58 protein-coding genes, 1 tRNA gene and 2 pseudogenes (2 of these 61 only partly in view) are annotated in these 54,875 nt (G+C 63.1%); 22 read left to right on the top strand and 39 right to left on the bottom strand.

Going from position 1 to position 54,875, the window contains the following annotated elements:
- Positions 1-886: the 3' portion of a kynureninase gene (kynU, locus tag FJ959_RS25745; protein ID WP_140564529.1), read on the top strand. The gene continues 362 nt to the left of window position 1, outside the view; the window shows 886 of its 1,248 coding nt (coding positions 363-1,248); the start codon falls outside the window, past its left edge; its stop codon occupies positions 884-886.
- Positions 887-949: 63 nt separating this feature from the next.
- On the opposite strand, the gene kynA is transcribed toward kynU, so the two are convergent.
- Complete coding sequence (kynA, locus tag FJ959_RS25740) at positions 950-1,786, bottom strand: tryptophan 2,3-dioxygenase (protein WP_140498668.1); 837 nt, start codon at positions 1,784-1,786, stop codon at positions 950-952.
- A complete protein-coding gene (locus tag FJ959_RS25735; protein ID WP_140515363.1) occupies positions 1,783-3,408 on the bottom strand; it encodes an AMP-binding protein in 1,626 nt (541 codons plus the stop codon). The genes kynA and FJ959_RS25735 overlap by 4 nt, the downstream gene beginning before the upstream one ends.
- Positions 3,409-3,575: 167 nt before the next feature.
- Here FJ959_RS25735 and FJ959_RS25730 point away from each other — a divergent pair, with 167 nt between their 5' ends.
- Positions 3,576-4,406, top strand: coding sequence for an alpha/beta hydrolase (locus FJ959_RS25730; protein WP_140632812.1), 831 nt, complete (start codon positions 3,576-3,578; stop codon positions 4,404-4,406).
- A gap of 15 nt (positions 4,407-4,421) precedes the next feature.
- Here FJ959_RS25730 and glp read toward each other — a convergent pair whose 3' ends face one another.
- From glp to FJ959_RS25705, 5 genes are read right to left on the bottom strand one after another with little or no spacing between them, the layout of a single operon-like run.
- Positions 4,422-5,627 carry a gephyrin-like molybdotransferase Glp gene (glp, locus tag FJ959_RS25725; protein WP_140498662.1) on the bottom strand — a complete coding sequence of 402 codons (1,206 nt, stop codon included), beginning with the start codon at positions 5,625-5,627 and terminating at the stop codon, positions 4,422-4,424.
- Entirely contained in the window at positions 5,627-6,127 is a 501-nt protein-coding gene (moaC, locus tag FJ959_RS25720) for a cyclic pyranopterin monophosphate synthase MoaC (RefSeq protein WP_140632809.1), read from the bottom strand. The genes glp and moaC overlap by 1 nt, the downstream gene beginning before the upstream one ends.
- A gap of 2 nt (positions 6,128-6,129) precedes the next feature.
- The gene (trpC, locus tag FJ959_RS25715) at positions 6,130-6,942 is read right to left on the bottom strand and encodes an indole-3-glycerol phosphate synthase TrpC (protein WP_140632806.1); all 813 of its coding nucleotides are present in this window, start codon (positions 6,940-6,942) and stop codon (positions 6,130-6,132) included.
- Positions 6,943-6,946: 4 nt separating this feature from the next.
- A complete protein-coding gene (gene trpD / locus FJ959_RS25710; RefSeq protein WP_140632804.1) occupies positions 6,947-7,957 on the bottom strand; it encodes an anthranilate phosphoribosyltransferase in 1,011 nt (336 codons plus the stop codon).
- Positions 7,954-9,846: a SurA N-terminal domain-containing protein gene (locus FJ959_RS25705; protein ID WP_140632801.1), complete on the bottom strand. Its 1,893-nt coding sequence runs from the start codon at positions 9,844-9,846 to the stop codon at positions 7,954-7,956. Before FJ959_RS25705 ends, trpD begins: the two co-directional genes overlap by 4 nt.
- A gap of 143 nt (positions 9,847-9,989) precedes the next feature.
- On the opposite strand from FJ959_RS25705, the gene tpiA reads away from it, so the two are divergent.
- From tpiA to FJ959_RS25680, 5 genes are all read left to right on the top strand, one after another.
- The gene (tpiA, locus tag FJ959_RS25700; RefSeq protein ID WP_140498652.1) at positions 9,990-10,757 is read left to right on the top strand and encodes a triose-phosphate isomerase; all 768 of its coding nucleotides are present in this window, start codon (positions 9,990-9,992) and stop codon (positions 10,755-10,757) included.
- A 171-nt stretch (positions 10,758-10,928) separates the two neighbouring features.
- Positions 10,929-11,405: a preprotein translocase subunit SecG gene (gene secG / locus FJ959_RS25695; RefSeq protein WP_140525224.1), complete on the top strand. Its 477-nt coding sequence runs from the start codon at positions 10,929-10,931 to the stop codon at positions 11,403-11,405.
- Between the two features lie 330 nt (positions 11,406-11,735).
- Positions 11,736-12,860, top strand: a complete 1,125-nt coding sequence (locus tag FJ959_RS25690; RefSeq protein ID WP_140498649.1) for a L,D-transpeptidase — start codon at positions 11,736-11,738, stop codon at positions 12,858-12,860.
- A gap of 213 nt (positions 12,861-13,073) precedes the next feature.
- Positions 13,074-14,711, top strand: a complete 1,638-nt coding sequence (locus tag FJ959_RS25685; protein ID WP_140632799.1) for a CTP synthase — start codon at positions 13,074-13,076, stop codon at positions 14,709-14,711.
- A 26-nt stretch (positions 14,712-14,737) separates the two neighbouring features.
- On the top strand, positions 14,738-15,289 hold the full coding sequence (locus tag FJ959_RS25680) for a DUF1697 domain-containing protein (RefSeq protein WP_140632796.1): 552 nt from the start codon (positions 14,738-14,740) through the stop codon (positions 15,287-15,289).
- A gap of 53 nt (positions 15,290-15,342) precedes the next feature.
- Here the strand turns inward: FJ959_RS25680 and FJ959_RS25675 are convergent, their stop codons facing one another.
- On the bottom strand, positions 15,343-16,800 hold the full coding sequence (locus FJ959_RS25675; protein WP_140632793.1) for an NCS1 family nucleobase:cation symporter-1: 1,458 nt from the start codon (positions 16,798-16,800) through the stop codon (positions 15,343-15,345).
- 329 nt (positions 16,801-17,129) lie between these two features.
- Between FJ959_RS25675 and FJ959_RS25670 the strand changes: the two genes are divergently transcribed.
- Both FJ959_RS25670 and dusA read left to right on the top strand, forming a co-directional pair.
- Complete coding sequence (locus FJ959_RS25670; RefSeq protein ID WP_140632791.1) at positions 17,130-17,432, top strand: DUF982 domain-containing protein; 303 nt, start codon at positions 17,130-17,132, stop codon at positions 17,430-17,432.
- 455 nt (positions 17,433-17,887) lie between these two features.
- Positions 17,888-18,886, top strand: a complete 999-nt coding sequence (dusA, locus tag FJ959_RS25665) for a tRNA dihydrouridine(20/20a) synthase DusA (RefSeq protein ID WP_140557178.1) — start codon at positions 17,888-17,890, stop codon at positions 18,884-18,886.
- Positions 18,887-18,903: 17 nt separating this feature from the next.
- Here dusA and FJ959_RS25660 read toward each other — a convergent pair whose 3' ends face one another.
- Together FJ959_RS25660 and FJ959_RS25655 are read right to left on the bottom strand one after the other, a co-directional pair.
- The gene (locus FJ959_RS25660) at positions 18,904-19,608 is read right to left on the bottom strand and encodes a TIGR02281 family clan AA aspartic protease (protein ID WP_140584433.1); all 705 of its coding nucleotides are present in this window, start codon (positions 19,606-19,608) and stop codon (positions 18,904-18,906) included.
- A 13-nt stretch (positions 19,609-19,621) separates the two neighbouring features.
- Positions 19,622-19,855, bottom strand: coding sequence for a DUF1289 domain-containing protein (locus FJ959_RS25655; protein WP_140515375.1), 234 nt, complete (start codon positions 19,853-19,855; stop codon positions 19,622-19,624).
- Between the two features lie 160 nt (positions 19,856-20,015).
- Here FJ959_RS25655 and FJ959_RS25650 point away from each other — a divergent pair, with 160 nt between their 5' ends.
- A complete protein-coding gene (locus tag FJ959_RS25650; RefSeq protein WP_140584444.1) occupies positions 20,016-21,014 on the top strand; it encodes a nicotinate-nucleotide--dimethylbenzimidazole phosphoribosyltransferase in 999 nt (332 codons plus the stop codon).
- A gap of 37 nt (positions 21,015-21,051) precedes the next feature.
- On the opposite strand, the gene FJ959_RS25645 is transcribed toward FJ959_RS25650, so the two are convergent.
- Positions 21,052-22,572 carry a HAMP domain-containing sensor histidine kinase gene (locus tag FJ959_RS25645; protein WP_140515376.1) on the bottom strand — a complete coding sequence of 507 codons (1,521 nt, stop codon included), beginning with the start codon at positions 22,570-22,572 and terminating at the stop codon, positions 21,052-21,054.
- 73 nt (positions 22,573-22,645) lie between these two features.
- Here FJ959_RS25645 and FJ959_RS25640 point away from each other — a divergent pair, with 73 nt between their 5' ends.
- From FJ959_RS25640 to FJ959_RS25625, 4 genes are all read left to right on the top strand, one after another.
- Positions 22,646-23,269, top strand: coding sequence for a thermonuclease family protein (locus tag FJ959_RS25640; protein WP_140584432.1), 624 nt, complete (start codon positions 22,646-22,648; stop codon positions 23,267-23,269).
- Positions 23,270-23,318: 49 nt separating this feature from the next.
- Positions 23,319-23,930: a glutathione S-transferase gene (locus tag FJ959_RS25635; protein ID WP_140498639.1), complete on the top strand. Its 612-nt coding sequence runs from the start codon at positions 23,319-23,321 to the stop codon at positions 23,928-23,930.
- Entirely contained in the window at positions 23,870-24,550 is a 681-nt protein-coding gene (locus FJ959_RS25630) for a uracil-DNA glycosylase family protein (RefSeq protein WP_140561231.1), read from the top strand. Before FJ959_RS25635 ends, FJ959_RS25630 begins: the two co-directional genes overlap by 61 nt.
- 108 nt (positions 24,551-24,658) lie before the next feature.
- Positions 24,659-25,150, top strand: coding sequence for an Lrp/AsnC family transcriptional regulator (locus FJ959_RS25625; protein ID WP_006205209.1), 492 nt, complete (start codon positions 24,659-24,661; stop codon positions 25,148-25,150).
- A 46-nt stretch (positions 25,151-25,196) separates the two neighbouring features.
- Here the strand turns inward: FJ959_RS25625 and FJ959_RS25620 are convergent, their stop codons facing one another.
- The 13 genes and pseudogenes from FJ959_RS25620 to moaA form a co-directional block, all read right to left on the bottom strand.
- Positions 25,197-25,766, bottom strand: a complete 570-nt coding sequence (locus FJ959_RS25620; RefSeq protein WP_140498637.1) for a DUF3299 domain-containing protein — start codon at positions 25,764-25,766, stop codon at positions 25,197-25,199.
- 47 nt (positions 25,767-25,813) lie between these two features.
- The gene (locus tag FJ959_RS25615) at positions 25,814-26,392 is read right to left on the bottom strand and encodes a GNAT family N-acetyltransferase (protein WP_140584431.1); all 579 of its coding nucleotides are present in this window, start codon (positions 26,390-26,392) and stop codon (positions 25,814-25,816) included.
- Positions 26,352-27,056: a DNA alkylation repair protein gene (locus FJ959_RS25610; protein ID WP_140584430.1), complete on the bottom strand. Its 705-nt coding sequence runs from the start codon at positions 27,054-27,056 to the stop codon at positions 26,352-26,354. The genes FJ959_RS25615 and FJ959_RS25610 overlap by 41 nt, the downstream gene beginning before the upstream one ends.
- Positions 27,057-27,063: 7 nt before the next feature.
- Positions 27,064-27,933: an NAD(P)-dependent oxidoreductase gene (locus tag FJ959_RS25605; RefSeq protein WP_140584429.1), complete on the bottom strand. Its 870-nt coding sequence runs from the start codon at positions 27,931-27,933 to the stop codon at positions 27,064-27,066.
- Between the two features lie 110 nt (positions 27,934-28,043).
- Positions 28,044-28,868 (bottom strand): ABC transporter permease, encoded by an 825-nt coding sequence (locus FJ959_RS25600; RefSeq protein ID WP_140584428.1) that lies wholly within the window; start codon positions 28,866-28,868, stop codon positions 28,044-28,046.
- Positions 28,865-29,581, bottom strand: coding sequence for an ABC transporter permease (locus FJ959_RS25595; RefSeq protein WP_140525212.1), 717 nt, complete (start codon positions 29,579-29,581; stop codon positions 28,865-28,867). Before FJ959_RS25595 ends, FJ959_RS25600 begins: the two co-directional genes overlap by 4 nt.
- A 74-nt stretch (positions 29,582-29,655) precedes the next feature.
- Entirely contained in the window at positions 29,656-30,441 is a 786-nt protein-coding gene (locus tag FJ959_RS25590; RefSeq protein ID WP_140498631.1) for an ABC transporter substrate-binding protein, read from the bottom strand.
- 159 nt (positions 30,442-30,600) lie between these two features.
- Positions 30,601-31,110, bottom strand: coding sequence for a molybdopterin-guanine dinucleotide biosynthesis protein B (mobB, locus tag FJ959_RS25585; RefSeq protein ID WP_140498630.1), 510 nt, complete (start codon positions 31,108-31,110; stop codon positions 30,601-30,603).
- Between the two features lie 50 nt (positions 31,111-31,160).
- Positions 31,161-31,250 (bottom strand): annotated as a pseudogene (locus FJ959_RS32640) (molybdenum cofactor guanylyltransferase MobA); the annotation flags it as partial.
- Positions 31,251-31,300: 50 nt separating this feature from the next.
- On the bottom strand, positions 31,301-32,221 hold the full coding sequence (locus tag FJ959_RS25575; protein ID WP_140584427.1) for a DMT family transporter: 921 nt from the start codon (positions 32,219-32,221) through the stop codon (positions 31,301-31,303).
- 119 nt (positions 32,222-32,340) lie between these two features.
- Positions 32,341-32,700, bottom strand: coding sequence for a hypothetical protein (locus tag FJ959_RS25570; RefSeq protein WP_140584426.1), 360 nt, complete (start codon positions 32,698-32,700; stop codon positions 32,341-32,343).
- A 117-nt stretch (positions 32,701-32,817) separates the two neighbouring features.
- A complete protein-coding gene (locus FJ959_RS25565) occupies positions 32,818-33,291 on the bottom strand; it encodes a hypothetical protein (RefSeq protein ID WP_140632788.1) in 474 nt (157 codons plus the stop codon).
- Between the two features lie 54 nt (positions 33,292-33,345).
- A complete protein-coding gene (gene moaA / locus FJ959_RS25560) occupies positions 33,346-34,341 on the bottom strand; it encodes a GTP 3',8-cyclase MoaA (protein ID WP_140632785.1) in 996 nt (331 codons plus the stop codon).
- A 196-nt stretch (positions 34,342-34,537) separates the two neighbouring features.
- Between moaA and FJ959_RS25555 the strand changes: the two genes are divergently transcribed.
- Positions 34,538-34,891: a DUF971 domain-containing protein gene (locus tag FJ959_RS25555; RefSeq protein ID WP_140557192.1), complete on the top strand. Its 354-nt coding sequence runs from the start codon at positions 34,538-34,540 to the stop codon at positions 34,889-34,891.
- Between the two features lie 63 nt (positions 34,892-34,954).
- On the top strand, positions 34,955-35,566 hold the full coding sequence (locus tag FJ959_RS25550; protein WP_140498624.1) for a pyridoxamine 5'-phosphate oxidase family protein: 612 nt from the start codon (positions 34,955-34,957) through the stop codon (positions 35,564-35,566).
- Between the two features lie 21 nt (positions 35,567-35,587).
- Here FJ959_RS25550 and FJ959_RS25545 read toward each other — a convergent pair whose 3' ends face one another.
- Positions 35,588-36,040 carry a MarR family transcriptional regulator gene (locus FJ959_RS25545; protein ID WP_140632782.1) on the bottom strand — a complete coding sequence of 151 codons (453 nt, stop codon included), beginning with the start codon at positions 36,038-36,040 and terminating at the stop codon, positions 35,588-35,590.
- 47 nt (positions 36,041-36,087) lie between these two features.
- Here FJ959_RS25545 and FJ959_RS25540 point away from each other — a divergent pair, with 47 nt between their 5' ends.
- A complete protein-coding gene (locus tag FJ959_RS25540; RefSeq protein ID WP_140498622.1) occupies positions 36,088-36,999 on the top strand; it encodes an alpha/beta fold hydrolase in 912 nt (303 codons plus the stop codon).
- 7 nt (positions 37,000-37,006) lie between these two features.
- Here FJ959_RS25540 and FJ959_RS25535 read toward each other — a convergent pair whose 3' ends face one another.
- Together FJ959_RS25535 and FJ959_RS25530 are read right to left on the bottom strand one after the other, a co-directional pair.
- Positions 37,007-37,408: a rhodanese-like domain-containing protein gene (locus FJ959_RS25535; RefSeq protein ID WP_140498621.1), complete on the bottom strand. Its 402-nt coding sequence runs from the start codon at positions 37,406-37,408 to the stop codon at positions 37,007-37,009.
- A gap of 72 nt (positions 37,409-37,480) precedes the next feature.
- A pseudogene (locus FJ959_RS25530) lies at positions 37,481-37,660 on the bottom strand (TetR/AcrR family transcriptional regulator); the annotation flags it as partial.
- Positions 37,661-37,884: 224 nt separating this feature from the next.
- Between FJ959_RS25530 and FJ959_RS25525 the strand changes: the two are divergent.
- Entirely contained in the window at positions 37,885-39,780 is a 1,896-nt protein-coding gene (locus FJ959_RS25525; protein WP_140632779.1) for a murein L,D-transpeptidase, read from the top strand.
- 4 nt (positions 39,781-39,784) lie between these two features.
- Here the strand turns inward: FJ959_RS25525 and FJ959_RS25520 are convergent, their stop codons facing one another.
- The 5 genes from FJ959_RS25520 to FJ959_RS25500 form a co-directional block, all read right to left on the bottom strand.
- Positions 39,785-40,261, bottom strand: a complete 477-nt coding sequence (locus tag FJ959_RS25520) for a hypothetical protein (RefSeq protein ID WP_140632776.1) — start codon at positions 40,259-40,261, stop codon at positions 39,785-39,787.
- Positions 40,262-40,428: 167 nt separating this feature from the next.
- Positions 40,429-40,686, bottom strand: a complete 258-nt coding sequence (locus FJ959_RS25515; RefSeq protein WP_140525200.1) for a PepSY domain-containing protein — start codon at positions 40,684-40,686, stop codon at positions 40,429-40,431.
- Positions 40,687-40,990: 304 nt separating this feature from the next.
- Positions 40,991-41,164: a hypothetical protein gene (locus FJ959_RS31920; RefSeq protein ID WP_181165341.1), complete on the bottom strand. Its 174-nt coding sequence runs from the start codon at positions 41,162-41,164 to the stop codon at positions 40,991-40,993.
- 196 nt (positions 41,165-41,360) lie between these two features.
- Positions 41,361-41,435: transfer RNA gene (locus tag FJ959_RS25505), tRNA-Val, on the bottom strand.
- Positions 41,436-41,809: 374 nt separating this feature from the next.
- Positions 41,810-42,493: a phosphoglycolate phosphatase gene (locus tag FJ959_RS25500; protein WP_140498617.1), complete on the bottom strand. Its 684-nt coding sequence runs from the start codon at positions 42,491-42,493 to the stop codon at positions 41,810-41,812.
- 387 nt (positions 42,494-42,880) lie between these two features.
- Between FJ959_RS25500 and rpiA the strand changes: the two genes are divergently transcribed.
- From rpiA to gor, 3 genes are all read left to right on the top strand, one after another.
- Positions 42,881-43,576, top strand: a complete 696-nt coding sequence (gene rpiA, locus FJ959_RS25495; RefSeq protein WP_140498616.1) for a ribose-5-phosphate isomerase RpiA — start codon at positions 42,881-42,883, stop codon at positions 43,574-43,576.
- Between the two features lie 21 nt (positions 43,577-43,597).
- The gene (locus FJ959_RS25490) at positions 43,598-44,194 is read left to right on the top strand and encodes a DUF2059 domain-containing protein (RefSeq protein WP_140498615.1); all 597 of its coding nucleotides are present in this window, start codon (positions 43,598-43,600) and stop codon (positions 44,192-44,194) included.
- 118 nt (positions 44,195-44,312) lie between these two features.
- Positions 44,313-45,704 (top strand): glutathione-disulfide reductase, encoded by a 1,392-nt coding sequence (gor, locus tag FJ959_RS25485; protein ID WP_140632773.1) that lies wholly within the window; start codon positions 44,313-44,315, stop codon positions 45,702-45,704.
- 52 nt (positions 45,705-45,756) lie between these two features.
- Here gor and mgtE read toward each other — a convergent pair whose 3' ends face one another.
- The 5 genes from mgtE to FJ959_RS25460 form a co-directional block, all read right to left on the bottom strand.
- Positions 45,757-47,121, bottom strand: a complete 1,365-nt coding sequence (mgtE, locus tag FJ959_RS25480; RefSeq protein ID WP_140632770.1) for a magnesium transporter — start codon at positions 47,119-47,121, stop codon at positions 45,757-45,759.
- A gap of 290 nt (positions 47,122-47,411) precedes the next feature.
- Positions 47,412-49,316 (bottom strand): ABC transporter ATP-binding protein/permease, encoded by a 1,905-nt coding sequence (locus tag FJ959_RS25475; protein ID WP_181168624.1) that lies wholly within the window; start codon positions 49,314-49,316, stop codon positions 47,412-47,414.
- A gap of 372 nt (positions 49,317-49,688) precedes the next feature.
- Positions 49,689-49,958, bottom strand: coding sequence for a hypothetical protein (locus FJ959_RS25470; protein WP_140632767.1), 270 nt, complete (start codon positions 49,956-49,958; stop codon positions 49,689-49,691).
- Positions 49,933-50,613 carry a DsbA family protein gene (locus FJ959_RS25465; protein ID WP_140632764.1) on the bottom strand — a complete coding sequence of 227 codons (681 nt, stop codon included), beginning with the start codon at positions 50,611-50,613 and terminating at the stop codon, positions 49,933-49,935. The genes FJ959_RS25470 and FJ959_RS25465 overlap by 26 nt, the downstream gene beginning before the upstream one ends.
- A 71-nt stretch (positions 50,614-50,684) precedes the next feature.
- Complete coding sequence (locus FJ959_RS25460; RefSeq protein WP_140632762.1) at positions 50,685-52,505, bottom strand: extracellular solute-binding protein; 1,821 nt, start codon at positions 52,503-52,505, stop codon at positions 50,685-50,687.
- A gap of 225 nt (positions 52,506-52,730) precedes the next feature.
- On the opposite strand from FJ959_RS25460, the gene FJ959_RS25455 reads away from it, so the two are divergent.
- Positions 52,731-53,360 carry an invasion associated locus B family protein gene (locus FJ959_RS25455; protein WP_140498608.1) on the top strand — a complete coding sequence of 210 codons (630 nt, stop codon included), beginning with the start codon at positions 52,731-52,733 and terminating at the stop codon, positions 53,358-53,360.
- A 92-nt stretch (positions 53,361-53,452) separates the two neighbouring features.
- On the opposite strand, the gene hspQ is transcribed toward FJ959_RS25455, so the two are convergent.
- Positions 53,453-53,776 (bottom strand): heat shock protein HspQ, encoded by a 324-nt coding sequence (gene hspQ, locus FJ959_RS25450; protein WP_181165343.1) that lies wholly within the window; start codon positions 53,774-53,776, stop codon positions 53,453-53,455.
- Positions 53,777-53,935: 159 nt separating this feature from the next.
- Positions 53,936-54,875, bottom strand: the 3' portion of a protein-coding gene (locus FJ959_RS25445) for a UbiH/UbiF family hydroxylase (protein ID WP_140632759.1). The gene runs 275 nt beyond the window's last position; the window shows 940 of its 1,215 coding nt (coding positions 276-1,215); its start codon lies beyond the right edge, outside the window; its stop codon occupies positions 53,936-53,938.

The raw sequence follows: 54,875 nt of genomic DNA, 5'->3' as shown, positions 1-54,875 counted from the left end.
CATCGCCGAGGGGGACAGCTTTCCGACCGATCTCTATATGGCCGAAGGCGTTGCCTCGACGCGGCCGGGCACGGTGCTGCGGCTCGAGGGTGTCGATGCGCCGACCATAGAAGAACTGATCGACGAGCGGGTCGCGGTCATCCTGGTCAACCACGTCAACTACAAATCCGGGCAGTTACGCGACATGGCCGCGCTGACGCGGACGGCACATGATGCCGGCGCGCTGATTGTCTGGGATCTCTGCCATACCGCCGGCGCCTTGCCCGTCGAGCTCGACCGTTCGAATGCCGATTTCGCCGTTGGCTGCACCTACAAATATCTCAATGGCGGCCCGGGTGCCCCGGCCTTCATCTACGCGGCCGAGCGCCACCATGGCGATGTCCGCCAGCCGCTCAGCGGCTGGTGGGGCCATGCGCGGCCATTCGCCTTCGAACAGGGTTTTGCTGCCGGCACAGGCATCCGCCGGTTTCTCTGCGGCACGCAGCCTGTGCTGTCGATGCGCGCGCTCAAAGGGGCGCTCGATGTCTGGAACGACGTCGACATGGCAGAGGTGCGCAGGAAGAGCATGGCGTTGACCGATCTGTTCATCCAACTGGTCGAGGCAAAATGCGGCGCCTACGGCCTCGAACTCGAAAGCCCGCGCGATGGCAATGAGCGCGGCAGCCAGGTTTCGTTCCTCCACCCGCATGGCTATCAGGTGATGCGGGCCTTGATCGAGCGCGGCGTGATCGGCGATTTCCGCGCGCCATCCACGATTCGCTTCGGCTTTACGCCGCTTTATGTCGGCTATGTCGATGTCTGGCAGGCTGTCGAGGTGCTGGAAGACATTTTGCGCACGGACGCGTGGCAGGAGGCGCGTTTCGCCGTCAAGGCGGCGGTGACTTAAGAGCCTGTCGCTCAGAAAAGCGCAGTGGGTTCGGGATAACGATATGCAGTCGGCAAAGCTACGTCAGAGCCGGGTGCGGACCTTCCACAGCTCCGGGAACAACTCCACCTCCAGCATCTTCTTCAGGTAGGACGCGCCCGATGTGCCGCCGGTGCCGCGCTTCATACCGATGATGCGCTCGACCGTGGTGACGTGGTTGAAGCGCCAACGGCGGAAATAATCCTCGAAATCGACCAGCTTCTCGGCGAGTTCGTAGAACATCCAGTAGCGCTGCGGGTCGCGGTAGATGATCTGCCAGGCGACAAGGACCTCTTCGTTCTCGGTCCGCGTTTCGCGCCAGTCCGTACGCCTTGCGTCGGCACCGATGTCGAAGCCGTTACGGGCGAGCAGCAGCAGCGCCTCGTCGTAGAGCGACGGTTGCGCCAGGATCGCCTCCAGTTTCTCGCTGAGGTCCGGCCGGTGCTTGTGCGGTCCGAGCATTGCGAGATTGCGGTTGCCGGCCATGAACTCGATGGCACGGTACTGCCACGACTGGAAGCCCGAGGACTGGCCAAGCGCGTCGCGGAACTCGGTGTATTCGCTGGGCGTCATCGTGCGCAGCACGTCCCAGGCATTGTTGAGCTGCTCGAAGATGCGGGCGACGCGCGAAAGCATCTTGAAGCTCGGTTCGAGACGGTCGGCGCGGATGGAGCGGATTGCGGCGCCGATTTCGTGCAGCGCGAGCTTCATCCAGAGTTCCGATGTCTGGTGCTGGATGATGAACAGCATCTCGTCATGGGCTGACGAAAGCGGCTCCTGCGCCTCGAGCACCTTTTCCAGATGCAGATAGTCGCTGTAGGACATGCGCTCCTTGAACGACATTTCCGCGCCCTCGGCGGACGGGTCGTAGGGCTTGCTCAATTGATCTTCTCCGCGCGCAGCCGGAAGCGCTGGATCTTGCCGGTCTGCGTCTTGGGCAAAGCGGCGATGAATTTTACCGAGCGCGGATATTTGTAGGGCGCGATCGTGGCCTTGACGTGATCCTGCAGACGCTTGACGGTCATTGCGTCTGGCGCCACGCCTTGCACGAGCACCACATGAGCCTCGACGATCTGGCCGCGCTCGGCATCCTCGGCGCCCACCACCGCGCATTCGGCGACATCGGCATGCGCCAGCAGCGCCGCTTCGACCTCTGGGCCGGCGATGTTGTAGCCGGCACTGACGATCATGTCGTCGGAGCGCGCTGCGAAGTGGAAAAAACCGTCCTCGTCCTGCCAGAACGTGTCGCCGGTGAGGTTCCACCCGTCGCGGACATAGTCGCTCTGCCTGGCATCGGCCATGTAGCGGCAGCCGGTCGGTCCCCGCACCGCGAGCCTGCCCGCGGTGCCGCGCGGCACTTCGCGCATTTCGTCGTCGACGACGCGCGCCTGATAGCCGCCAACGGCCTTGCCGGTGGAGGCAGGCTTCATGTCATCGAAGCGGTTGGAGATGAAAATATGCAGCATTTCCGTGGCGCCGATGCCGTCAAGGATCGGCTTTCCGGTTTTCTCAGTCCATTCCTCGAACACCGGCGCCGGCAAGGTTTCGCCGGCCGAAACGGCGACGCGCAGCGACGATAAATCGGCCCCTTCGTCCATGGCCTTGAGCATTGCGCGATAGGCGGTGGGCGCGGTGAAGGAGATCGTCGCTTTGTAGGTTTCGATGATGTGGACCATGTTGGGCGGCGTTGCCTGTTCCAGCAGCGTCGCCGCGGCGCCGAAACGCAGCGGGAAGATGGCGAGCCCGCCAAGGCCAAAGGTGAAGGCCAGGGGCGGCGAGCCGACGAAGATGTCGTCAGGCGTCACCTGCAGGATCTCGCGGGCGTAGGCGTCGGCGATGATCAGGAGGTCGCGGTGAAAATGCATCGTCGCCTTCGGCACGCCTGTCGTGCCTGAGGTGAAGCCGAGCAGGGCGACGTCGTCACGCCCGGTCTGCACCGCGGTAAACGTCACGGGCTTGTCGAGGGCGGCGCGATCGAGTTCGGCGTCGTGGTTGGCGGTGCCGTCGAAGCCGATGACCTGCTTGAGGAACGCGCTGTCCTTGGCGCAGGCGGTCATCTCGTCCATCAGCCTGGTGTCGCACAGCGCTGTGGTGATTTCGGCCTTGTCGACGATCTTGGCGAGTTCGCCGGCGCGCAGCATCGGCATCGTGTTGACCACGACGGCGCCGACCTTGGTGGCGGCCAGCCAGCAGGCCACCATTGCGGGGTTGTTGGCCGAGCGGATCAGCACCCGGTTGCCTGGCTTGACGCCGTAATTCTCGACCAGCGCATGCGCCAGCCTGTTCGTCCAGTCGGATAATTCCTTGTAGGTGCGGCGGCGGCCGTTGCCGATCAGCGCGGTGTGGTCGCCCAACCCTTTCTCGACCAGCCTGTCGGTCAGTTCGACGCCGGCATTGAGCCGTTCGGGATAGTCGAAGCCGTCGAGCAGGAAGTCCGGCCATTGATCCGGCGGCGGCAGGTTATCGCGCGTGAACGTGTCGATATGCGCTGATGGCCCAAGCATTTTCGGCTGCCCCTGTCTGCCTCACGCCCATCGCTGAACAAGGCACAGGATCGCACCAGTCGAAATTTGTTTCAAGCCTAAAATGTTTTGCCCCCGGAGCATTGACGTTGCCGCTGTCGATCGCCATTGCTATCGGCTGAAACGATGCCGTCCGGGGGAGGGTGCCGATGCTCGAACATCGCATTGCCGATTGGGACAATGCCTACGCCAACGGCGCCAACATCGCCGGCAGCGATCGCTGGCCAGCTGCATGGGTCGAACCGGCGCAGGCATTTCGCGATGCGCTTGCGGCAAAGGGCAGGGCTCAGCTCGACATCGCCTATGGCGACAGGCCGCGCAACCGGCTCGATCTCTTCCTTCCCGCCGGGGCACCCAAGGGGCTCGTCGTGTTCATCCATGGCGGCTACTGGCTGGAGTCCGACAAGGATAGCTGGTCGCATCTCGCCAAGGGCTCGGTTGACAGCGGCTTTGCCGTGGCGATGCCGTCCTATACGCTCTGCCCCGCCATACGCATCGCCGGCATCTCCCACGAGATCGGCGCGGCGATCGGCAAGGCGGCGGCGATGGTCGGGGGACCGCTTATGCTGACCGGGCATTCGGCCGGCGGCCATCTCGCCAGCCGCATGGCGACGACATCAACGCCCCTGGCGGCCGGCGTGGCAAGGCGCGTACGCCACGTCGTTTCGATTTCGGGCCTGCATGACCTGCGTCCGCTTATGCGCACCGGCATGAACGCGGCGCTGAAAATCGATGAAGCCGAGGCGCTGACGGAAAGCCCGGCGCTGCTGCGGCCCATGGATGGCGCTCGCGTCACGTGCTGGGCCGGAGGCGGCGAGCGGTCCGAGTTCTTGCGCCAGAACGCCTTGCTGGCCAATATCTGGACAGGGCTTGGTGCCGTCACGAGCGCGGTGGTCGAGCCGGACCGACATCATTACGACATTGTCGAAGGCCTGGCTGATCCGGTCCATCCGCTGACACGAACTTTGCTTGCGGAGTAGAAAAACGGCGAAACTTCACCTCAGCATTATAACGCTGCAGGCATTTCCTACAGCCGCGGCGGACGCAGACGGTTCGCGCACGATCAGTCCGTTGGCGTCGGCCAGTATCCTCAGCATCGAGGAATCCTGGATGCTGAAAGGGGTTGCCACCAGCATGCCGGCCTCTTGCCTGACCACCGCCCGCACATAGTCCTGGCGCAGATCATTGGCCTGCATGGCGGCGCCCAGCCTTGCCTGACGAATATCTTGCCGGAAATCGCGGCCGCCGAGGCGTGCCAGGAGCGGTTTCAGGAACAGTTGCGAGCAGACGAGGCTCGCCACCGGATTGCCGGGCAGGCCGATGCACCTGATGTCGCCGAGGCGGCCGAACATCAGCGGCTTGCCGGGACGCATGGCGATCTTCCAGAAACCGAGCGTCATGCCTTCGCCGGTCAGCACGTCATGGATCAGATCGTGGTCGCCGACCGAGGCGCCGCCAAGCGTGACGACGACATCAGCGCCGGCCGCGACCGCTTTCCTGACCAGCGCCGCGATGGCTTCCTCGCGATCAGCGGCAATGCCGAGATCAAGCGCATGCGCGCCGACCGATTGCGCGGCGGCGGCGACGCCATAGGCGTTTGACGAAATGATCTGGTCGGGGCCGAGTTCGCTGCCGGGCGGCAGCAGCTCGTCGCCGGTGGCGATGATGGCAACCAGCGGCCGCTTTACGACGCCCACCCGGGGATGGTTGGCCGAGGCGACAAGCGACAGTGCTGCCGGATCGAGCACGCGGCCTTTTTCCAGCAGGATGTCGCCCTCGGAGAAATCGAGCCCGAAGCGGCGGATGTTGCGCCCCTCGGCCGTCGGTTCGACCACCTCGATGCTGCCGCCGCCGAGGTCACGAACGTTTTCCTGGATGACGATGGTGTCTGCGCCTTGCGGCAGCGGAGCACCGGTGAAGATGCGCACGGCCTGCGCCTTGCCGACGGCGCCGTCAAAGCCGCGCCCGGCCGCCGCCACGCCCATCACCGAAAGCCGAGACGGCACGGACGCGACATCGACAGCGCGGACCGCGTATCCGTCCATGGCAGAGGCGTTGAAGGGCGGTTGGGTGCGCAACGCCACCACCGGTTCCGCGAGAACGCGATCCACGGCCTCGAGGAGCGAAACGCTTTCGCTCGCAAGCGGCGCAGCACCCTCCAGCAGGCGTTCGAGCGCTGCTGCGACCGGAAGCAGCGCCATCAGGCGACCGCCCCATCTTCGCCAGCGGCTTTGTAGTCGCCCGACTTGCCGCCGGTCTTTTCGACCAACCGGATGCCGGTGATGACCATGGCACGGTCGACCGCCTTGGCCATGTCGTAAATGGTCAGGCAGGCAACCGAAGCCGCGGTGAGCGCTTCCATCTCGACGCCGGTCTTGCCGGTGACGCACGCCAGCGCAACGATCTTCAGTCCGGGCAGGGCAGGATCGGGCTCAATGTCGACGGAGACCTTGGTCAAGAGCAGCGGATGGCAGAGCGGGATCAGCTCATGCGTCTTCTTCGCTGCCATGATGCCGGCTATGCGCGCGGTGCCCAGCACATCGCCTTTCTTGGCATTGCCGGCCAGGATCATCTTCAGCGTCTCGGGCCGCATCGAGACGAAACCCTCGGCGACAGCGGTGCGCGTCGTTTCGTCCTTGCCGCCGACATCGACCATGTTGGCCTGGCCCTGCGGGCCGAGATGGGTGAGGGCGGCCGTCATCGTCAGACGGCCTCGGCCGCTGCCTTGCCGGTGAGCAGCGCGCGCGTTGCCGCGGTCACATCCTGCTGGCGCATCAAACTTTCGCCGACCAGGAAGGTGCCGATGTCGCTCTTCTGCAATCTGAGGCAGTCGTCATGAGAGAAGATGCCGCTTTCGCTGACCAGCAAGTAACCGCCCGGAATCATCGCCCGCAGTCGTTCCGAGGTTTCGAGACGGGTCTCGAATGTCCGCAGATTACGGTTGTTGATGCCGATTAATTGCGACGACAGCTTCAGTGCGCGCTCCGTCTCGGCCTCGTCGTGGACCTCGATCAGCGCATCCATGCCGAGTTCGAATGCCGTCGCTTCAAGCTCGCTCGCCAAATGGTCATCGACGCTGGCCATGATGATCAGGATGGCGTCCGCCCCCCAGGCGCGAGCTTCATGGACCTGATAAGGATCGAACAGAAAATCCTTGCGCAGCGCGGGCAGGGTGACGGCGGCTCTTGCCTTGGTGAGAAATTCCGGCGCGCCTTGGAAAGACGGTGCGTCGGTCAGCACCGAAAGACAGGCGGCGTCGCCTTTTGCATAGGCCCGCGCGAGCGCTGGCGGATCGAAGTCGGCGCGGATCAAGCCCTTGGACGGGCTTGCCTTCTTGATCTCGGCGATCAGAGCGAAGCCGCCGGATCTGCGCTTCGCCTCAAGTGCTGTGAGAAAGCCGCGCGGCGCGTCAGTGTCTTTCGCCCGCGCCTTGATCTCGGCCAGCGGCACGCGCGCCTTGGCCGTCGCGATCTCGTCGCGCTTGTAGGCCTCGATCTTGCGCAGGATGTCCGACATCTGTCTAACCGTTCGAAATCTCGACCAGCCGGTCGAGCACCTGCAGCGCCCGGCCGCTGTCGATGGCTTGCACCGCCGTCGCCATGCCGTCGGCGAGCGTCGTCGCCTTGCCTGCCACCACCAAGCCGCCACCGGCGTTCATCAGCACGGTGTCGCGAAAAGCGCCCCCGGCGCCACCCAGCATAGCGCGCAAAGCCTCGGCGTTGTAGGCAGCGTCGCCGCCGCGCAGTTCTTCCTTGGTGTGACGGGCCAGGCTAACCGCTTCGGGCGTCAAGGTGAAGGTGCGGATCTCGCCGCCGATCAGTTCGGCGACATGCGTTTCGCCCGTGGTGGTGATCTCGTCGTAGCCATCACCATGAACGACCCAGGCATGCTCGGTGCCCAGCGCCTTCAGCGTCTCGGCCACCGGTATGATCCATTCCGGCATGAACACGCCGACCATCTGCCGGCGCACGTCGGCCGGGTTGGAGAGCGGACCGAGCAAGTTGAAGATGGTTCTGGTGCCGAGCTCCACGCGGGTCGGGCCGACATGCTTCATCGCCGGGTGATGTGCCGGCGCGAACATGAATCCGACGCCAGCCTCGTGGATGCAGCGGCCGATGGCCTGCGGCGTGAGATCGATCTTGACGCCGAGCGCGGTCAGGACGTCGGCCGCACCGGTCAGCGAAGACAACCCGCGATTGCCATGCTTGGCGACCGGAACCCCGCTGGCGGCGATGACGAAAGCGGATGCCGTCGAGATGTTGACGGAGTGCGAATTGTCGCCGCCGGTGCCAACGATGTCGATGGCGCCGACAGGTGCGTCGACGCGAAGCATCTTGGCGCGCATGGTGGCGACGGCGCCGGAAATCTCGTCCACCGTCTCGCCGCGCACACGCAACGCCATCAGGAAGCCGCCGATCTGGCCGGGCGTAGCATCGCCCGACATGATGATGTCGAAGGCCTCGCGCGCCTCGTCGAAGGACAGGGCGGTGCCGGTCGCGACCTTGGCGATATGGGTTTTCAGCGCGCTCATCTTGTCGAGGCTTGGGCAACGGCAGCCTGGTCGACGCGGACGCCGTACTGCGTCTGCAACTGCGCCACCAACTGGTCGAGCAGATCGTCCGACATGCCGGAGGTGAAGGACCTGCGCGCGTCCTCGGGCACCGAACTGGCATCGGCCCCGGCGGGTTCGAACACCTCGGCGACCTTGAACAGGATTTGCGCGTCGCTGGTGGGAGAGGGGATCAGGCCGGTGCCGCCTTCGCCGACGCCGAACATCACCGCTGCACCTTCCTTGCCGAAATCGGCGTCGTCGGCTTCGCGCTTCAGGCCACGCTTGGTCTGCTTTTCCAGCTTGAGCTCGCCGGCAATGACGTCGAGCGTTGCGCCGGCCTTGAGCCGCTTTTCCAGCTCCTGCGCCTTGGCGGTCAGCCGCTTGGCCGTCTCGGCCGCGGTCCAGTCGGCAACGACCTTCTGGCGAACTTCGTCCAGCGTGCGGTCGCGGGCCGGCGTGATCGAAGCCACTTCATAGAAAATGAAGCCGTTATCGGCCGTGGTCAGCGCCTCGTTTTCAGTATTCGGTTCGGCATCGAAGGCAGCCTTGATCAGGGCCGGCGATTCCGGCAGATCCTTGACGATGGAGCCATCGGGCCGCAGGCCACTGCGATCGATCGCGTCGACAGTGACGACCTTCAGCTTCAGCTTGGCGGCGGCGTCGGCCAGCGAACTGCCGGCGGCGCGACTGTCCTCGTAATTATCATGCACGTCCAGAAGGATGCGGTTTGCCTCGCCCAGCGCCAGGTCCTTGCGGATCTGGTCCGACACTTCGGCCAGCGGCTTCACGACTTCGGGCTTGATCTCGGTGACGCGCAGCAGCACGGGACCAAAGGCACCCTGCACGACAGGGCTGACCTCATTGACGTTGAGCGCAAAAGCAGCGTCGGCGACCGCCTTGTCGGCGATCTTGTCCTTGGCGAGCGTTCCGAGCAGCGTGTCGGCCGGGGTCTTGCCTTCCGCAGTGACGAGCTTGTCGAAGGTTGCGCCGGACTTCAACGAATCGAGCGCGGCCTTGGCCTCGTCCGGCGTCTTGAACACAAGCTGCTCTATGGTGCGCATCTCGGGAGTGGTGTAGCGCGCCTTGTTCTTGTTGTAGTCGTCGCTGACCTGGGCGTCGGTCACCGAGCTCGTGTCCATGATGTCCTGCGGCTCGAGCCTGACATAGGAAAACTTGCGGTATTCGGGCGCGGCATAGGTCTTCTTGTTGGCCTCGAAATAGGCCTGCAGCGCGCTGTCGCTCGGCGCCTCGATGGGTTCGACCAGCGCCTTCGGCAAGGTCAGATAGTCGACCGTACGATCCTCGCCACGGTACAGGGCCACCGCCTTGAAGAAGGTGTCAGGCGCCTTGAGGCCGTCCGAAACCGCCTCGACGATCTGCTGGCGCACCGCGACCTGGGCACGATTCTTCAAATAATCCTCCGGGCGCATGCCGACCTCACGCAGCCTGTATTCGAAGGCTCTCCGGTCGAACTGTCCGCCGGGGCCCTTGAACGCCGGATCCTCGCGGGTGAGTTCCGCCAGCCGGTCCTTGGACAGGCCAAGGCCGAGCTTGCGAGCCTGTTCGTCGAGGACCGCGCCCGAAACAAGCTGCGCCAACACCTGGTTGTCGACGCCGAGCGCCTTTGCCTGTTCGTGGGTGAGGCGCTGACCGAACTGCTGCGACATGACGGCGAGCTGGCGGTCATAGGCGAGGCGGTATTCGTTGATCGACACCTTGGTGCCGCCGGCCGTGATGACGGAGTCGTGGCCGGCAAGGCCACCCATCAGCCGTCCCGATACGCCCCAGACCGCAAAACTGACCACCAGCAGCGAAAGCAGTAACTTCGCGACCCAGGTGCCCGCCGCGCTTCTCAATATACCAAGCATCGTTACTTCCGATTTATGCGCATTTTCGGATGCGCCGAGTCTGAAACAAGCGCAATAGCGCCCTTCCGGTCCACTGTCGATTGCTTTGTGGCTTGATTTTGGTAGTGAGAACGCCAGCCGAATGTCACCCGGAGAAGCAAACGATGACGCCAGGAATTCGCCCGCTCGTCGCAGGCAACTGGAAAATGAACGGTACCAGCGCCTCGCTCAACGAACTCAGGATGATCGGCAACGGTTTCATGAGCGGGCTCGACGCAGACACCGAGGCGCTGGTCTGCGTTCCCGCGACCTTGCTCGCCCATGCCGCCGAGATTCTGTCGCGTACGCCGGTTCATGCCGGCGGTGAGGATTGCCACGCCAAGGAGAGCGGCGCCTATACCGGGTGCATCTCCGCGGAGATGCTGAAGGATGCGGGCGCGACCCATGTCATCGTCGGCCATTCCGAATGCCGCGAACAGCGCGGCGAGGATGATGCGACAGTTCAGGCCAAGGCCTCCGCAGCCTGGCGCGCCGGGCTTGTGGCCATTGTCTGCATCGGCGAGACGCGGCAGGAGCGCGAAGCGGGCGCGACGCTGGACGTGCTGTCACGCCAAGTTGCCGGTTCGGTGCCGGCAAGCGCTACCGCGTCCAACACGATCGTTGCCTATGAGCCGGTGTGGGCGATCGGCACCGGCCTGACCCCGACCGTCGCCGATGTAGCCGAAGCGCATGCGCATATTCGCGAAAAACTGTCGGAGAAGCTCGGCGCCGCCGCGGGCAAGATGCGCATTCTCTATGGCGGTTCGGTCAAGCCGTCCAATGCAGTGGAACTGCTTGGGGTCAGGAATGTCGACGGCGCGCTGGTTGGCGGGGCCAGCCTGAAAGCGGCCGACTTCCTGGGCATCGCGGAAGCCTATCGCAGCATCTCCTGATGACTTCGCGCGGCGCCGAAGCGGGCGCGGCGCACGGGAAATCGTTGTAAAGGACGCCTTGCTTCCCATATTCCGGCCACGGGCTTGGAAATGCCGTGAAAGCATTGTATTGAGCCGCCTCCAATTCCCCGGTCGTGTCCGCGGCCGGGCAGGGCATTGCCAGGATAAACTATGCAAACCGTACTGATCGTCATCCATCTCATGGTCGTTCTGGCCCTTGTCGGCGTTGTGCTGCTGCAGCGCTCCGAAGGCGGCGGCCTTGGCATTGGTGGCGGATCCGGCTTCATGACGGCGCGCGGCGCCGCCAATGCGCTGACCCGGGCGACGGCGATTCTGGCGGCCGCTTTCTTCGTGACGTCGCTGACCTTGTCGATCATTGCCCGCTACGGCGAGAAGCCGATCGACATTCTCGACCGCGTTCCCGCAACATCGGACGGCGCCGGCAAGGGCGTACTCAACCAATTGCCTGGCACGACCACCCCGACGCCGCCTTCAGGCAACGCGGCGCCGACGCCGCCTTCCGGCAACGGAGCCGCGACAACGCCGCCAGCCAATGCTCCGGCCGCGCCGCCCGCCGCCGGCTCGACGTCGCCGGCGACCAACGGCGCCAGCACCGCGCCCGCGGCCCCGCAGGTGCCGAACCAGTAATCCGGGTTCGTTCAAGGGCTATCTGACAGGGAGCGCCGGCGTGCGAACGCCGGCATTCTGCGTCGTTACAACCGAACTGCGCTCGGTTCCGGTTCTCGCCGCCGGGCTCTCGGCCCGCTCTGATCTCTTACACTCAGCCGATCTGTTGTCGTTTGACCACAGTCGCGGCAAATGCGGCGGCATCACGAAGATTCGACGGGAAGTGCAGCGGCCTCGCGCTTGAGGCGCCCGCGCTTATTCGACTATAGATTGCGCGCGGCATTTTCGGTGTCCTTGGGGGACGCCGGGCGACGCCGTGGGCAACAAATATTGAACGATCGGATCTTCGCCATGCAGCTTCGCAGCTTCATCTTCCTGGGACTTTGCGCCGCACTCGGCATGAGCTCCCCGGCTTTCGCCGGCGTGCCAGCCAATTTGGCCGCCAATCAGTCGGTCGGCAAGACCGATGCCATCAACGTCGCAGCCAAGAGCGATGCGGCGCAGTTGAGGCTTCTCAAGAAGAAGAAAAATCCGACACCGGACGATCTCGCCCAGATCAAAAAGATCGAGGCCAAGATCGTTGCCGACAAGGAAGCCGCCAAGGCCAAGGCGCTGGAAGCCAGGAAGATGGCGATGCGCGAGGCGGCGAAAGCGAAGGCCGAGGCGGAACGGCAGGCGTTCCTGGCCAAGAAAGGCAAGACTGCCCCAGCGACCGAAGTGGCCGCGGCCAAGCCGGCCAAGAAGATCACGAAAATCATCGAGCCGTTGACGCCGATCGAGCCGATTCCTTCGGCCGAACCGGAATCGGCCGAGGTGATGAACGTTGCGCTGACCGGCAATAATGGCGAATTGCGCAGCGAGCTGCCTGGCCAGAAACAGCGCACCGGCGGCGGCCTGTTCGCCGGACTGTTTGGCGGCCAGATGGCATCGTCCTCGATCAACTATCTGCCTGAAACCCGTGCGCTGGATTCGGCGCTCGCCAGGAAAAACGCCAAGAAGCCGTTCAAGGTAAAGCCGGAGTTCGTGCCACAGGACGTGGAATTCACCGGTTACGAGGCCGGCACGATCGTCATCGATACCAGTGCCCGCCGGCTCTATCTGGTGGAATCATCGTCCACCGCCCGCCGCTATGCCATCGCGGTCGGCCGCGAAGGATTGCAGTTCAAGGGCACCGTGGCGGTCGGCGACAAGCAGGAGTGGCCACGCTGGATCCCGACGCTGGACATGCAGAAGCGCGAGCCCAAGCATTATGCCCAGTACAAGGACGGCATGCCCGGCGGCGGCCAGAATCCGCTCGGCGCCCGCGCCATCTACCTCTATGACGGTAAGAAGGACACGCATTTGCGCATCCACGGCACCATCGCGCCGCAGTCGATCGGAACCAGCGCTTCCAATGGCTGTTTCCGCATGATGAACGAGCACGTCATGGACCTCTACAGCCGCGTCAAGGTCGGCACCAAGGTCGTCATCATCTGACGTTTGCAGCAGCTTGCCAAAAGGGGCCGGTTCAGCCGGCCCTTTTGTTTTGCCTCGCTCTCGGTCGCGTTCCAGTGGAACGGGCCAGCCCGTTCGACATGGGCCTATCCGAAAACCGGATCCCATTTTCGGATCACGGTTCGAGCGCCTTCTTGGGAAAAAGCCTTAGCGGCGGTTTTTTCTCTGGCGGAATCAATCCGGCCGCGTTAAGCGATGACTCCCATGGCGCGATATGTATTCATCACAGGCGGCGTGGTTTCCTCACTTGGAAAAGGCATTGCCGCAGCGGCCCTAGGGGCTCTCTTGCAGGCGCGGGGCTATCGCGCACGCATCAAAAAACTCGATCCCTACCTCAATGTCGATCCGGGCACGATGTCGCCGTATCAGCATGGCGAGGTGTTCGTCACCGATGACGGCGCCGAGACCGATCTCGATCTTGGCCATTACGAGCGGTTCACTGGCCGTTCCGCCAACCAGCAGGACAACATCACCACCGGCCGCATCTACAAGAACATCATCGAGCGCGAGCGGCGCGGCGACTACCTCGGCGCCACCGTGCAGGTCATCCCGCACGTCACCGACGAGATCAAGAATTTCGTCCTCGACGGCAATGACGACTATGATTTCGTGCTGTGCGAAATCGGCGGCACCGTGGGCGACATCGAGGCGATGCCTTTCCTGGAGGCGATCCGCCAGCTCGGCAACGACCTGCCGCGCAACAACGCCGTCTATGTGCATCTGACGCTGATGCCCTATATCCCGACCGCGGGCGAATTGAAGACCAAGCCGACCCAGCATTCGGTCAAGGAGCTGCGCGGTATCGGCATCGCGCCCGACATCCTGCTCGTCCGCGCCGACCGGGCCATTCCCAAGGAAGAGCGTAGAAAACTGTCGCTGTTCTGCAATGTCAGGGAGAGCGCGGTCATCCAGGCGCTCGACGTGCCGCACATCTACGACGTGCCGATGGCTTACCACAAGGAAGGGCTCGATTCGGAAGTGCTGGCCGCGTTCGGTATCGACCCTGCGCCGAAGCCGCGCATGGAGCCGTGGCAGGCCGTGTCCAACCGCATCCACAATCCGGAAGGCGAGGTGACCATCGCCATCGTCGGCAAATATACCGGCCTCAAGGACGCCTACAAATCGCTGATCGAGGCGCTGTCGCATGGCGGTCTGGCCAACCACGTCAAGGTCAAGCTCGACTGGATCGAATCGGAAATCTTCGAGAAGGAGGATCCGGCGCCCTGGCTGGAAAAGGTGCATGGCATCCTGGTGCCCGGCGGTTTCGGCGAGCGCGGCTCGGAAGGCAAGATCCTGGCTGCGAAATTCGCGCGTGAGCGCAAGGTGCCGTATTTCGGCATCTGCTTCGGCATGCAGATGGCCTGTATCGAGGCGGCGCGGTCGCTGGCCGGGGTCGATGAGGCCTCCTCGACCGAATTCGGCCCGACCAAGGAGCCGGTCGTCGGCCTGATGACGGAGTGGCTGAAGGGCAACATGCTGGAGAAGCGCCGGGCAACCGGCGATCTCGGCGGCACGATGCGGCTCGGCGCCTATCAGGCCGAGCTCGCCAAGGGTTCCAAGATCGCCGACATCTATGGCGACACGCAGATTTCCGAGCGTCACCGCCACCGCTACGAGGTCAATATCGACTATAAGCAGCGGCTGGAGGATTGCGGCCTGGTGTTTGCCGGCATGTCGCCCGACGGCGTGCTGCCCGAAACGATCGAATACCCCGACCATCCCTGGTTCATCGGCGTGCAATACCACCCCGAGCTGAAGAGCCGGCCGCTCGACCCGCATCCGCTGTTCGCCAGCTTCATCGAGGCGGCGGTCGAACAATCGCGCCTGGTATAGGCGCGCCAGGCGGGGTTCGGCATCCGATGCAGACCTACGTCGCCCTTCTCTACAGCATCGTCCTGGGAGAAGGGCGCCGGGTCGTGATGTCCGACCTGAAGGCGATGGCGGAAGGCCTCGGGCTGAAGAATGTCCGTACGCTCGTGGCGACGGGCAATCTTGTCTTCGAGGCGCCGGCGACGGACGTCGCCGGTCTCGAGCAGCGTCTGGAAGCCGCCTTCAAAAAAGCTTTCGGCCGCCATGTCGATATCATCGTGCGCGGTGCCGAAGATTGGCTGAGGCTCGCGGCCGGCAATCCGTTTCCGGCTGAATCCGCCGAGACCGGTGACCAGGTGGCCGTCCGGATAATGCGCAAGCCCGTGCCCGACGATGCGGCGGCGGCGCTCGAGACCCATGCCGCCGCCGATGAGAAGGTGATGTCACGCGGCGGCGACATCTGGGTCGTCTTTTCGCGGGAACGACCGAGTTCACGGCTGCTCGCGGCCGCCAATCACAAACGCCTGGGCGTCGGCACGTCGCGCAACTGGAACACGGTGCGCCGGTTGGCCGAGATGGTAGGAGTAAGCAGTAGGCAGTAGGCAGCAGGGGGAAGCCGTCTGCTTTCCCTACCTTTCCTGCCTACTGCCCCATTTCAGGCCTTCGCCGTCTTGGCGCCGGCACCCACGGCGGCGGTGCGCAGCACGTAGTAGATGATGCCGGCAATCCCGACGCCGAAGAACCAGCCATAGACGCCCCACCAGGATGGCAGCCAGTTGGTGAAGTTCGGCAGGATCGAGGAGAAGACGGCGCCAATGCCGGCAGCGATGAAGGCATTGACATGCCAGCCGCCCTGGAAGCGGAACTCGCCGTCCTCGCGATAAAGCGCTTCGACGTCGACCTCGCCCTTCCGGATCAGGTAGTAGTCGACCATCATGACGCCGAAGATCGGCCCCATCGTCGCACCGATGATGTTGACGAAGGACGCAGCGCTGCCTTCCCAAGGCGCGAAGGGATAGAGCACGAGCGCGATCAGTGCCGCGATGTAGCCGCCCTTCTTGAAGTCGATCTGGCGCGGGAAGACGTTAGAGAAGTCGAAGGCCGGCGAGACGAAGTTGGCCACGACATTGATGCCGAGCGTCGCCACCGCGAAGGTCAAGGCGGCGAGCGCGGCCAGGAACCAGCTGCCGAATTTCGCCGATATCTGGTCGGGGTGCAGCAGCACCTCGTGATAGACGTCGTAAGCGGCAATGGTGGTGACGCCAGCGACCAGCGAGAACAGGATGAGATTTATCGGCAGGCCCCAGATATTGCCCTTGCGCAGCGATGCCTTGTCCGGTGCATAGCGGGCGAAATCGCAGAAGTTGAGATAGAGAGCCGAAAAATAGGTCACCCAGATCGCGGCGACGGCGAACAGCGACGTCCACGATCCCGGCGCGCCTGGCACGCCCGCATCCTTGGTCTTTTCGAGTAGCACATCCATCGGAATGTCACTGGTGAAGGCGAAGGTCCCGGCTTTGACGCAGAGATAGACGGCCAGGATCAGCATCATCACCCAGACGGCCGGCCCGGCCCAATCCTGGAAGCGGCGCACCGTCTCCATGCCGTTCTGGATAATCAGCAGCTGCAGCGCCCAGATGACCACGAAGCAGATCACTTCCAGCCCAGAGTGGCCGAGGAAATGGGTGTTGGCGTTGAAATCGGCGAACCATTGCGAACGGATCAGCAGCGCGACAATGGCGCCGGAAGCGGCCGCCGTCTGTGCGCCGTACCAGAAGCAGGCGACGATGGCGCGCACCAGCGCCGGTATGTTGGCGCCCCAGATGCCGAACGAGGCGCGGGCGAGCACTGGGTAAGGCACGCCGGTCTTCACGCCGGCATAGCCGACCATGTTCATCAGCGCGTAGATGACGAGCGAGCCGATGCCGATGGCGATGATGAAGTTGACGAAACCGCCGCAGAACAGGAAAAGGCTGGCGGCGAGATAATAGCCCCAGAGGCTGTGGACGTCCGACGTCCAGACGTTGAAGATCGAGAATGGTCCCCAGTTTCGTATCTTGGCCGGTGCGAGATCTTCGTTATATAGATCCGGCGATGCGCCTTGTATCGTCATTGCAATTGTCCCCTTCTTGCAGCACGCGCCCTCACGCGTTGACCGTCAAGGTTACGCCTGACGCGAGGGAAGGGGCAATCGGCTGATTTGCCGGCTTTGGCCTTAAAGATATTCAATGGGGATCGCTCTTATCGCGCGGCACGATACTTGCCGCTCTGATCGGCGAGTCCGATTCGTGGCGCTTTCAAGCGCCGGCGCGACGACATCGGAGCCGCGGCGGGCAAACCTGCCCTTTTTTTGCCAAGCGTACGTTTTTTATGGAACCAAGTGGATGATGGCGCGTTTGATGGGGTTCGGTCGAACACGTCGCGACCGAGCGGGAGGATATGATGGACTATTTGCATTTTTTTTCGCCCGTGCGGATTTCACGCGGGCAGGGACACCCTATCGAGGAAATCGACAGTGTTGCCGAGGCCATGGTGTTTTTGCGTAAATGGCCGACCGGGCGACGTGGCCCCGTCTATCAATGCGCGCTGAACTGCTGCGCGGCCGCCCTGTCGGGGCAGATGTCGGCTGAAGAAGCTAGGAAGGCGTTCACGGGCTTCGCCCGGATCACGCGGCTTCTGGATGACGACATGGCCTTGTCGGTGGGCAGCGAGCCAGCGGGGCGCGTGTACGCGCTGCGGCGGTAACGTTCTGGACCGACTGTAGTCGAAAACGGCGCCGGCCCCCAGCGCCGATTTGACTGTTTGTCCGTTTGCCATGGCGTCGGCGAACGCCTAATGCGGCGCGGCCCAGGATGGCCACCATCCGCTTATGGTCGGCAACCTCGGAAAGCAGCTAATCCTGGAAAGGCGGTCCCCCGTCTTGTTCGCCGCAGTTGAAAGACCATCGACCAGGTCGCAAAACGGCGTGCCGCTCTCCTGCGGTGTAGCAAGGGGGTGCAAGCTTCCGATTTCTTGGAGCGATTTCGCCCAGCACTCGAAAAAACGAGAAGACAGCACTTCAGGCCATAGGATTTGGCAGGCGCAGAAGGACCGCCTTCAGACTTACTGCTCGAGCGAGGGGCTTGCCTACTTCGCATATGTCGCCGATATGATGATCGGTGGCCATGCCGCCCGCATCAACCAACCAATTGACGCTAAAAATGTCGAGATACCAAGAGCATAAGGTGGCAATCGCCCCGATGATGGATTGGACGGACCGCCATTGCCGCTTCTTCCATCGCCAGCTGACTCGCCGTGCGTTGCTCTACACCGAGATGGTGGTGGCCGACGCGGTCATCCAGGGCGCGCGCGAGCGCCTGCTCGGTTTCGACGATGCGGAACATCCGGTCGCGCTGCAGCTCGGCGGCTCCGATCCGGGGAAGCTGGCCGAGGCGGCGCGCATCGGCCAGGCTTTCGGCTATGAGGAAATCAACCTCAATGTCGGCTGCCCGTCGGACCGCGTCCAGTCCGGTACGTTCGGCGCCTGCCTGATGAAGGTGCCTGACCTCGTCGCCGACTGTGTCGCGGCGATGAAGGCGGCCGTGACCATTCCCGTAACCGTCAAATGCCGCATCGGCGTCGACGAGCAGGATCCCGAGCCGGCGCTGGATGCGCTTGCAGACGGTGTTTTCGCGGCCGGCGCCGACGCCCTTTGGGTGCATGCGCGCAAGGCATGGCTGGAGGGGCTGAGCCCCAAGGAAAACCGCGACATCCCGCCGCTCGACTATGGCCGCGTCTATCGGTTGAAGGCGAGAAAACCGAGCGAATTCATCGGCATCAATGGCGGTATTCAATCGCTTGAAGAGGCGCAGACGCATCTCCAGCACCTCGACGGCGCCATGCTCGGCCGCGCCGCCTACCATACTCCAGGCATTCTGACCGGCGTCGATGCCATGTTTTATGGAGAGCGGACCGGTCCCTTCGATTTCGCCGCGCTGATCGATGTCATGGCCGGCTACGCCGCACGCCATGTCGAACAGGGCGGGCGGCTCGGCCACGTCACCCGCCATATGGTCGGGTTGTTCCATGGATTGCCCGGTGCGCGCCGCTACCGCCAGATCCTCTCCACGGATGCAACGCGCCCCGGCGCTGGGCCGCAGGTGCTGAAGACGGCGTTCGCTGCGGTCGACCTCAGCGGGGCGGTCGACAAGGCCGCCTGAACCGCTTTTGCCGAACGTCAATCCCGGAGGGTCATCCGGTCGCCGCGCACGTCGAAGCCGGACAGCGAACTGATGAAGTTCATGCCGAGCAGGCTCTGGCCAAGCATACCGGGTGCCGCGACCATCACCGGCATATTCTTTCGCACGATGCCGCCGATGGCCAGTTCGTTGGTTTTCACAGCCGCGGCGCGCGCCGTGCCGTTGGCGGTCGAGACCGGTATGGTGAAATCGAGAGCGGCGGGATTGATCCCGGCTGCCTGGGCGTCCTGCGACGTCAACACGGTGCTGGTCGCTCCTGTGTCGACCACCGTGCGCACTGGCGCGCCGTTGATCAGGATGCGCGCCTCGAAATGGCCATTGTCGGCCTTGTCGAGCGTCACGGTGGCATGGCCGTCCTCGATGCCCAGCGCCAGCGGGCTGCCGGGAACAAGGCCAGCGGTTACCCGGTTGGCGAAATCCTGCAATTCGTAGCGATATTGATAGCCGGCGATCAGCGCGAGCGCGATCGCCGCCCACGCGCCGAGATTGCGCGCCATGGCCCCGAGCGGGCGGCCCGACCTTAGCAGGCCGGCGCCGATGAGCGCACCGAAGGCGCCAAGCCAGATCAGCCGGCCAAAATCATCGTTCTCTACGCCGAGCGTATTGCCGGCGGAATCGTTGAACATCAGCAGCACCGCGCCGACGCCGATGACGAGCATCAGGATCCAGAACAGGCGGTTCATGTCGGCAATCCGTTCACGAGAGCGCGTCGCGTTCCCGTGCCATACGGGTGCGGCGGGTTTCGCGGCGCGGCCGGCGCTCTACCGTCTCCAGCCTTGCAGGCAGTTGGGCCATGACGTCACGGCGCGCCTGCGCCGTCATGTCGATCCAGGCGCCGATCTCGTCCCGGGTGCGGCCGCACCCGAAACAGAAACCGGTCTTCATATCGATCGAACAGACCAGAATGCATGGGGATTCGATGGCCGTCATGAATGTTTCCTTGGCTGACTTCCACATGGTGCAACGGCATGCCCTTTGCAAGCCCTCGGGAATGCGTCGCCCACGGCCGCTTTTACATCAGGCGCGGGAGGTTGTGCCGGCGCACGAGGGCGGCTATGCCGCTGCCATCTGCAAGGACGATTTCCACGACATGACCAGAGCACAGCCCTTCGACGATTTCCGTAACCTGCTGGCCAACCTGCCGGCGGCCGACACGACAGCCGAGGCCCGTGTGCGAACGCTGTTCGCCAAGGCGGACAAGCCAAGGAACTCGCTTGGTCGCATCGAGGATATCGCTGCCTGGCTGGCAGCATGGAGTGGCCGTGCGCCGCCGGCAGTGACGCGGCCTCTGGTCGCGGTCTTTGCCGGCAACCATGGTGTTGTCAGGCACGGCGTCTCGCCGAGAGCCGTGGCGGCGACCGCAAACGCCGTCGAACTGTGTGCGGCCGGCGGTGCAGCGATCAACCAGGTCTGCGTCGCCAACGACCTCGGGCTGAAGGTTTTCGATCTCGCCTTGCATATTCCGACAGCCGACATCACGCAGGATGCCGCACTCGACGAGCGGGGTTGCGCCGTGACCATGGCCTTTGGCATGGAGGCGATCGCCGGCGGCGCCGACCTGCTTTGCCTCGGCGATCTGGGCGTCGGCAATTCCACCGTCGCCGCGGCCCTGTTCGCGGCCGTGTTGGGCGGCAAGGGCACCGATTGGGTCGGCCCGGGCTCTGGCGCCGATGCGGCGATGCAGGCGCGCAAGGCGGAGGTGGTCGATGCGGCGCTGGCTTTCCACGCCGGCCATCTCGATGAACCGTTGGAGGTGCTGCGCCGGCTCGGTGGCCGTGAGTTCGCGGCGATAGCCGGCGCCATCCTTGCGGCACGGATGCAAAAGATCCCCGTGCTGCTCGACGGAGTTGCGGCAACGGCAGCCGCAGCGGTCCTGCATGCCGCCAATCCTGCCGCGCTGGATCATTGCCTTCTCGCCGGCCTGTCGCCGGAGCCCGCGCATGCGCAGGCCGCCGAGCGCCTTGGCCTTCGCCCCTTGCTTGACCTCGGCGTCGGCCACGGCGAGGGAGTAGGCGCGGCACTTGCCGCCGGCCTAATCAAGGCAGCGGCACTGACCAGTTCGGGCATGGCCGCGGCCGTTCGCGGCTAGGCCGAGCATTCGTCGCTCATTCCACGCATGAGGCGCGTCAACGCCGACGCGCCGCGACCGCCGCGGTCGGCAGGGCCGGGAGTTCCTCCATCACCCGGCTCAGCGGGAAGATGGCAATCGCCTCTGTGCCTTCGCGCAGCTTGGAATGAAGTTGGAATTCGCCGCCATGCATGGCGAGCAGGCCCTGCACGATCGGCAGACCAAGTCCGGTGCCCTGTTCGGCGCTCTTGATGGCGATCGAACCCTGGCCGAAGGCCGAAAGCACTACCGGGATCTCGTCTTCCGGTATGCCGGGGCCGTTGTCCCTGACCGAGATGTATTGTCCGCCGCCGGCCGTCCAGCCGACGCGCACGCGGATTTCGCCGCCGGTAGCGGTGAACTTGATCGCGTTGGACAAGAGGTTGAGGGTGATCTGGCGCACCGCGCGCTCGTCGGCGAACAGGCGCGGCAAGGCATGTTCGAAATCCTGAATGACGCGGATATCCTTGTTGCGCGCCTTCAACTCCATCATGTGGCAGCAATCCTCGACAATGCCGAGCAGCATCACCGGCTCTTCATTGAGCTGGTACCGGCCGGCCTCGATGCGCGACAGGTCGAGGATCTCGTTGATGAGGTCGAGAAGATGCTGGCCGGATTCGTGCACGTCATGGGCATAGTCGCGATAAGTGGGATTGCTCATCGGCCCCAGGACTTCGTTCGACATCACTTCGGAAAAACCGAGAATTGCGTTGAGCGGCGTGCGCAATTCATGGCTCATCGAGGCAAGAAAGCGCGATTTGGCCAGATTGGCATCTTCCGCGCGCCGCCGCGCCTCGTCCGACATCGATTTCGCGGTCTCGACTTCGGCGATCAGTGCGTCCTTTTCGGAGCGGAACGACAAAAGCATCAGGGAGGAGCGGTTGAGGTTCCGCGCGATATAGGCAAAGAAAGGCAGCGAAAGAACGAGCAGTACGGCCATGATCGCCCCGACAGGCATCCACAGCCTTATTTCGGCGTAGGCGTAAAGCGTCACCGGAACAGCGAAAGTCGCCAGCAGCGCCCCGCGCAGGGATGAGGCCATGATAGCGGTTCCGGCCATGGCAAGCAGCAGCACCACGGCCTTGACCACCTGAAACTGGTCGACCGCGCAGGCACCGCAGCCGAGCCAGACGAACCAGCCCCAGCCGAGGCCGCACAGGAAATGTGCGAACAGGAATTCTCTCTGGGTTTGCAACGGGTTAAGCTCGGACGCTTCCACGCGTTCGACGCGGCGCGCCATGAAAGCCAACATCGTGTAGCAGGTCAGGGTGAACAGCGCCCAGAGAATGATCTCATTGCCGATGCCGGCCAGCCGGCCAAGCGCGGCGATCGCCAGGACAAGCAGCGGAATGGCAATGGCGCCGCTGGTCATCGCGCGCGCATGGAGTTTCAATAGTTCGCGATCGAAATCCGGATTGCCGGCCTGTTGCGAAAGACGGTCGCGCGTCTTGCGCACCGCGCGCGCGACATCGCTGTTGCGATGGCGTTTCCTGCGGTCCACAATGAATTTGTCCGCTGTGTTCGAGCGTTGCAAAGGCATGAAGACTTCAATTATGCGGGCGGCATTTCAAGGTGTTAAGCTACGTTCGAATGATTAACCAACCGTTTGCCATATGAGCCGTTCCTGGTCGCAAGGACCGCGCCGGCGGTACGCTGCGCCGCGTCCGCGAAGCCCATGGCGCAAATTGCTGGACTACGGGCTGACCGTCATTATTCTGGGGTTGCTGATCGTGCTTGCGGCGCGCCTCGATCGCGTGGAGACGCGAAAGACACAGGGCGTCGCCATCATCAATGATGGCGACTCGATCACGCTCGGCGCCGAACGCATTCGCATGCGCGGCATCGACGCGCCGGAATACACTCAGACCTGCCGCAAGAAAGGCGCCGACTATTCCTGTGGCACGCTTGCGCGCCAATCTCTGGTGCGCCTGATCGCCGGCAGGCCCGTCATCTGCAGCGGCTGGCAGCGCGATCGTTACGGCCGGCTGCTCGGCGATTGCAAGGCGGGCGATACCGATCTCAACCGCGCACAGGTCGAGGCAGGCTGGGCGGTCGCTTTCGGCGATTACGAGAGCGAGGAAGCCATCGCGCGCGCGGCAAGGGCCGGCATCTGGGCAGGTACATTCGACCAGCCGCAAGATTGGCGCGACAGCCACCATGGCGAGTCCGTCGAGAGAAAACATGGCACGCTCGCCTCCATCGCCGATGCCGTGCGAGAGATTTTCCGCTTCTGGTAAGCCGGCGGAAGCTGAACCCTGCCGTCACCGGCAAGAACTGGAGGATCGAATGAAGCTCTTCGACGGCGGCCGGGCGCCCAACCCAAGGCGGGTTCGCGTTTTTCTGGCCGAGAAGGGAATCGCGGTTCCGCTGGTGTCCGTCGACATGGGCGCGCTGGAACACAGGCAACAGGCGGTCAGCTCGCGCAATCCACTGCGGCGACTGCCGGTGCTGGAGCTTGACGACGGCACCGTCATCACCGAGTCCGTCGCCATCTGCCGCTATTTCGAGGAACTCAATCCCGAGCCCGCACTGTTCGGTCGCGGGGCGCTCGGCAAGGCGCAGGTCGAGATGTGGCAAAGGCGGATGGAATTCAACCTGCTGACCTGCGTCGCGCAAGCTTTCCGCCACACCCATCCGGCCATGAAGGAATGGGAGATCCCGCAGATTCCCGAGTGGGGCGAGGCCAACAAGCCGAAGGCAATCGAATTCCTGCGACTTCTCGACGGCGAGCTGGGAACCCGCGAATTCGCCGCCGGCGACGCCTATTCGATCGCCGATATCACCGGGATGATCGCCATCGATTTCATGAAACCGGCGCGCATCAAGGTGCCGGACGAGTGCAGCAATGTGTTGCGCTGGTATCGGATGGTTTCGAGCCGGCCGAGTGCCGCGGCCTGAGGATGACTGCGGAACTCGAAAGCTTCGCCGCGACGGTTCGCTCCTGCCGCATCTGCGTCGACAATCCGATCGGCCGGCCACTGCCGCACGAACCGCGCCCGGTGCTGCGACCCTCGTCGAATGCCCGCATCCTGATTGCCAGCCAGGCACCGGGAACCAAGGTGCATCTGTCGGGCATGCCGTTCACCGATGCTTCGGGCGACCGGCTCAGAGACTGGCTCGGCGTCACCAGTGAGGAGTTCTACGACACCGAGAAGTTTGCCATCGTGCCGATGGGCTTCTGTTTCCCCGGCCAGGACGCCAAGGGCAGCGACTTGCCGCCAAGGCGGGAATGCGCGCCGGCCTGGCGCGCGCCGTTGATGGGGCTCATGCCGCAGATCGACCTGGTGCTGACGATCGGCATCTACGCGCAGTCCTGGCACATGGGTGCCGCGCGGCGCCCGTCCCTGACGGAAACGGTGAGGGACTGGCGCTCCATCTGGGAGAAATCCGCTGGCCAGAAGGTGCTGCCGCTGCCGCATCCGTCCTGGCGCAACACCGGCTGGCTGAAGCGGAATCCCTGGTTTGAAATGGATTTGCTGCCTTTCCTCAGGTCGGAAATCCGCTATCGCCTCGGTTAGACATTCAGCAAGAAACCACCGGCTTTTCCGCCAATCAGCAGAATTTTTTTCTTGTGAAAGGCTATAATAACGCCGATTATGGCCAATCCATTCCTTCAGGAGCTTTCAATGGACCGCCTTGACCGAAAAATTCTCCGCCTCCTGCAGGAGGACGCGACGCTCGCGGTCGCAGATGTCGCCAAGAAAGTGGGACTGTCGACGACCCCTTGCTGGCGGCGCATCCAGAAGCTCGAGGAAGAGGGCGTCATCAAGCGGCGTGTCGCCATTCTCGATCATGAAAAGGTCAATGTGCGGGTCACCGTCTTCGTCTCGATCCGCACCAATTCGCACAGCCATGAATGGCTGCGGCGTTTTTCCGAAGTCATCCAGGAATTCCCCGAGGTGGTCGAGTTCTACCGCATGAGCGGCGATGTCGACTACCTCCTGCGTGTCGTGGTGCCCGACATTGCAGCCTATGATGCCTTCTATAAGCGGCTGATCGCCAAGATCGAGATTCGCGACGTCTCGTCCTCCTTCGCCATGGAGCAGATCAAGTACACGACCGAAATCCCGCTCGATTACATGGTGCTGGACAAGGAATCGGGCGCGAACGCGGCCTGAGCGCGCGTGGCCTTGGTGCATGCAAGGTCACGCAAGCTCGCCTTGCTTAGTTCTTCTTTTTGTTGAGGAAAGTCCAAGGCGAGTTGACCGGTAGGGTTATTGTGTCCGGCACGGTGTCGACGCCGGTCACGTCTGCCTTGCGCACGGTATAGCCCGACTGGATGACCGAGACGCCGTCCAGGATGAAAAGCTGGCTCTTCTCCATGCCTGGTTTCAGCGCGCCGGTTACGGAAACCGGCTGGTAGGCCCGCGATATTTTGTAGGGCTGAGCCGGGGTGACCAGGACGATCTGGTTGGGTGGTGGTGTCGGCATGTGGCTGCAGGCGCCGGTCCACGGCACCAGTAGGAATTGATAGACAAGATCGCCTTCGCGATCGACCGGCAACGCATAGCCGGCTATTTGTATGGTCTTGTCCTGCAGGCCGAGGGATAACGTCTCGCCGCGATCGGGCAATTTTGCCGCGATCATCGGCAGGCCAGCTTCTTCGGCAACCGCCTGGGTCGCCGGGCGCAAATCCTTCCAGAATATGTGTGTGGTCTCGGCCGAAGCGAGGGCGGCTGTAAAAGCCGACATCGCGCCCGCGAACGCTGCCATGGCTATCAGACGTTTGGTCATCGGACGTTTTCCTTTGCGTTCGAGTAAAGACACCGCCACCGGCGACGTCAACGCTCGAGCCGCATTACATGCCGGCGAGAACCGGTCATGCCGGCGTCGTGAAAGCCGCGCGCCGCAAACATGTCGCGAAACCCCATGAAACGGTAGCTCGGCGATGCCTCGCCCACCGGATAGGCCTCAATGATATGCGCCCCCTTGGCGAACGCGTGGTCAATGGCCGCATCGAGCAATGCGGAAGCAAAACCGCGGCCGCGCAAAGCCCTTGGCACATAAAAGCAGACGATTGACCATACCCCCGTCTCGCTGTCGTCCTGCTGCTTTGAAAGCCTTCGGTAGGTTTCGCGCGGCGCGACCGAACACCAGGCAACGGTCTTGCCGTCGATCTGGGCGAGGATGCCGACCGGCCTGCCGGCATCGATAAGTGCCATCATCTGGCGCTTTTTCTCATCATTCGGGATGTGCTCGCGGACGGACTGCCGCCACGCCATGCACCAGCAATATTTTGGCGCACCCGGCTGCTCGAACAATATCTCGAAGTCGCCGCGTGTTGCCGGCGTCACCTCCGTGAACCGGATATCGGCAAGATCAGCTTTTTCTGGAGGTGAGCCGTTCCAGCCTTTTGACATCCGTTAACTCCTTCACGGCGTCCCGGCCGATCCAGCGCGCCGTCTTGTCGGATGATCCGGCCAACTTTTGCGCGAGCGCAAGGGCAGGGGCATGCAGCGCCGCCGAGCGTTTGCCAATCTGCCGCAGCGCCCAGCTGACCGCCTTCCTGACGAAATTGCGCGGATCGCCGGCATGCGCCTCGATCAACGGCAGATAGGCGAGAAACGTCGCGTCCGGCTCCTGCTTCAGATGCACTGCGCTCCACGCCACCATGGCAAAGCCGGCGCGGCGCACGAACTCGCGTTCGTCGGCAGCAAACTCCTCGATCAACTCACGCCGGAACGACGTTTCAGCAAAGAGATCCGAAACGCTGTCTACGATCTCCCAGGAGTCGAAATCGCCGGCCCAGCGGCGGCACTGCTCGGCCGTGATCCTTTTCGGCTCCCCGGTGAACGCCGCCACCAGCCGCGCCTCGCGAACACCGCTGTCCCACAGGGCAAGCGCCCGCTCGTGATTGCGCTTCAGCTTGCGCGCCAGCGGCCGCAAATCCGAATTGCCTACACCAAGCGCCGTCGCGGTGTTGATGCCGAACCGGGCCATGCCGGCGCGGTTTTCCTGCGTGCCGATCGAGCGCAGGTGAGCGACGATCTCGTCCGCGCTCCAGCTCGGGCCGGGCAGGGACATCTGCGTTCTACTTTTCCAGCCTCGCCAGCAGTGAGGATGTGTCCCAGCGCCTGCCGCCCATCGCCTGGACGTCCTTATAGAACTGGTCGACGAGCGCCGTCACGGGCAGTCTGGCCCCGTTGCGGTCGGCTTCATCAAGACAGATGCCGAGATCCTTGCGCATCCAGTCGACCGCGAAGCCGAAGTCGTATTTGCCTGCATTCATCGTCTTGTGCCGGTTCTCCATCTGCCACGAGCCCGCTGCGCCCTTGGAGATCACATCGATGACCTTCTCGATGTCGAGCCCGGCCTTCCTGCCGAAATGGATGCCTTCGGACAGTCCCTGCACCAGCCCGGCGATGCAGATTTGGTTGATCATCTTGGTGAGCTGGCCGGCGCCTGCCGGTCCCATAAGCCCGACCATCCGGGCATAGGCGTCGATGACGGGCCTGGCTTTGTCGAAGGCTGCCTGGTCGCCGCCGACCATGACGGTCAGAATGCCGTTTTCGGCGCCGGCCTGGCCGCCGGAGACCGGCGCGTCGAGGAACGAGAAGCCGCGCTCCTGTGCGGTCTCGGCCAATTCGCGCGCGACCTCGGCCGATGCCGTGGTGTTGTCGATGTAGACGGCGCCCTTTTTCATGGCCTGAAAGGCACCGTCCTTTGCCGTCGTCACCGAACGCAGATCGTCGTCATTGCCCACGCACGAGAAAACAAAGTCCTTGCCTTCGGCAGCCTGCGCCGGCGTCAGGGCGAGAGCGCCGCCATGCTGGGCGACCCATTGCTCGGCCTTTGCCCTGGTGCGGTTGTAGACGGTGACGTCGTGGCCGCCCTTGTTCTTCAGATGCGCGGCCATGGGATAGCCCATGACGCCAAGACCGAGAAATGCCACCGATGCCATGGCTTGTTCCTTCCGACGGGAGCAAAGATTGCAGTTGCGGAAGGTCTAGGCCATGCGGCGGATTCGTCAAGGCGCGCGCCGAGCCATCGACTGGCACAGATCAGGTAAGCTTACCGTTTCAGGTGAATGGTAATCCGGCGCTCGATCCATTCGACGCCGTGGCGCAGGATCTCGACCATCACCAGATAGACGATCGCCACCCAGACATAGGCCTGGAAGTCGAAGGACTTGGCGTAGGCGAGTTTCGCATTGCCCATCAGGTCGTAGACGGTGATGATGGCGACGATCGCGGAGGCCTTGATCATCAGAACGAGTTCATTGCCGTAGGGTCGCAAGGCCACGATGATCGCCTGGGGCAGAATGACCTTGCGCAGCGTCTGCAGCTTGTGCAGGCCGAGCGAAGCGGCGCCTTCCCACTGGCCCCTTGGAACGCTCTCAATGGCACCGCGCAAGATTTCGGCCTGATAGGCGGCCGTGTTGAGCGCAAAGGCGAACACGCCGCAGTTGAAGGCGTCGCGGAAGAACCACCATAGCCCAACCGATTCGAGCTGCACGCGGAAAGAACCGACCCCGTAATAGACCAGATAGACCTGAACCAGCAGCGGCGTGCCGCGGAAGAAATAGACGTAGCAATAGGCGGGCCACGACAGCAACCGGTTGTTCGACATGCGGCCATAGGTGACGGGCAGCGACAGGATGGCGCCGGCCACCATCGACACCGCCACCAGCGACAGGGTGGTTCCAAGTCCCTGCAGATAGGCCGGCGCATATCGTGCGAAGAACTCGCCGTTCCACGCGGAGACCAGATAGGCCAGTATACCGAAGCCGAAGAGGATCCAGAGGCCGACGAGTGCGTATCCCACGATACGGGCACGCGGCCAGCCGCGCGCCGGCGGCGGCGGCCGTTCGACGGCAATGGTGTCGGTGACGCTCATCGCGCTTCCCTCTGTCCGAGCGACCGCAAGATGAAGCCGGTGGCGATCGAAGACAGGATTGCCAGGATGAGAAAGACCAGCGCCGCGACGCTGTAGAACAGGAACGAATGTTTGGTGACGCGCGCCGCGACGCCCGCATTGCGCAAGGTCTCGGCGAGGTTGACGACCGAGACCAGGGCTGTGTCCTTGAGCAGGCTGAGCCAGCAATTCTCGAGACCAGGGAAGGCGATGCGCAGCAATTGAGGCAGGATCACCTTGCGCATGGTCAGCCACTTCGACAGACCGATCGCATAGCCGCCCTCATACTGGCCCTTCGGAATGGCGCGAAAGGCCGAAAGGAATACCTCGCTGGCATAGGAAGAGAAGATCAGCGAGAGCACGATCATGCCGGCGATGAAGCTGTCGACATCGATCGTCGCCTCGGGCCTGAAGAAGCGGATTATGTATTGCAGCAGGATGGGCATGCCGAAGAAGAACAGGAAGAGCGTCACCAGCTCCGGAAGGCCCCGAAACATGGTGGTGTAAATGTTCGCGGCCAGCCGCAGCGAAGGCTCTTCGGATTGCTTTGCCCAGGCAATGAAAAAGCCGATCGTCAGGCCGATCGGAAGCGTGGCGAGCGCCAGCGCGATGGTGACCACCGCGCCATAGGCGATATCGTCAAGCCAGCCATTGGGTCCCCAACTGAGAAGTGTCCATATGCTTTGGGCTGGCATCGAGTGGTGTTATCTCCAGAGCTCCCAGATCGGGTAAAGCGGCAGGGAGACCCTGCCGCCCTTGGAGGTGATTATCAGGACTCGGCGCCGTAGACGTCGAACTTGAAGTACTTGTCGTTGATTTCCTTGTATTTTCCGTTGGCCCTGATGGCGTCGATGGCGGAATTCAGCTTGTTGACCAGATCGGTCTCGCCCTTGCGCACGGCAATGCCGGCGCCAGGTCCGAAAATCTCGACCGGCTGCGGCGAGGGCTGGCCGAGGATCTTGCAGCAGGCACCGTCAGGCGAATCCAGCCACTGCTGCAGCACCACGATATCATCCTCGATGGCGTCGAGGCGGCCGTTGGCCAGATCCGCCTGTTCCTCGGGGCTGCTCGGATAACCCTTGATCGTGCTGTCGGTGTAGGTCTTCGAGGCATAGTTGAAATGGGTCGTCGTGGTGGCCACGCCGATACTCTTGCCGGCGAGGTCCTCCTTGGTCACGCCCTTCAGCGTCGAATCCTTCGGGACGGCGAGCGCCGAGGGCGTGTTGTAGTATTTGTGAGTGAAGTCTACCTTCTCGGCACGCTCCGGCGTGATCGACATTGATGCCACGATGGCGTCGAACTTGCCCGCCTGCAGCGCCGGGATGATGCCGTCCCAATCCTGGGCGACGAAGGTGCACTTGACCTTCATCTCATCGCAGAGCGCCTGGGCGATGTCGATGTCGAAACCGACGAGCTTGCCATCGGAAGTCAGGTTGTTGAAGGGCGGGTAGGCGCCCTCGGTGCCGATCCTCAGGGTCTTTTCCTGGGCCTGGGCTACGCCGAGCGTCAGCAGCGCGGCCGAAGCGGCGAGCGCGATACGCAGTGCAATACGCATAATGATCCTCTCTTTATGGTCCCGGCCGTCGTTCCGAAACGGCTCTGTGGGGGCGGTGCTTTTGACCGCCCGCTGGCCCGATACTCCCACTCTTTCCAAGAAAAAAGCAACTGCAAAACCACGAAAATCGGCAATGTCCTTCTGCCGTTACGTTACTTCTCAAGCAACGAGGCCGGTCGCGCGCTCGACGAAGTCGGCTATCGATTTCACGTCGTCGAGGTCGAACACCGGCAGGCTTTTGTCCTCGATGACGAAGTCGGCCGCAATGGCAACGATCCCGGGGTCACCCGCCGAAAGCGGCGTCCGGTCCTTCGCCTCCAGGCGCCGGGTTTCGATCTTGCGGTGGGCTTCGCGCTTGTAGCCTTCGACCAACACGATGTCGGACGGCGCAAGCCGCGACAGGATCGCTTCCAGCGCCGGCTCATCCTCGCCGCGCAATTCGTGCATCAGCGCCCAGCGATTGGCGGAGACGATGGCGACTTCCATGGCTCCTGCCTGCCGGTGGCGAAAGCTGTCCGCGCCCGGCTTGTCGATGTCGAAATCATGATGGGCGTGCTTTACGGTCGAAACCGTCCAGCCGCGCCCAACGAGTTCCGCGACCAGTTTCTCAGTCAGGGTCGTCTTGCCGGAGTTCTTCCAGCCGGTGATGCCGAAGAGGCGCTTGTTCATCTCAGATGCTCTGCAGCAACCGCGCCGCCTTGGCAAGATCGCCGGGGGGCGCTTTCGAGCCGCAGCAAGGTCTTGTCGCCGCCGCCCCTGCGTCTGGATTGAACGCCGGCCAGCATCAATCCCGCAATATCCATCACCATCATCGAGCCCGTGCGCCGTCGCGAAAATCACGGGATTCTCCCCGAGCCTCTTATATGCCGTCCGGGGCCATGGCAGGACCAGTGCTTTCCGCGACGATCCTGCGCCGGCCGACGACCCGCTCACGATAAAGCGCGTAAAGGCCGGAGCCCACGATTGTGCTGGCGCCGATGATCATCGTCATATCGGGGACATCGCCGAAGACCAGCAGGCCGAGCACAATGGACCAGAGCAGCGCCGTATAGCGGAACGGCGCTATGAAGGAAATCTCGCCCGAGCGCATCGCCATGATGATGAATTGGTAGCCGATGAGCACCAGCACTGCTGCGAGCGCCAGCAGTGCAGTGGCTTTGCCCGTCATCGGTGTCCAGCCGCCCATCGGCGACAGCAGCAGCGCGCCGACCACCGTCATGGCCAACGCCGTTGCGGTTGAGACGAGCAGCGTGGGGATAGCCTGCGGAATCCGCTTGGTGGCGAGGTCGCGTACCGCACAGCAGGCGACGCTGGCCAGCGCCACCAGCGAAAACATGCTGAACCCGTCGAAGCCCGGGCGCACCACGACCAGCACGCCGGCAAATCCGGCAGCGATCGCCAGCCAGCGGCGCCAGCCGACCGCCTCGCCGAAGACAAGGGCCGCGCCCATCGTCACGGCCAGCGGCAGTGCCTGCAGGACGGCCGAGACGCTGGCGATCGGCAAATGGGCAAGCGCGACCAGGAAGGTCACCGTCGCGCCGGCCTCGGCAAGGACGCGCAGCGCCACCAGTGGCTGCAGCATCGAGCGCGGCCGGACCAGCGCGCCGCGCTGCCAGGCAAGCAGGCCGACGAAGAGCGAGGCAAATGCGCCTCTGATCAGCATGACCTGCGCCATGTTCATCGACTGCGACGAATATTTGGTGATGGCGTCATTGAGGGTGAAGCCGGCCATCGCCACCACCATGAACAACGCACCGCGAAGATTGGGAGAAAGGGGCAAGATCTCTACCGGTTCTGCTTTGAAAAAAGCCTGTAGCAGCCGGGACCGAAACAGCAACGACAAAGGGCTGGGCCACGGCCTTGATCGCGGCCCAGACTTTCAACCGCGGATGGCCGGCCTTACTTCTTCGGCGTCAGCACCTCGGTGCCGCTGCCGTCTTTGCCGGCGATCGTCCACAGGCCGTGCAGCGAGCCGTCGTCATCCATCTTGTAGACGACAAGGCCGATCTCCTTGCCCAGGACATAGCCGGCCGAGAAGGCGTTGTCGTTGCGCATGCAGATGCCGTCCGAGGACGAGCCGCCGGTTTCCCAATGGATCGTGCAGGTCGTGCCGCTTGTCAGCGTGATGGTGGCTTCGCCGCCATAGGCCGAACCATCGAAATTGGTGCCGGCGACATCGTAAGTGCCGCCGATGGATTGCGCCGCCGCCGGTATGGCGGCGAGGCCGAGCAAGGCAACAGAAAAGATGAACTTGCGCATAATGTTTTCCCCCACGGAGCGAAAGCCGCTACCGGATGGAAGGCTAGGCGCGAAAACGGCTGGGGTAAATCAGGCAGGCATTTGCCGACAGGTTTATTTGCGGCGTGACCGCGATAGTCACGGTCCCTGGAGGCTGGCGGCGATGGCGCCGACCAGCGGGTCGTATTTCGACTTCACGGCCGGCGGATATTCGATCCAGACGGTGCGGATGACGCCGTCCTTGCCGAACAGGCGGCGCTCATAAAAGATGTTCCCGGCCTTCAGTCCCGAAAGCACGGCCCAGTTCTTTCCCGTCCTGCTGTAGGTGACCTTGTAACCCGCCTCCGTGCTGGCTTTCTCGGTCGCGACGAAGTGCTTCGGCGTGTCGTTGTCGATATTCAGGATGCCGGAACAGATCAGTCTGGCGCCGTCGGCCGCGAGCCATTGCTGGCCGTCGCCATTGTCCGGTTCGGGCTGGCGGTCGGTGAAAACATCGTCGGGAAAGGTGCAGACCGTGCCGAATCGCTCGTTGGTGTAGGTGAAAGGAGCGGCAGCCGACGGGATTGCCGCGATCGCCGCAACGAATGCCAATACCGAGCGCGCGCACTTCATTCCATTCCTGCAGCAGTCAGCCGGAAGCGATCCTGCACCAGATCCGTGGGAAAATCAGCCGCCGGTGACGCTCATATGCCGCGACACGGAGGGGCGGCTGGTGCGGCGGTCGATGATGAAATCATGCCCCTTCGGCTTGCGCCCGATCGCCTCGTCGATCGCCGCGCTGACCAGCTCGTTGCCTTCGGACGCGCGCAACGGTTCCCTGAGATCGGCGGCATCCTCCTGGCCGAGGCACATAAAGAGCGTGCCGGTGCAGGTCAGCCGGACGCGGTTGCAGCTCTCGCAAAAATTATGGGTCATCGGCGTGATGAAGCCGAGCCGGCCACCGGTTTCCGCGACATGGACATAGCGGGCCGGACCGCCGGTCTTGAACGGGACGTCTGTCAGCGTGAACTGGCGCTCCAGCGAGGCGCGCAGCAGCGACAGCGGCAGGTACTGGTCGGTGCGGTCGGCGTCGATCTCGCCCATCGGCATGGTTTCGATGACGGTCAGGTCCATGCCGCGGCCATGCGCCCAGCGCATCATCTCAGGCAATTCGGCGTCGTTGAAATCCTTCAGCGCCACGGCGTTGAGCTTTATCTTCAGCCCCGCCGCCTGCGCCGCATCGATGCCGGCCATGACCTTGCCGAGATGGCCCCAGCGGGTGATTGCGTGGAACTTGTCGGCATCAAGCGTGTCGAGCGAAACATTGATGCGCTTGACGCCGCAATCGGCGAGCTCGGCAGCAAAACGCGAAAGCTGCGAGCCGTTGGTGGTCAGCGTCAGTTCTTCCAGCGCGCCGCTTTCGAGATGACGCGACAGCTGGCGGACCAGGTGCATGATGTTCTTGCGCACCAGCGGCTCGCCGCCGGTGAGACGCAATTTGCCCACGCCTTTTGCGATGAAGACGCTGCACAGCCGGTCGAGTTCCTCGAGCGACAGCAGGTCCTTCTTGGGCAGGAAAGCCATGTCCTCGGCCATGCAATAGGTGCAGCGGAAATCGCAGCGGTCGGTGACCGACACGCGCAGGTAGCTGATCGTGCGGCCGAAAGGATCGATCATGTCCATGCGTGAAGCGTTTCCCGTGGCTGTGAACGACGGCGTTATATATCGCTATGTGATACGATCCGGCCTGTCGTTCAAGATAGCCGCTCTCGATCTTTGGTAACATTCCCCGACCGACACCGGATGTCGGCTGCCTGGTACGGGCTTTTCCAATCCGGCGAAGCGGCGTAGGGAAGGGTGGTTCGAAACGGAAAACACCATGACGGCGCCGAAGGAACTGCGGGTCTCCAAAGACCGCAAACTGCTCTCCGTGACCTTTCCCGGCCACCAGCCATTCGAGCTGCCGGCCGAGCTGCTGCGCGTCGCCTCGCCGTCGGCCGAGGTGCAGGGCCATTCGCCGGACCAGCGGGTGACCGTTCCGGGCAAGCGCGATGTCGCCATCCTCAAAATTGAACCGGTCGGCAACTACGCGGTGCGCATCACCTTCGATGATTTCCATAACACCGGTATCTTCACCTGGAATTACCTGCACACGCTGGGCCACGAGAAGGATGCGCGCTGGAATGCCTATCTTGCCGAGCTGGCACAAAAGGGTCTCAGCCGCGACCGTTAGCCGGCGGGCGTCGTCAAGATGTCATGGAGCGGGAGTAGGGGCGGCGGATCGGGAGACAAGACAATGTCCATCATAACCACCGTCGAACAGCTTGAAGCGTTCTATGGCCTGCCCGGCGAAGCCTCGGTGGTCAAGGAACTCGACCACGTCATTCCCGAATACGCCGCCTTCATCGAGGCCTCGCCCTTCGTCGCGCTGGCGACCAGCGGGCCGGAAGGGCTGGATTGCTCGCCGCGCGGCGATCTCGCCGGCTTCGTGCGCATCGTCGATCCGAAAACCCTGATGATGCCGGACCGGCGCGGCAACAACCGCGCCGATTCGCTGAAAAACATCATTCGCGATCCCCGCGTCGGGCTGCTGTTCCTGGTGCCGGGCTCCGGAACGACGCTGCGCATCAACGGCCGCGCGCGCATCACCACGGATGCCGCGCTTTGCGCGTCGTTCACGGTCGACAGCAGGCCGGCACGCTCGGTGAGCGTCATCGATGTCGATACGGTCTATTTCCAATGCGCCCGCGCCATCGTGCGGTCGGAACTGTGGAACCCGGAAAGGCATGTCGATCCGAAGTCCCTGCCGACGCCAGGAAAGATCCTGGAGATCACCAGCCGCAGGAACATCGACGGCGAAACCTATGACAAGGAATGGCCGGAGCGGGCAAAAAAGACGATGTGGTGATCCGCTGGACCGCAATGGCGGTCAGGCGTCCTTCAACACCTCGTAGATCTTGCGCATCTGCTCGCCGATCATGTCGCACTGCTCCGGCGTCGACTGGCTCATCGCTTTCTCGATCAGCGCCATGTGCACCTTCAGCGCCTGCATCAGCAGCGCCTCGCCGGCTTCGGTGAGGGCCAGCCGCAGGATGCGCTTGTCCTTCTCGTCGCCTTCGCGGCGCAGCAGGCCGCGAGCCTCGAGCTGCGGCAACAGCATGGTGACGTTGGAGCGGCCGACGAGCAGCTTGCGGGCGAGATCGTGCTGCGACATGCCGGGATGGCGGTAGAGATTCATCAAAACATCGAGCTGCGCGGGTTTCAGATCGAGCGGAGCGAGCTTCACGGCAAGCGTGCGCTCCAGCACATGGCAGGCGCGCGCAACCGCGACCCAGTTGCGAAACCGCAGGTTGTCCCAAGGCAGCTCTTGTTTATTGTTCATCTTTGAACTATTATGTTCATGCTTGAACGTATGGATGGATTCCCACTATGGCATCATTCGGACTGAAGGTCATCCGGGGTGTATTCGGGGCCGCCGAACATGTCGCCCCCCGCCTCACCGGGCGCGCCGCATTCGAGCTGTTCTGCCGTACGCCGAACGCCAGGGTGCTGAGCGAGGGCGAACGCCGTGCCGTCGACCGCGCGGCAGATTTCATGGATGAAGCGCGGCATCACCGGCTGAAAGCCGGATCCGGCTGCGTCATGGTGCATGAATTCCGTCCGGAGCCAGGCAGGGCGTCCGCCGGAACGGTTCTCGTCGTTCATGGGTGGCGCTCGCGCACCGAATATATGCGCATGCTGATCGAGGGCTACCGCGCCGCCGGCTACAGGGTCGTCTCGCTCGACCTTCCCGGCCACGGCCAATCGCATGGCCGGCGGTTGAACATGGTCAATGCCGTGGATGCGGTGCGAATCGCGGGCGAATGGTTCGGCCCGTTCGCGGCGGTGGTCGGTCATTCCTTCGGCGGCGCCGTCGCCGCCAATGCAATCGCCGGATCGATCAGGAACATTGCGCCGCTGGCGGCCGGGCGCCTGGTGCTGATCGCCGCGCCCAGTTCATTGCCGGCCATCTTCGCCGACTTCAGCCGCATGCTCAATGTCGGTCCGCGCTCGCAGGCCGCCATGGCGGACCGTGTCGAATATCTTTCCGGCCGGCCGCTGCACGAATTCACCGGCGATCGGCAGCTTGCCCAGGCGCCGGTGCCGACGTTGGTCATCCACGCACCCGACGATCGCGAAGTCTCGGCCGATCATGCCTGGCGTTATGCCGGCGCCGGTGACCATGTGTTGCTCCACTGGGCCGAAGGGCTCGGCCATCGCCGCATCCTGGCGGACAAGGGCGTGGTGGAACGCGCCGTCAGCTTCGTGGCCGCGCAGCGGGAGCCGTCGCTGCTCCATTGAACCGCAATCAGGGCTGTTTCTTCTTCTCGCCGGGTTCCACCGGCAGTCCGGCCGCCTTCCAGGCGGTGTAGCCGCCAAGGATATGCTTGACCCGCGACAGCCCCATGTCCTGCGCGGTCTTGGTGGCGAGCGCCGAACGCCAGCCGCCGGCGCAGAAGAACACGAAGCTCTTTCCCGAAGCGAAGAACGGCTTGTGATAAGGGCTCTCGGGATCGATCCAGAATTCCAGCATGCCACGGGTGACATGTTTCGCGCCGGGAATCCTGCCGTCGCGTTCAATCTCGCGAGGATCTCGCAGGTCGACAAAGATGGTGCCTTCGTCCTCGATCAGGGCTGCCGCTTCCTCGGGCGAAAGCACTTCGATCTCGGCATTCGCCTCGTCCAGCAGTTCGCGATAACCCTTTTTCACCGTTCGATCCTCCCGGCCCGTTTAGACTGGCGCTCCGTCCGTTCGGATTTCGAGCACAACGCCCGGCGTTTGTCATCCCGCGTCGGGACCGGCTATCGTCTTCCAGGCCGCCAATGCCCCCTCCGCGGTCGCCAGCAGGGCCGCATGCGAAGCACCGTCGCGCGCCTGGATCGACATGCCGTGTTGAGCCGTCGCGAAAGAGGTCGCAGCGGCTTCGCAGTCGAAACTCCTCGGCAATTCGCCCACGGCCATGCGCCGAGGTCTGACGACGCCCCTGGGCTTCGACGGCCGGAGCGGATTGTGTCCGCTCCGGCCGTCACGATGTTGTGAAACCGTTCTGCCACAGCCGCCCCAAAATTTATGAAAGCTTAACGAAATCGGTATGAATCGGTATAGTCGCGTCTTACATCCGCCATGCGGTGGGCAAGACGCACGAGCGTGCGGAACGGAGCCGGTTGCGGCTGGAGCGGGTGACCATGAAATTGCCGGGAAACAAAGCTACCGCGTTGCCGCTTGCAGCGCTCGTGGCGACGCTGGCCCTGGGAACGCCGCAAGCAGGCGCGCAGGGGCTTTTCGACATGCTTTTCGGCGGCGGCGTAAGGCACGAGCCGCGAGGTGAGTTTCCTCCTCCGCCACCAAGGCGCAAGCCGAACCCCAACGTATCCGCCGGCGGTGGTGGCGGCGGCAGCGTGAAGATCAGCAGCCCTTCCTACTACACCTACAAAGCCGACAAGCTCGTGCGCGTCGACTTCTCGGCGCTTAAGGCAGCGCCGCAGCCGGCGACGCCGCAGGACGCCGCCTTCGTGCCCTCAGCCACCGGCAACGCCTTTCGTGAGGCAATCGCCGGACTGAGCGACTACGAGCTCTATGCGGAGCCGGATATCGCCAAGGCGCTGATCGCCTATTATTCGGCCAATCCGGATTTCATCTGGGTGACCGGAGCCAACGCCAACAGCCGCGCGCAGGATGCGGTGCGGGTGCTTGGCGAGGCGGCGAGCTACGGCCTGGCACCGTCCGACTACACGGTCGACGTGCCGACCGCCGCTGCGTCGACTGGTGACGTCGCTGCACGTTTGAAGGAGTTCGTGCGCTTCGAAATGGCGCTGTCGGCCCGCGTGCTTCGCTATGTCCATGATGCCCAAAGCGGCCGCGTCGAACCCAACCGCATGACCGGCTACTATGATTTCCCCGCCAAGCCGCTCGACATGGAAGGCGTTTTGAAGACGCTGGCGCATACCCAGGAAGTGCGCACCTATCTCGAATCGCGGCATCCGCAGAACCCGGAGTACCAGGCGCTGCGCGTCGAGCTGGAGTCGCTGCAAGCGAGCGCCGAAAACGAGATCGTCGTCGATCCCAAGCTGTTGCTGAAGCCGGGCGAAACCAGTCCCGAGCTTCCCAAGCTGCTGAGCCTGATCGCGCGCAATCTCGACGACGAGATGGGCGGCGCCTACGGCGAAGTGCTGTCGCGGCTCGCCACCAGCGACGTCTACCTCCCTGAGCTGGTCCCGATCATCAAGGCCGTGCAGCAAAAAGCAGGCATGAAGGGCGACGGCGTCATCGGACCGCGCACCGTCGCGTCGCTGGCCGGAACATCCAAGGCCGACCGGCTGCTCAAGGTACAGGTGGCGCTGGAAGAACTGCGCTGGCTGCCATCGGACCTCGGCAGCCCGCGTGTCTTCATCAACCAGCCGGCCTTCACCGCGAGCTACATCGACAATGGCGAGGAAAAGCTGAAAACCCGCGCGGTCATCGGCAGGACCACCAACCAGACCGCCTTCTTCTACGACCAGATCAAGCAGGTCGACTTCCATCCCTATTGGGGGGTGCCGCAGTCGATCATCGTCAACGAAATGCTGCCGAGATTGCGCAGCGATCCGGGTTATCTCGACCGGGCCGGCTATGAGGTGACCGATTCGCGCGGCAAGCGCATTCCGTCCTCGGCGGTCAGCTGGGGCGGCTATGGCGCGAACATCCCCTACAGCGTGCGCCAACTGCCGAGCGAGGCCAATGCGCTGGGCGAATTGAAGATCCTGTTCCCCAACAAGCACGCCATCTACATGCATGACACACCGCAGAAGTCGTTCTTCCAGCGCGACATGCGCGCGCTCAGCCATGGTTGCGTGCGGCTGCAGGATCCGCGGGGCATGGCGGCTGCGGTGCTGGGCACCTCGGTCGACGAGGTCGCCGAGAAGCTGAAGCACGGCCATTCGACCGAGAGCGTGACGCGCACGATTCCGGTCTATGTCGCCTATTTCACCGCATGGCCCGACATGTCCGGCAAGGTCGAATACTTCAACGACGTCTACGACCGGGACACGCGGTTGAAGCAAGCCCTAGACGCCACCGAAGCAGCACGCTCGCCGTCGAGCTGAGAATTCAGCGGGCCGAGAGCGGTCGCCGGAAACCGGCGTCGCGCCCTGCGATCAGCCAGTAGACAAGCCCGGCGACCAGGCCGGCAGCGGCGATGATGCCTATATCGGCCCAGCGCTCCGAGGCCATGTCCTCGAGCGCGCTCGGCCAGATCAGGGCAAAGCCGCCGACCGCCGCCGCACCGCCGAAGAGCATGTGCAGCCAGAAGCCGCGCAACGAGAAGCATTCGGCGATCAATGCGAACACCAATGTCTGCACCCCGGTCAGCACGATCGTCAGGAAATAGATGAACATGCCGAGCGGCGGCACCACCAGCGCCGCGATCGGCGAGACGCCCATGAGGTCGAAATACCGGGGCGCATTGGGCAGGGAGCTCAGCACGGCATAGATCGCGACAACGGCGATCAGACCGACCAGCGCGGCGACGAGATAGCCGGCAAGCACCATCAAGATTCGTTTCAACAGATGCCTGGCCGTCGCCATGCATACCCCCGTGAAGCTTCGCTGTAATCAGCCATCAAAGGTGCATTGGCGCAAGGGCGGGCACATCTCACGCCGCAGGCTCGGCATTTTCAGATTGGGACCGGTGATCATTGCGGGGGGGATCGCAGAACAGGTTGCTCGCCCCCCGCAGGTTTCTCCTGACCAAGCTATCTGGGCTCGGCCGTCACCGGATCATAGGTGATTTCGACCTTCGCCTTGTCGGCGGTGTAGTAGGTGACGGTATAGGCGCCATCATCCCAGTCGACCTCCTTGACATAGCGGAAGCCATCGCGCTGCTCGACCTTGGCGATGATGTCAGACAATTTCTTGGCATTGGGCGGCGGCAGCGGTTTTTCGTCGGCCGCCAGAACCGGGCCGGAGCCGAGAAGAACGGCGACGCTTGTCGCCACGAGAAATCTGGTCATGGTTTTCCCTCAAGTTTCGACAGGGGGAAACTCAGTGATGGGGAGGTTTGTTCCCCAGGCGGGATGGATGGCCAGGCTATGCATCGGCTTTGTGACTGCCCTCGAGCAATTCCCGATTTTCTTGCAATCAACCCCGCCGGCTTTGTCCCGGCGCTACAAGACGGCGAATGATCATGGTCGAATCGATCGCGATTCTCGAATACCTGCTCGCCCGCACGGGCCGAGCCCGCTCGCCGTCGCCCCACATGATCCGGCTTTCGTCGCCTACCTGCAATTTTTCGGAGGGCTTCTCAACCCCCACGCGTCAGGCTGACCGCTTAAGCTCTGCCACCTGCACACCCAGCCGGAACGCCTGACCGTCGGCGTATGAGCGCGCATAACTTTCGGCTGAGAATGGGACGGTGGTGGTGACGCCATTGACGGTCACGCGAACCGACCACGACTTTTCCCTGACGATTTCAACGGCGTGTTCTGCCATGTTCTCCCCCGAGAATCTGACGTTGAGGAAGCTACCATAGCGTCGCCCAACTGATTTGCATACAAACAAACCGACAGATGGTGACGGAAACCCAAAATCAATAAGGGCGAGGCGCCAAGCTGTTTGGCCTGCGCGCCAGTAGCTTTTTTGGACAAAGTGGAGGGGCCTAGTCATCCAACAAATCAGTTTAGTTGGATGGTGGGCGATGCAGGGATTGAACCTGCGACCCCACCCGTGTGAAGGGTGTGCTCTCCCGCTGAGCTAATCGCCCGCTCGTTGCCCGAAGGCCAAGCGAGCCGCGATATAAGGGAGGGCGGTGCGGGAAGTCAAGGCGGTGTCCGGCGTTCTCACAGGGGCAATCGCTTCAGGTTTCGTCATACTCTTTCAAGCGCCGGCGCCGCCCCTCACCTGCCTGCCGGCATCCTCTCCCCGTATAGACGGGGAGAGGGGGCTGTGTCGCCGTTTTCGCCAATTTTTAACGTTGCAATGGAGGCGCCAGCGTTCCGGCCAGACCCTTCTCCCCGTCTCTGTGCGGGGAGAAATGCCCGGCAGGGCGATGAGGGGCGGCGCCGACTTCGATCATTAGAGGCATCCGCCGCAAACAGGAAACTGTCATTGAACCTGTCCCGGCCGCCCGCTATCCGTTCAATGTTGCGCCGCGGCGATCAGCCGCTCAGCCAGGTCCAGCGTCAGCGCGTCGAAATGCGAGATTACCGCCGAGGGCTCGAATTCGCGCACGTGGCGGTCGGTGTAGCCGAAGTCGACGGCCACCACTGGGATGCCGGCGGCTTTCGCGGTGTCGATGTCGGTCTGCGAATCGCCGACCATCAAAGCTCGGTGCGGGTCGCCGCCGGCGCGCTTGATGGTTTCGGTGAGGTGACGCGGGTCGGGTTTGCGGAAGGCGAAGGTATCCTGTCCGGCAATCGCCGCGAAGTGTTTGGTCAGGCCGAGCGCCTCGATCAGCGCCAGCGAGTTGGCCTCGTATTTGTTGGTGCAGACGGCCAGGAGGTAGCCGGCCTTCTCGAAGCGCGCGATCGCCTCGAGGACGCCGGGGTAGGGGCGGGACTTGCCGGGAATGTTGAGGGTGTAGTGGTCGAGGAACAGTTTCAGCAGCCGGTCGTGTTCGGCGACATCGAGCGACCGTTGCTGCGCGGCGTGCGCCCGTTCGATCATCACGCGGCCGCCATGGCCGACGAAGCGCCTGAAGCCGGCTTCGTCGACGGCCGCGAGCGCGCTGGCGGCAAGGCTGTGGTTCAGGCTGTCGAGCAAATCCGGTGCTGTGTCGATCAGCGTACCGTCGAGGTCAAACACGATGATCGGGCGGGTCATGATCCATCCTGGGCAGTTTATGCAATGGGCAGGCGATAAAGGCTGCGGCGCGTCAAGGCAAGCGCCGGGCAGGCTCGTTCAGGCAAGCAAGCTCCCCGGACCGGGCATTCGCGACCAACCGCCAGCCATGAAAAAACCCGCCAGTGCGGCGGGTCCCGGCGCAAATCTGCACCATAGGCAAATATGTAGCATAACTGCCTTCACCCAGTCAATGGCATATAAGAAAAAATTCCTATGAACGTTACCCGCTCATCGCTGGCTGGCCGCGCGGGCACACCATTGACGGGAGGCCGAACGTCATCAACCTACACCGCTGCAAGGGCTTTGACCGGACCGGCAAAAATGGTAGGAGCCGCAAACACCAGGTTCCGGGGCGGTAAAAGCGGCATGGATGCAAGACAGTTGAAGGTCGAAGCCGCGCGGGCGGCCCTTGCCCATGTCACCGACGGCATGCGGCTCGGCATCGGCACCGGCACCACCGCCGACGAGTTCGTGCGGCTGCTTGCCGACAAGGTGGCTACCGGCCTGACCATCATCGGCGTGCCAACGTCCGAGCGCACCGCCTCGCTGTGCCGCGAACTTGGCGTGCCGCTGTCGACGCTGGAGGAGACGCCGGAACTCGATCTCACCGTGGACGGCGCCGACGAAGTCGACCCGGCCCTGACCCTGATCAAGGGCGGCGGCGGCGCATTGCTGCGCGAGAAGATCGTCGCGGCGGCTTCCGCTCGCATGATCGTCATCGCCGACCGCTCCAAGATGGTCGAGACGCTCGGCCGTTTCCCATTGCCCATCGAGGTCAACCCGTTCGGCCTGCGCGCAACCGAAATCGCGATCGGGAAGGCGGCTGCAAGGCTCGGCCTTTCCGGTCCGGTTACATTGAGGATGACGGGCGGTCAGGCTTTTGTTACAGACGGCGGCCACTTTATCCTCGATGCATCTTTTGGCCGCATTCCGGATACAAGAGCGCTATCGAATGCTCTCCACGCCATTCCCGGCGTGGTCGAGCACGGTCTTTTCATCGGGCTGGCGTCAGCGGCCATCATCGCCGGGGGCGATGGCATCCAAACCGTCCATGCCGCCTGAAAACAGGGAGTTCTATCGACCATGATGTTGCATAACCGGGTTCGCCGCTTTTCCGTCCTTCTGGCGGCATCGGCCGTTTTGGCCTTCTCTTCGCCGGCGTTCTCGCAGGACGTCACGGAAGCGCACCTGAAGGCGGCGCGTGCCGCGGTCACCGCGATCCATGCGACCGACCCGTTCGACAACATCCTGCCGCAGGCCGCCGCCGCCCTCGAATCGCAGCTCATCCAGAAGAACCCCGACATGCAGGAGCTGATCGCCAAGACGATCAGCGAGAAGGCGCTGGCGCTGGCCTCGCGCCGGGCCGACCTGGAGAAGGAAGCGGCCCTTGCCTATGCGAAGGTGTTTTCCGAGCAGGAACTCAACGACATCGCGACCTTCTACAATTCGGACTCCGGCAAGAAGCTCCTCGAGAGCGGCCCGGCCGTGACGCGCGACCTGGTGAAGGCGGCCGATATCTGGCAGAATGGGCTTGCTCGTGACCTCGCCCAGCAGGTCGGTGAAACGCTGGCCGCGGCGGCCAAGGCGAAAGCGCCGGCAGCGCCCGCTAATGCGGCCGCGCCCGCCGATGGCGCCGCGCCTGCCGACGGATCGGCCCCTGCCGACGACACGCAGAACTGATTCTGCCATTCCAAACGGCCCTGCGGCCATCTGTGAAGCCCGGCTTGTCCGGGCTTTTCTTTTGATGGTTTGCGGCCTACCTGTCACTCACATTTTCCGAAGCTCAAGGAGCCGCGCAATGGCCGCTTACGACTACGATCTTTTCGTCATCGGCGGCGGTTCGGGCGGGGTGAGGGCGGCGCGTGTCGCCGCAGCGCTCGGCAAGCGCGTCGGCATCGCCGAGGAATACCGCTTCGGCGGCACCTGCGTCATCAGAGGCTGCGTACCGAAGAAGCTCTATGTCTATGCATCGCAATTTCCCGAGCATTTCGCCGATGCCGCCGGCTATGGCTGGACGGTGCCGGAAGCCAGTTTCGACTGGCCCACGCTGGTCGCCAACAAGGACCGCGAGATCAGCCGTCTGGAGGCGATCTACAAGAGGAATGTCGAGGGCGCCGGCGGCGAGGCCTTTCACACGCGCGCCATGATCGTCGACCCGCATGTGGTGCATCTTCTGGACCACGACCGTACCGTCACCGCCGACCAGATCCTGATCGCCACCGGCGGCCGTCCGGCGCCGCACCCGGCACTGCCCGGCCACGAACACTGCATCTTCTCCAACGAGGCCTTCGACCTCGAGCAGTTGCCCAAGTCGATCATGATCGAAGGCGGCGGCTATATCGCGGTCGAATTCGCCAACATCTTCCATGGCCTGGGCGTCGACACCACGCTGGTCTATCGCGGCAAGGAGATCCTCAGCCGCTTCGATATGGACCTGCGGCGCATGCTGCACGAAACGATGGAGAAGAAGGGGATCAAGATCCTTTGCCATGCCGTCTCGGAATGGATCCGCAAACGGCCGGACGGCCGGCTCGACGCGTTGCTCACCGGCGGCCAGACGCTGACGGTCGACCAGGTGATGCTCGCCATCGGCCGCATCCCCAACACCGAGAATATGGGACTGGAAGGCATCGGCATCGAGATGACCGCGACCGGCGCGATCCAGGTCGACGCGTACTCCCGCACCAACGTCGAAAACATCTGGGCGATCGGCGACGTCACCAATCGCGTGCAACTGACGCCGGTGGCGATCCACGAGGCGATGTGCTTCGTCGAGACCGCCTTCAAGGGCAACCCGACCGCGCCCGACCACGACACGATCGCCACCGCCGTGTTCTCGCAGCCGGAGATCGGCACGGTCGGCCTGTCGGAAGACGAGGCGGTCAAGCGCTTCCCCGACATCGAGATCTATCGCGCGGCATTCCGTCCGATGCGGCACACCTTGTCCGGCCGCGACGAAAAGATGCTGATGAAGCTGGTGGTCGATGGCGCGTCTAAGAAGGTACTCGGCGCGCACATATTGGGGCCGGATGCCGGCGAGATGGCGCAGCTTCTCGCCATTCCGCTGAAGGCCGGGCTGGTCAAGGATGATTTCGACCGCACCATGGCCGTGCATCCGACGGCCGCGGAAGAGCTTGTGACCATGTACAAGCCGACTTACCGAGTGAAGGATGGCGAGCGCGTAGACTGACGGACAAACGCGCCGCGGCAAGGTACTTGCCGCGACGCAGCTAGGAGAGCTGCTACAGCAACGTGCCGCGCAGGATCACCTGCGCCACCGAGAAATAGATGACAAGCCCGGTGACATCGACCAGCGTGGCGACAAACGGCGCCGACGCGCTGGCCGGGTCGAAGCCGACGCGTTTCAAGGCGAACGGCAACATCGAACCCGACAGCGAGCCGAAGGTGACGATGCCGACCAATGCCGCTCCGACCGTCGCGGCGATCAACGGCCAGTGCGGGCCGTAGTCGTAGAAGTCGAAATACTGCCAGAGCGCGATGCGGCAGATGCCGACGACGCCGAGTATCGCCCCGAGCAGGAGGCCGGTGGGCAATTCGCGCAACGCCACCCGCCACCAGTCGCGCAGGCCGATCTCGCGCAATGCCAGCGCGCGTATGACCAGCGAGGTCGCCTGCGAGCCGGAATTGCCGCCGGAGCTCATGATCAGCGGAATGAAGAGCGTCAGCACGATCGCTTTTTCCAGCTCGCTCTCGTAGCTTTGCATCGCGTTGGCCGTCAGCATCTCGCTGATGAACAGCGCGCACAGCCAGCCGGCACGCTTCTGGATCATGGCGAGGAAGCTCATCTTCATGTAGGGCTCGTCGAGAGCCTCCATGCCGCCGAAGCGATGCACGTCCTCCGTCGTCTCCTCGATCATCGTGTCGATGATATCGTCGATGGTGACGATGCCGAGGATCTTGCCGTGATCGACGACGGGAACGGCGAGCAGATCGTATTTGGAAATCGTCTGCGCCAGGGTTTCGCGATCGGTCAAAGGCGTGACGGTCACCGGCACGCGGTCCGGCGCCACCGACAGGATCGAATCGTCAGGCTCGCCGGTGATAAGCCGGCGCAGGCCGGTCGAGCGCATGAGCAGATACGTCTCGGGATCGACGATGTAGATGGCGTAGACGGTTTCGCGCGTCCGCTCGACCTTTCGGATGTAGTCGAGCGTGCGGCCGACGGTCCAGTCCGAGGGCACGCTGACGAACTCCGTCGTCATGATCGAAGCGGCACTGCCTTCGGGGTAACCGAGAATCGAGAGCAGGGTTGCGCGCAGCGGGGGCGCCAGCACGCCGAGCAGCTCGGAACGGGCGGGTTCGTCAAGATCGCGCAGGATGTCGGCAGCGCGATCGACCGACATGGCGGTAAGCAGCTTGCCCGCCTTGGCGCGAGGCAAGGCCTCCGCCAGCTCGGGCGCGCCCTCGAGCTCCGGCTGGTCGAAGATATCGACCAGCCGTTCGAACGGCACTTCGCAAAGCAGCTCGGTCGCCGTTTCGCGCGACTCGCGGTTGAGCGCTTCGACCACGTCTGCGACATGGTCGTTTGCAAGGACGCGGGCGATGGCGACGGCCTCGTCGTCCGCTACGGGGGAAAAATCGTTCATGGTTCACTCCTTGCCGTCCGGCAAGACGTGAACCGTCGAGGTCACGTCAGGGCGGACGGCGGTTGCGTTCGACTGTGACTGTCGCCAGGCATGGCGCGGTGACCTTTCCGCTCGCGGGTTCGAGTTTGATGTCTGCGAGCGGGCGCAACATAGGAGCTCGCCTTGCCCTGTCAATCGAGGTGATCGAGGAAAATGCGGGCAACATGCCCCAGTCGCGAGACTGTGATCGCTGAAGCGTATCGCGCCGAAACGGTAAAATGGCTGGACGGCCTATGCCGCGGCGAGTCCGGCTACTTCTGCTTCAGCCGGCGCGGAAAACGCAGCCATTTGTCGTCGACCGGCCTTGGCACCGGCCCTGGCTGTGCGAGAATGGTGGTGAGCTCGGGAGGCAGGCTCGGCACCAGCGGCTTCTTGGTGGCGACGCCGTCCGCGATCGCGACGATCGAGTGGTAGAACTCGGCGCCGGTGACCGATCGCGGCGCCACCGCTTCATGCATGACGCTGATCACCGTTACATCGGGGCAGTTGTCCTTGATCGCCTGGTGGAAGGCAACCTTGCCCTCCGGATCGAGTGCGCCGGTCGCCTCGTCCAGGAATAGTAGCCCGGGTTGATGGAGCACGATGCGGGCCACCACCAGCTTCTGTTTCTGACCGCCGGACAGGACCTGATCCCAGCTTTTGCCTTCGCGGCTTTCGTCGCCCATATTCTCGATGAAGTCGCCCAGACCCGCCTTGTGCAGCGCGGACGCGACCTGCGCGTCGCCATGGTCGTGCTCGGAGCCCGGCAGGCAGACCAGCTGCTTCAGGGTCACCTGCTGCAGCTTGACCTCCTGGGCTGCATAGAAACTCTTCACCCCTTCGGGGAAGACGATGGTGCCGCGGCCGTAGGGCCATAGGCCGTTGATGGCCTTGATCAGCGAGGTCTTGCCGCAGCCGGATTCGCCTTTCAGGAAGGTCCATTCGCCGCGCCGGAAGCGCAGGTTCGCCGCTACGAGGAAAGGCGTTGCGTCCTCGCCCTGATGCGCCAGTTCAAGCTTCTGGATGGTCAAGCCAAAAACCGGGTTCTGGCTGGCGTAGCGGAAGTCGGAACGGCCGCTCTGGCTGTAGAATTCCTGGGGGTGCTGAACGTTCTCGATCGCATTGGCCAACTCGGTGACACGCTGGCTGTTGGCGCGCAGGGTGGCGATGGCGGGCATGACATGGATGAACCACGAACATTGGCCGATCAGCGAATTGACCAGTTCGGAGCCGGTTATGTAGCCCTTCAGGTCGAAGCCGTTGTGGATGAACGGCACAAGGCCCGGTCCATAGGCAACAATGCGGGCGCCGATGAAATTGTAGATCAGCTCGAACGACATGTAGACGGTGTTGACGATGTTGAGCCGCGTCCATGTGCCGTCAATATCGCCATAGAGGCGGCCATGCATGGTCCTCTGCACGCCTTCGCCGCGCGAGGCCGCGACATGGAAGCTGCGGCGCAGGAATGTCGTCAGCTCGCCACGGTAACTGCCTTCGGCCTGCTGCATCCTGACATTGAGACGCTCGAGCATGCCACCGAGCTTTACCGCGATCCAAGTGTTGAGCGGCACATAGATGGCGACGGCAAGGAGGGCGAGGATGGCGCTGCCATAGCTGCCGAGGAATTCGAGCCCCTTTACCTCGACGGAGGTCTCGAGCAGCTTCTGGCCGACGAAATAGAGCGAGGTGGCGACACCCAGCACACCCATGGCCAGCCCGATGGCGCCGCCCGTCATGTCCTTGATCGATTCCTGGACGCGCTGATCGATGTTGTCGGGGGCCGGCGCGCCATTGCCGGTCGAGGCATGCTGGGCGTGGAAATGGGTGTGGTTGCCGTCCAGCAGCGCCTCGTTGAAACGGCTGTCGAGCCAACCGCGCCATTTGCGGTGCAAGGTTGCTGAGACGAGATTGCGGATGCCCGTGAAGCCGGCGTCCTTGAGCACGACCAGCAGCACCAAAATACCGGCATTGGCCAAAAGCGTCTGGAGAGGGGTGGTGTTGGCGGCGTCGTGGAAGAAGGCGATCGAGTTGACCAGTTCCCCGGACGCTTCTGCGAACCAGACGCCGGCCTTGCTGGACAGAGCGGTGAGCAGCGCGATCACCAGCGTCAGCGTCCAGGCCTCCTTCCACCGGTCCGAGACCCAGTAGGCGCGCATCAGGCCCCAGAAGCTGCGCATCGAGGAAACCGGGGTCAGAAGCGACCGCCTTGCGGCATCGCTGTGTAGTCCATCTGTTCCTGACAGTTGCGGTGGTCTGTCGACCCGAATCACAATCCCGCCCAAACCTTTTTTGTATTGTTACGGATGGTAACACCAATTGATCATTTTCCATTATTTTTTATAGGGGGGCAGCGGGATTGAGGTGGATGCCGTGGCTGCAGGGCAACAGGTTCGGCTTCCCGAGCGTCGCGCCAAAGCCGACGAAAAGCCGGTTTAAGCTAGTGATATCAGGTAATTACGCGGCATCAGAGCGCGACGTTTCTACCTTCCCCTAGGGAAGGCGTTCGCACGAATTTGTGACCCGCTTGGGCTGCCCGGCAAGCCGGCTTTTCATTGCAGGCTAATCAAAATTCCGGAAAACACGTCGCCCTGGACGCCTGATTCCTCGCCGGCATGTCCCCGCCGGAAGTCCGGAAATGACCTGAGACGCTGTGCAAGCCAGCGATCGACCGGACCGGCGGCATCAAGGCAGGCCGCGACGTCGGCAAAGCCAATGATCGCGGAACCCACGGGGGCCAGGCGTTGCCTCACGCCCGGGGAGGGCTGCTTGAAAATCCTGCGTTTAAGATCGGGTTCAGTCGACTTTTTCCAGTTCGCCACGCGCCTTGGCGGCGGCTACCTGGCGGATGGCGTCAGAGAGCGTGTCGACGTCCTGCGCGCCCATCACCGCATATTTGCCCTCCAGCAGGAAGCATGGCACGCCTGATATGCCCATGCGCGACGCGGTGGCGATCTCGGTGCGAACTGCCTCGACATCGGCATCGGTCGGCAAGAGCGTCTCGACAACGGATGCGTCCATTCCGGTGTCGCGCGACGCCTCGACCAGCACGGCGTGATCGCCGATGTTGGCGCCCTCCTCGAAGTTCAGCTGGAACAGGCGGCGCACCAGCCGGTTCTGCACGTCCTCGCCGGTCGCACCGGCCCAGCGGATGACGCGATGGGCATCAAGCGTGTTGGGCGCGACCTTGATGGCGCCGAAAGCGAAGGAAATGCCTTCGGCTTCACCGAGCGGCTCGATATGGGCGTGGATCTGGCGAATGTGTTCGTCGCTGCCGAATTTGGCCAGCATGTACTCGCGGCGATCCTTGCCTTCCGGCGGAATGGTCGGGTCAAGCTGGAACGGCCGCCAGCGTATATGCACATCCACCTCGCCGGCGGCGGCGACTGCCTTGTCCAGCCGCTTCTGGCCGATGAAGCACCATGGGCACACGACGTCGGACACCACGTCTATGGTGATCGCATTCGCTTGGCTCATCTCGATCTCCTGAACGTCTTGGGTGCCGTGCACTTCACGGAGAACCCGGCTTCCACTCCTCGGGCCCATGCTCAGTTCGGCTTTCGCCACCAGGTCGGCAACTGGTAACCGAATATGGGCGTCTTTCGCGGATGGTCCAGATAATTCCAGTAAGAGATCCATTGCTGCGTGTTGTGCTGCATCGGCACCATGTAGTTGCCGGAGATCAGCAACCGGTCGAGAACGCGCACGGCGGCGATGTAATCCTCCTTGGTGCGGGCGCGCAACATGGCCTCGATCGCAGCGTCCACCGCGGGATCGGCGACGCCGGCGAGGTTGAACGAACCTTCAGCCTTGGCGGCGGAGGATGACCAACGCCCGATCTGCTCGATGCCGGGCGAGAGCGAATTGTTGAAGCCGCTCGAGCCGATCAGCACCTCGAAATCGAAACGCTGCTTGCGCGACTGGATCTGGTCGCCGTCGAGGCTGCGGATGGAGACATCGATGCCGATCTTTTCCAGCGTGCGCTGGTAGATGCCGGCGAGACGCTCCTCGTCCTGCGAGGCCGTCAGGATCTCGAAGCCGAAGGGCTTGCCCTCGGGGTCGAGCATCATGCCGCCCTGCAGGTGGTAGCCGATGCTTTTCAGGAGATCGAAAGCCGCCTTCAGCACCTTGCGGTCCTGGCCCGAGCCATCCGTCACCGGCGGCCGCCAGGTTCCGTCCATGACGTCGGCCGGCACGCGGCCGGGGTAGGGCGCCAGCAACGCCTTTTCCCTGTCGTCGGCCGGATGGCCGAGCGCCGAAAGCTCGGAATTCTGCCAGTAGCTCATCGTTCGCGCGTATTTGCCGCCAAACAGGTTCTTGTTGGCCCATTCGAAGTCGTAGAGCATGCCGAGCGCCCGACGCACCACGGGGTTCGAGAATTTCGGCAGCCTCGTGTTGAACAGGAAACCGGTCACGACGGGTGGAATACCGGTGTCGAAAGTTTCGGCAACCACCTCTCCCCTATGGAAAGCGGGAAAATCCAGATCGCGTTCGCGCTTCACCGGATCGCTGTCGTCGTCGATGGCGCAAAGGCCTTTCTTGAACGCCTCGAGCTTGGCATTGGCGTTGAGGAAATATTCGATGGTGATCTGGTCGTAATTGTCGAAGCCGCGCTTGGCCGGAATATCCTTGCCCCAATAGTCCGGGTTGCGCTTGAAAACGATGCGCTGGCCGGGCGTCACCTGTGCGATCCTGTAGGGGCCGCTGCCGATCAACGGCTTCAGCGTCGTCCTGTCGAAAGTCTCGATGTCGAAGGCGTGCTTGGGGATGATCGGCGTCAGCGCGATGATCAGCGGAAATTCGCGATCGGCCTTGTCGTTGAAGGTGAACCGCACGCTGTGGTCGCCGGTCTTCTCAAGCTTGGCAATCCTGGCCATGCGGTCGCTGTAGGGCGGACGGCCTTTCTGCGTATAGGCATCGTAGGTGAACAGCACGTCCTCCGGCGTCACCGGCTGGCCGTCCGACCATTTGGCATTCGGGTTGAGATGGAATTCGATGCTCTTGCGCTCGGAATCCATGTCGGCCGACTCGGCAAGCAAGCCATAGAGCGTGAAGGCCTCGTCGGCATTGCGCTGCATCAGCGGCTCGAAGACCAGATTGCCGAAGATCGTGTCCATCATGCCGCGCGCCGTGGTGCGCAGGCTCTTCAGGATGAAGGGGTTGAGATTGTCGAAACTGCCGACGACGCAATAGGTAATGCTGCCGCCCTTCGGCGCGTCGGGATTGACGTAGTCGAAATGCGCATAGTCGGGCGGCAGGGCCGGCTCACCCTGCATGGCAATTGCATATCTGGGTTCCGACGCCGCCGGCAGGGGCGAAAGGGCGAAAAATGATGTCGCGGTGATCAGCCAAACGAGAACGCGGCCCATGACCGTCTCCTTACCGGGTCGGCTTGATGATTCGGTGCGCACACTAGCATGGGGCACCGCCAATGTTCGTTGCCAAGAATCGCAGATTGCGGGCTGGATTCGGCACCGCTTGCAGTGTAACACGCCGTCCGAAGTCATTCTGTTGCCTCATTTCGGCAACAGGTAGCTGGACCACACGGCGCGAAGAAGCGGGTCCCCGGGATCATTTGAGAGGAAGTGCACGACATGACGAGCCTGAACAGCAATGCGTACCGCCTGTCGGTCATGGCCGCTGGCGTGATCGGCTTTCTGGGCGCGGCAATTCCCGTTGCTTCCGCACAGCAGCAACAACAGATCCCGCAGGGCTGGTTCAAGGCTTGCACAAAGCAGGAAGACGTCGACATCTGCAACGTGCAGAACATCACCACCGCCGGCAACGGCCAGTTGGTCACCGGCGTGAGCCTGATCGAGCTGAAAGGCAAGGTGAACCGCAAGGTCTTCCAGGTGACGGTTCCGACCGGTCGTCTGGTTGGTGCCGGCATTGGCCTCCAGATCGATACCGGCAAAACGCAGAAGCTTGAATATGTGGTCTGCTTCCCCGACCGCTGCGTGGCGGAAGTGCCGCTGACCGACCAGCTCGTCGCCTCCTTCAAGAAGGGCCAGGCGCTCACCTTGACCTCGATCAATTTCCAGAACCAGCCCAATCCGATCAAGGTCGCGCTGCAGGGCTTCAGCGGCGCCTATGACGGCCCGCCGCTGCAGCAGTCGGACATCGAGGACCGGCAGAAGAAGCTCCAGGATTTCGTCGCCAAGAACAACCAGGACTTCGCCAAGAAGCTCAAGGAAGAGCAGGACAAGGCGAAGACCGCGAACTGATCGGTTCGGGCATTCTCAAAGCCACAAAAAAGCGGGGTCATGCCCCGCTTTTTTGCTTCTGCACCTGACTCACTGATCAGTGCCTGAGGTGATCAATGCCTGGACTGCCGTTTCGGTTCGTAGCGTCCGTCCGGCTTTTTGTCGAACATTTCCTTGATCTGCGGGTGGCGGACCGGTTCTCCCGATTGGTCCTCGAGCAGATTCTGCTCGGACACATAGGCGATGTACTCGGTTTCCGAATTCTCGGCGAGCAGATGGTAGAACGGCTGGTCCTTGCGCGGGCGCACGTCGACGGGGATCGCCTCGTACCATTCCTCCGTATTGGCGAATTGCGGATCGACATCGAAAATGATGCCCCGGAACGGAAACAGCCGATGGCGAACCACCTGTCCGATCGCGAATTTGGCTGTTCTCATCGTACTCACCACTGAATTCCTTAGCTTTATTTGGCGCAGACTCCGAATCAATTCAATCCCGAAGCTTTGAGCGTCCTCAAGCTGCGTGTGATACGGAGCAAAGATTGTGGGCGAGTTGCCGGCCATCGATGCCTGCCGGCAGCAAATGTGTTCGCAAGCTCACTGCTGGCGCGCTTGCTTTCCCAAGCCACCGCCAAGCGCCGCAAACCCGCTGCCGGGACGGAGCCCTTCGCGCATGAAGAAAGCGCGAAGCGGTGCAAAACCACCAAGCACGCCGAGCCCGGCACTGCGCGCCATCTGCGCCGGCAGCAGGTCGGAAAGCAGCGACATGTTCAGTAGATTGACCGCGCTGCTGCGCGCCAGAATATCGGGCCGGCGCTTGAAGTCATAGATGGCGAGGGCTTTCGCGGCCCCTGGGTCTTCATAATTTTCATTCGCGATTCCAATAAGATCGTCGATATCCCTGATGCCAAGATTGAGCCCTTGCGCGCCGATCGGCGGAAATACGTGGGCGGCTTCGCCGACAAGCGCCACCCGGTCGCGCGCAAAACGCAGCGGCGTCGCCGTTGCAAGCGGATAGACCTGCCGGCCTGGCTCGACCGTCACCCGGCCCAGCATGGACTGCATCCGCTGTTCGACCCGCAGCGACAACGTCGCATCGTCCAGCGCGGCAAGTTCCGTGGCGGTTTCCGGCTTGACCACCCAGACCAGGCTCGAGCGGTTGCCGGGCAGCGGAACCTGCGTGAACGGACCGGTTTCGGTATGGAACTCGGTCGAGGTGAAGGCATGATCGCGGCCGTGGGAGAAGTTGAGCACCAGCGCTGCCTGGGGATAAGTCCGGGCGGCGGTCGAGATGCCCGCCGCCTGGCGCGCCGGCGACAGGCGTCCGTCGGCGGCAACCGCCAGGGATGCTTCGATCACGCTGCCGTCGGCAAGGGCCGCGCGAGCCTTATCGGCGCCGAGATGCCAGACATCGACCATGGATGTCAGCCACGCGATCCCGGAATGCGCGGCAACCCTGCCGGCGAGCGCGGGAATGAGGACGCTATTGGGCAGGTTGAGCCCGAACTGATCCTCGTCGATCTCGCTGGCGCGGAAG

Source organism: Mesorhizobium sp. B2-2-4, from assembly GCF_006442375.1.
Lineage (GTDB): Bacteria > Pseudomonadota > Alphaproteobacteria > Rhizobiales > Rhizobiaceae > Mesorhizobium.
Note: the sequence above shows the minus strand (reverse complement) of the source record. Positions and strands in the feature narration are given on the sequence as shown.

Coding starts and splice junctions, on each gene's coding strand:
- FJ959_RS25735 (WP_140515363.1), bottom strand. CDS start 3,408: ATGCTTGGGCCATCAGCGCATATCGACACGTTCACGCGCGATAACCTG.
- FJ959_RS25730 (WP_140632812.1), top strand. CDS start 3,576: ATGCTCGAACATCGCATTGCCGATTGGGACAATGCCTACGCCAACGGC.
- glp (WP_140498662.1), bottom strand. CDS start 5,627: ATGGCGCTGCTTCCGGTCGCAGCAGCGCTCGAACGCCTGCTGGAGGGT.
- moaC (WP_140632809.1), bottom strand. CDS start 6,127: ATGACGGCCGCCCTCACCCATCTCGGCCCGCAGGGCCAGGCCAACATG.
- trpC (WP_140632806.1), bottom strand. CDS start 6,942: ATGTCGGACATCCTGCGCAAGATCGAGGCCTACAAGCGCGACGAGATC.
- trpD (WP_140632804.1), bottom strand. CDS start 7,957: ATGAGCGCGCTGAAAACCCATATCGCCAAGGTCGCGACCGGCACCGCC.
- FJ959_RS25705 (WP_140632801.1), bottom strand. CDS start 9,846: ATGCTTGGTATATTGAGAAGCGCGGCGGGCACCTGGGTCGCGAAGTTA.
- tpiA (WP_140498652.1), top strand. CDS start 9,990: ATGACGCCAGGAATTCGCCCGCTCGTCGCAGGCAACTGGAAAATGAAC.
- secG (WP_140525224.1), top strand. CDS start 10,929: ATGCAAACCGTACTGATCGTCATCCATCTCATGGTCGTTCTGGCCCTT.
- FJ959_RS25690 (WP_140498649.1), top strand. CDS start 11,736: ATGCAGCTTCGCAGCTTCATCTTCCTGGGACTTTGCGCCGCACTCGGC.
- FJ959_RS25685 (WP_140632799.1), top strand. CDS start 13,074: ATGACTCCCATGGCGCGATATGTATTCATCACAGGCGGCGTGGTTTCC.
- FJ959_RS25680 (WP_140632796.1), top strand. CDS start 14,738: ATGCAGACCTACGTCGCCCTTCTCTACAGCATCGTCCTGGGAGAAGGG.
- FJ959_RS25675 (WP_140632793.1), bottom strand. CDS start 16,800: ATGACGATACAAGGCGCATCGCCGGATCTATATAACGAAGATCTCGCA.
- FJ959_RS25670 (WP_140632791.1), top strand. CDS start 17,130: ATGGACTATTTGCATTTTTTTTCGCCCGTGCGGATTTCACGCGGGCAG.
- dusA (WP_140557178.1), top strand. CDS start 17,888: ATGTCGAGATACCAAGAGCATAAGGTGGCAATCGCCCCGATGATGGAT.
- FJ959_RS25660 (WP_140584433.1), bottom strand. CDS start 19,608: ATGAACCGCCTGTTCTGGATCCTGATGCTCGTCATCGGCGTCGGCGCG.
- FJ959_RS25655 (WP_140515375.1), bottom strand. CDS start 19,855: ATGACGGCCATCGAATCCCCATGCATTCTGGTCTGTTCGATCGATATG.
- FJ959_RS25650 (WP_140584444.1), top strand. CDS start 20,016: ATGACCAGAGCACAGCCCTTCGACGATTTCCGTAACCTGCTGGCCAAC.
- FJ959_RS25645 (WP_140515376.1), bottom strand. CDS start 22,572: ATGCCTTTGCAACGCTCGAACACAGCGGACAAATTCATTGTGGACCGC.
- FJ959_RS25640 (WP_140584432.1), top strand. CDS start 22,646: ATGAGCCGTTCCTGGTCGCAAGGACCGCGCCGGCGGTACGCTGCGCCG.
- FJ959_RS25635 (WP_140498639.1), top strand. CDS start 23,319: ATGAAGCTCTTCGACGGCGGCCGGGCGCCCAACCCAAGGCGGGTTCGC.
- FJ959_RS25625 (WP_006205209.1), top strand. CDS start 24,659: ATGGACCGCCTTGACCGAAAAATTCTCCGCCTCCTGCAGGAGGACGCG.
- FJ959_RS25620 (WP_140498637.1), bottom strand. CDS start 25,766: ATGACCAAACGTCTGATAGCCATGGCAGCGTTCGCGGGCGCGATGTCG.
- FJ959_RS25615 (WP_140584431.1), bottom strand. CDS start 26,392: ATGTCAAAAGGCTGGAACGGCTCACCTCCAGAAAAAGCTGATCTTGCC.
- FJ959_RS25610 (WP_140584430.1), bottom strand. CDS start 27,056: ATGTCCCTGCCCGGCCCGAGCTGGAGCGCGGACGAGATCGTCGCTCAC.
- FJ959_RS25605 (WP_140584429.1), bottom strand. CDS start 27,933: ATGGCATCGGTGGCATTTCTCGGTCTTGGCGTCATGGGCTATCCCATG.
- FJ959_RS25600 (WP_140584428.1), bottom strand. CDS start 28,868: ATGAGCGTCACCGACACCATTGCCGTCGAACGGCCGCCGCCGCCGGCG.
- FJ959_RS25595 (WP_140525212.1), bottom strand. CDS start 29,581: ATGCCAGCCCAAAGCATATGGACACTTCTCAGTTGGGGACCCAATGGC.
- FJ959_RS25590 (WP_140498631.1), bottom strand. CDS start 30,441: ATGCGTATTGCACTGCGTATCGCGCTCGCCGCTTCGGCCGCGCTGCTG.
- mobB (WP_140498630.1), bottom strand. CDS start 31,110: ATGAACAAGCGCCTCTTCGGCATCACCGGCTGGAAGAACTCCGGCAAG.
- FJ959_RS25570 (WP_140584426.1), bottom strand. CDS start 32,700: ATGCGCAAGTTCATCTTTTCTGTTGCCTTGCTCGGCCTCGCCGCCATA.
- FJ959_RS25565 (WP_140632788.1), bottom strand. CDS start 33,291: ATGAAGTGCGCGCGCTCGGTATTGGCATTCGTTGCGGCGATCGCGGCA.
- moaA (WP_140632785.1), bottom strand. CDS start 34,341: ATGGACATGATCGATCCTTTCGGCCGCACGATCAGCTACCTGCGCGTG.
- FJ959_RS25555 (WP_140557192.1), top strand. CDS start 34,538: ATGACGGCGCCGAAGGAACTGCGGGTCTCCAAAGACCGCAAACTGCTC.
- FJ959_RS25550 (WP_140498624.1), top strand. CDS start 34,955: ATGTCCATCATAACCACCGTCGAACAGCTTGAAGCGTTCTATGGCCTG.
- FJ959_RS25545 (WP_140632782.1), bottom strand. CDS start 36,040: ATGAACAATAAACAAGAGCTGCCTTGGGACAACCTGCGGTTTCGCAAC.
- FJ959_RS25540 (WP_140498622.1), top strand. CDS start 36,088: ATGGCATCATTCGGACTGAAGGTCATCCGGGGTGTATTCGGGGCCGCC.
- FJ959_RS25525 (WP_140632779.1), top strand. CDS start 37,885: ATGAAATTGCCGGGAAACAAAGCTACCGCGTTGCCGCTTGCAGCGCTC.
- FJ959_RS25520 (WP_140632776.1), bottom strand. CDS start 40,261: ATGGCGACGGCCAGGCATCTGTTGAAACGAATCTTGATGGTGCTTGCC.
- FJ959_RS25515 (WP_140525200.1), bottom strand. CDS start 40,686: ATGACCAGATTTCTCGTGGCGACAAGCGTCGCCGTTCTTCTCGGCTCC.
- FJ959_RS31920 (WP_181165341.1), bottom strand. CDS start 41,164: ATGGCAGAACACGCCGTTGAAATCGTCAGGGAAAAGTCGTGGTCGGTT.
- FJ959_RS25500 (WP_140498617.1), bottom strand. CDS start 42,493: ATGACCCGCCCGATCATCGTGTTTGACCTCGACGGTACGCTGATCGAC.
- rpiA (WP_140498616.1), top strand. CDS start 42,881: ATGGATGCAAGACAGTTGAAGGTCGAAGCCGCGCGGGCGGCCCTTGCC.
- FJ959_RS25490 (WP_140498615.1), top strand. CDS start 43,598: ATGATGTTGCATAACCGGGTTCGCCGCTTTTCCGTCCTTCTGGCGGCA.
- gor (WP_140632773.1), top strand. CDS start 44,313: ATGGCCGCTTACGACTACGATCTTTTCGTCATCGGCGGCGGTTCGGGC.
- mgtE (WP_140632770.1), bottom strand. CDS start 47,121: ATGAACGATTTTTCCCCCGTAGCGGACGACGAGGCCGTCGCCATCGCC.
- FJ959_RS25475 (WP_181168624.1), bottom strand. CDS start 49,316: ATGCGCAGCTTCTGGGGCCTGATGCGCGCCTACTGGGTCTCGGACCGG.
- FJ959_RS25465 (WP_140632764.1), bottom strand. CDS start 50,613: ATGAGCCAAGCGAATGCGATCACCATAGACGTGGTGTCCGACGTCGTG.
- FJ959_RS25460 (WP_140632762.1), bottom strand. CDS start 52,505: ATGGGCCGCGTTCTCGTTTGGCTGATCACCGCGACATCATTTTTCGCC.
- FJ959_RS25455 (WP_140498608.1), top strand. CDS start 52,731: ATGACGAGCCTGAACAGCAATGCGTACCGCCTGTCGGTCATGGCCGCT.
- hspQ (WP_181165343.1), bottom strand. CDS start 53,776: ATGAGAACAGCCAAATTCGCGATCGGACAGGTGGTTCGCCATCGGCTG.